General features: G+C 45.9%; 45 protein-coding genes, 1 pseudogene and 1 riboswitch. Of the genes and pseudogenes, 23 read left to right on the forward strand and 23 right to left on the reverse strand.

Features of this window, described 5'->3' with window-relative positions:
• Nucleotides 1–5 precede the first annotated feature (5 nt).
• From argS to AC1DSE_RS03845, 8 genes and pseudogenes are all read right to left on the reverse strand, one after another.
• Nucleotides 6–1,256 (reverse strand): annotated as a pseudogene (argS, locus tag AC1DSE_RS03810) (arginine--tRNA ligase); the annotation flags it as partial.
• A complete protein-coding gene (locus AC1DSE_RS03815) occupies nt 1,256–1,726 on the reverse strand; it encodes a YwiB family protein (RefSeq protein ID WP_477512201.1) in 471 nt (156 codons plus the stop codon). The pseudogene argS and the gene AC1DSE_RS03815, both read right to left, overlap by 1 nt.
• A 79-nt stretch (nt 1,727–1,805) precedes the next feature.
• Nucleotides 1,806–2,315: a DNA-deoxyinosine glycosylase gene (locus AC1DSE_RS03820; protein WP_477512200.1), complete on the reverse strand. Its 510-nt coding sequence runs from the start codon at nt 2,313–2,315 to the stop codon at nt 1,806–1,808.
• 158 nt (nt 2,316–2,473) lie between these two features.
• Nucleotides 2,474–4,723 carry a bifunctional 2',3'-cyclic-nucleotide 2'-phosphodiesterase/3'-nucleotidase gene (locus AC1DSE_RS03825; protein ID WP_477527415.1) on the reverse strand — a complete coding sequence of 750 codons (2,250 nt, stop codon included), beginning with the start codon at nt 4,721–4,723 and terminating at the stop codon, nt 2,474–2,476.
• A gap of 195 nt (nt 4,724–4,918) precedes the next feature.
• On the reverse strand, nt 4,919–5,788 hold the full coding sequence (gene speB, locus AC1DSE_RS03830; RefSeq protein WP_076271583.1) for an agmatinase: 870 nt from the start codon (nt 5,786–5,788) through the stop codon (nt 4,919–4,921).
• Nucleotides 5,789–5,826: 38 nt separating this feature from the next.
• A complete protein-coding gene (gene speE, locus AC1DSE_RS03835) occupies nt 5,827–6,654 on the reverse strand; it encodes a polyamine aminopropyltransferase (protein WP_054025894.1) in 828 nt (275 codons plus the stop codon).
• A gap of 242 nt (nt 6,655–6,896) precedes the next feature.
• The gene (locus AC1DSE_RS03840) at nt 6,897–7,973 is read right to left on the reverse strand and encodes a LacI family DNA-binding transcriptional regulator (RefSeq protein ID WP_477527416.1); all 1,077 of its coding nucleotides are present in this window, start codon (nt 7,971–7,973) and stop codon (nt 6,897–6,899) included.
• Between the two features lie 134 nt (nt 7,974–8,107).
• Entirely contained in the window at nt 8,108–11,065 is a 2,958-nt protein-coding gene (locus AC1DSE_RS03845) for a carbohydrate-binding protein (protein ID WP_477527417.1), read from the reverse strand.
• A 510-nt stretch (nt 11,066–11,575) separates the two neighbouring features.
• Between AC1DSE_RS03845 and AC1DSE_RS03850 the strand changes: the two genes are divergently transcribed.
• The 7 genes from AC1DSE_RS03850 to AC1DSE_RS03880 all read left to right on the forward strand — a co-directional run bounded on the left by AC1DSE_RS03850 (nt 11,576) and on the right by AC1DSE_RS03880 (nt 19,640).
• Nucleotides 11,576–13,684 (forward strand): transglycosylase domain-containing protein, encoded by a 2,109-nt coding sequence (locus AC1DSE_RS03850; RefSeq protein ID WP_477527418.1) that lies wholly within the window; start codon nt 11,576–11,578, stop codon nt 13,682–13,684.
• 181 nt (nt 13,685–13,865) lie between these two features.
• Nucleotides 13,866–14,150, forward strand: coding sequence for a hypothetical protein (locus AC1DSE_RS03855; RefSeq protein WP_477527419.1), 285 nt, complete (start codon nt 13,866–13,868; stop codon nt 14,148–14,150).
• Nucleotides 14,151–14,437: 287 nt separating this feature from the next.
• Nucleotides 14,438–15,436, forward strand: coding sequence for a ubiquinol oxidase subunit II (gene cyoA / locus AC1DSE_RS03860; RefSeq protein ID WP_441884792.1), 999 nt, complete (start codon nt 14,438–14,440; stop codon nt 15,434–15,436).
• 62 nt (nt 15,437–15,498) lie between these two features.
• Nucleotides 15,499–17,469, forward strand: a complete 1,971-nt coding sequence (locus tag AC1DSE_RS03865) for a cbb3-type cytochrome c oxidase subunit I (RefSeq protein ID WP_477527420.1) — start codon at nt 15,499–15,501, stop codon at nt 17,467–17,469.
• Nucleotides 17,469–18,110, forward strand: a complete 642-nt coding sequence (gene cyoC, locus AC1DSE_RS03870; RefSeq protein ID WP_076271579.1) for a cytochrome o ubiquinol oxidase subunit III — start codon at nt 17,469–17,471, stop codon at nt 18,108–18,110. The genes AC1DSE_RS03865 and cyoC overlap by 1 nt, the downstream gene beginning before the upstream one ends.
• Nucleotide 18,111: 1 nt before the next feature.
• Complete coding sequence (gene cyoD, locus AC1DSE_RS03875) at nt 18,112–18,450, forward strand: cytochrome o ubiquinol oxidase subunit IV (protein ID WP_076271578.1); 339 nt, start codon at nt 18,112–18,114, stop codon at nt 18,448–18,450.
• Nucleotides 18,451–18,620: 170 nt separating this feature from the next.
• Nucleotides 18,621–19,640, forward strand: a complete 1,020-nt coding sequence (locus AC1DSE_RS03880; RefSeq protein WP_477512193.1) for a GNAT family N-acetyltransferase — start codon at nt 18,621–18,623, stop codon at nt 19,638–19,640.
• An 85-nt stretch (nt 19,641–19,725) separates the two neighbouring features.
• Here AC1DSE_RS03880 and AC1DSE_RS03885 read toward each other — a convergent pair whose 3' ends face one another.
• From AC1DSE_RS03885 to AC1DSE_RS03905, 5 genes are all read right to left on the reverse strand, one after another.
• Complete coding sequence (locus AC1DSE_RS03885) at nt 19,726–20,415, reverse strand: hypothetical protein (protein ID WP_477512192.1); 690 nt, start codon at nt 20,413–20,415, stop codon at nt 19,726–19,728.
• Entirely contained in the window at nt 20,412–21,590 is a 1,179-nt protein-coding gene (locus AC1DSE_RS03890; protein ID WP_477527421.1) for a hypothetical protein, read from the reverse strand. Before AC1DSE_RS03890 ends, AC1DSE_RS03885 begins: the two co-directional genes overlap by 4 nt.
• A 32-nt stretch (nt 21,591–21,622) precedes the next feature.
• The gene (locus AC1DSE_RS03895) at nt 21,623–22,186 is read right to left on the reverse strand and encodes a hypothetical protein (protein ID WP_477512190.1); all 564 of its coding nucleotides are present in this window, start codon (nt 22,184–22,186) and stop codon (nt 21,623–21,625) included.
• Nucleotides 22,183–22,635 (reverse strand): sigma-70 family RNA polymerase sigma factor, encoded by a 453-nt coding sequence (locus AC1DSE_RS03900; protein WP_339205969.1) that lies wholly within the window; start codon nt 22,633–22,635, stop codon nt 22,183–22,185. Before AC1DSE_RS03900 ends, AC1DSE_RS03895 begins: the two co-directional genes overlap by 4 nt.
• 305 nt (nt 22,636–22,940) lie before the next feature.
• The gene (locus AC1DSE_RS03905; protein WP_430053929.1) at nt 22,941–23,465 is read right to left on the reverse strand and encodes a YwhD family protein; all 525 of its coding nucleotides are present in this window, start codon (nt 23,463–23,465) and stop codon (nt 22,941–22,943) included.
• A gap of 106 nt (nt 23,466–23,571) precedes the next feature.
• On the opposite strand from AC1DSE_RS03905, the gene AC1DSE_RS03910 reads away from it, so the two are divergent.
• The 6 genes from AC1DSE_RS03910 (at nt 23,572) to AC1DSE_RS03935 (ending at nt 29,733) form a co-directional block, all read left to right on the forward strand.
• Nucleotides 23,572–25,587, forward strand: a complete 2,016-nt coding sequence (locus AC1DSE_RS03910; protein WP_441884806.1) for a M1 family metallopeptidase — start codon at nt 23,572–23,574, stop codon at nt 25,585–25,587.
• 27 nt (nt 25,588–25,614) lie between these two features.
• Nucleotides 25,615–26,430 (forward strand): hypothetical protein, encoded by an 816-nt coding sequence (locus AC1DSE_RS03915; protein ID WP_477512189.1) that lies wholly within the window; start codon nt 25,615–25,617, stop codon nt 26,428–26,430.
• 165 nt (nt 26,431–26,595) lie between these two features.
• A complete protein-coding gene (locus AC1DSE_RS03920) occupies nt 26,596–27,180 on the forward strand; it encodes a hypothetical protein (RefSeq protein WP_441884810.1) in 585 nt (194 codons plus the stop codon).
• Nucleotides 27,181–27,215: 35 nt separating this feature from the next.
• Nucleotides 27,216–27,365 carry a hypothetical protein gene (locus tag AC1DSE_RS03925; RefSeq protein WP_477512188.1) on the forward strand — a complete coding sequence of 50 codons (150 nt, stop codon included), beginning with the start codon at nt 27,216–27,218 and terminating at the stop codon, nt 27,363–27,365.
• Between the two features lie 232 nt (nt 27,366–27,597).
• Nucleotides 27,598–27,751, forward strand: a riboswitch (cyclic di-AMP (ydaO/yuaA leader).
• Nucleotides 27,752–27,754: 3 nt separating this feature from the next.
• Nucleotides 27,755–28,231 (forward strand): C40 family peptidase, encoded by a 477-nt coding sequence (locus tag AC1DSE_RS03930; RefSeq protein WP_477512187.1) that lies wholly within the window; start codon nt 27,755–27,757, stop codon nt 28,229–28,231.
• Between the two features lie 158 nt (nt 28,232–28,389).
• On the forward strand, nt 28,390–29,733 hold the full coding sequence (locus AC1DSE_RS03935) for an FAD-binding domain-containing protein (RefSeq protein ID WP_477527422.1): 1,344 nt from the start codon (nt 28,390–28,392) through the stop codon (nt 29,731–29,733).
• A 97-nt stretch (nt 29,734–29,830) separates the two neighbouring features.
• On the opposite strand, the gene AC1DSE_RS03940 is transcribed toward AC1DSE_RS03935, so the two are convergent.
• Complete coding sequence (locus AC1DSE_RS03940) at nt 29,831–31,066, reverse strand: MFS transporter (RefSeq protein ID WP_477512185.1); 1,236 nt, start codon at nt 31,064–31,066, stop codon at nt 29,831–29,833.
• A 116-nt stretch (nt 31,067–31,182) separates the two neighbouring features.
• Between AC1DSE_RS03940 and AC1DSE_RS03945 the strand changes: the two genes are divergently transcribed.
• Nucleotides 31,183–31,707: a GNAT family N-acetyltransferase gene (locus AC1DSE_RS03945; protein WP_477512184.1), complete on the forward strand. Its 525-nt coding sequence runs from the start codon at nt 31,183–31,185 to the stop codon at nt 31,705–31,707.
• Here AC1DSE_RS03945 and AC1DSE_RS03950 read toward each other — a convergent pair.
• Nucleotides 31,704–32,942, reverse strand: a complete 1,239-nt coding sequence (locus tag AC1DSE_RS03950; RefSeq protein WP_477512183.1) for an EAL domain-containing protein — start codon at nt 32,940–32,942, stop codon at nt 31,704–31,706. The two genes, AC1DSE_RS03945 and AC1DSE_RS03950, sit on opposite strands and share 4 nt — an antisense overlap.
• A gap of 131 nt (nt 32,943–33,073) precedes the next feature.
• A complete protein-coding gene (locus AC1DSE_RS03955; protein WP_076271564.1) occupies nt 33,074–33,367 on the reverse strand; it encodes a hypothetical protein in 294 nt (97 codons plus the stop codon).
• 181 nt (nt 33,368–33,548) lie between these two features.
• Between AC1DSE_RS03955 and motA the strand changes: the two genes are divergently transcribed.
• Both motA and AC1DSE_RS03965 read left to right on the forward strand, forming a co-directional pair.
• Nucleotides 33,549–34,349, forward strand: coding sequence for a flagellar motor stator protein MotA (gene motA / locus AC1DSE_RS03960; RefSeq protein WP_054027115.1), 801 nt, complete (start codon nt 33,549–33,551; stop codon nt 34,347–34,349).
• Nucleotides 34,333–35,166 carry a flagellar motor protein MotB gene (locus tag AC1DSE_RS03965; protein WP_477512182.1) on the forward strand — a complete coding sequence of 278 codons (834 nt, stop codon included), beginning with the start codon at nt 34,333–34,335 and terminating at the stop codon, nt 35,164–35,166. The genes motA and AC1DSE_RS03965 overlap by 17 nt, the downstream gene beginning before the upstream one ends.
• Before the next feature lie 75 nt (nt 35,167–35,241).
• Here AC1DSE_RS03965 and rluF read toward each other — a convergent pair whose 3' ends face one another.
• From rluF to AC1DSE_RS03980, 3 genes are read right to left on the reverse strand one after another with little or no spacing between them, the layout of a single operon-like run.
• Nucleotides 35,242–35,943, reverse strand: a complete 702-nt coding sequence (gene rluF, locus AC1DSE_RS03970) for a 23S rRNA pseudouridine(2604) synthase RluF (protein ID WP_477512181.1) — start codon at nt 35,941–35,943, stop codon at nt 35,242–35,244.
• A 7-nt stretch (nt 35,944–35,950) separates the two neighbouring features.
• Nucleotides 35,951–36,727: an NAD(P)H-binding protein gene (locus AC1DSE_RS03975; protein WP_477512180.1), complete on the reverse strand. Its 777-nt coding sequence runs from the start codon at nt 36,725–36,727 to the stop codon at nt 35,951–35,953.
• Nucleotides 36,728–36,772: 45 nt separating this feature from the next.
• Complete coding sequence (locus tag AC1DSE_RS03980; protein ID WP_441884828.1) at nt 36,773–38,599, reverse strand: ATP-binding protein; 1,827 nt, start codon at nt 38,597–38,599, stop codon at nt 36,773–36,775.
• A gap of 200 nt (nt 38,600–38,799) precedes the next feature.
• Here AC1DSE_RS03980 and tadA point away from each other — a divergent pair, with 200 nt between their 5' ends.
• Nucleotides 38,800–39,264, forward strand: coding sequence for a tRNA adenosine(34) deaminase TadA (gene tadA / locus AC1DSE_RS03985; RefSeq protein WP_076271560.1), 465 nt, complete (start codon nt 38,800–38,802; stop codon nt 39,262–39,264).
• Between the two features lie 6 nt (nt 39,265–39,270).
• Here the strand turns inward: tadA and AC1DSE_RS03990 are convergent, their stop codons facing one another.
• Complete coding sequence (locus tag AC1DSE_RS03990; protein WP_076271559.1) at nt 39,271–39,465, reverse strand: aspartyl-phosphate phosphatase Spo0E family protein; 195 nt, start codon at nt 39,463–39,465, stop codon at nt 39,271–39,273.
• A gap of 350 nt (nt 39,466–39,815) precedes the next feature.
• On the opposite strand from AC1DSE_RS03990, the gene AC1DSE_RS03995 reads away from it, so the two are divergent.
• From AC1DSE_RS03995 to AC1DSE_RS04020, 6 genes are all read left to right on the forward strand, one after another.
• Nucleotides 39,816–40,019 (forward strand): hypothetical protein, encoded by a 204-nt coding sequence (locus AC1DSE_RS03995; RefSeq protein WP_477512179.1) that lies wholly within the window; start codon nt 39,816–39,818, stop codon nt 40,017–40,019.
• Nucleotides 40,016–41,203 carry a carboxylate--amine ligase gene (locus AC1DSE_RS04000; protein ID WP_477527423.1) on the forward strand — a complete coding sequence of 396 codons (1,188 nt, stop codon included), beginning with the start codon at nt 40,016–40,018 and terminating at the stop codon, nt 41,201–41,203. Before AC1DSE_RS03995 ends, AC1DSE_RS04000 begins: the two co-directional genes overlap by 4 nt.
• A gap of 41 nt (nt 41,204–41,244) precedes the next feature.
• Entirely contained in the window at nt 41,245–42,714 is a 1,470-nt protein-coding gene (locus AC1DSE_RS04005; RefSeq protein WP_339205952.1) for a UDP-N-acetylmuramoyl-L-alanyl-D-glutamate--2,6-diaminopimelate ligase, read from the forward strand.
• 39 nt (nt 42,715–42,753) lie between these two features.
• A complete protein-coding gene (gene asnB, locus AC1DSE_RS04010; RefSeq protein ID WP_477512177.1) occupies nt 42,754–44,601 on the forward strand; it encodes an asparagine synthase (glutamine-hydrolyzing) in 1,848 nt (615 codons plus the stop codon).
• Nucleotides 44,602–44,684: 83 nt separating this feature from the next.
• The gene (locus AC1DSE_RS04015) at nt 44,685–45,749 is read left to right on the forward strand and encodes a C39 family peptidase (protein ID WP_477512176.1); all 1,065 of its coding nucleotides are present in this window, start codon (nt 44,685–44,687) and stop codon (nt 45,747–45,749) included.
• Between the two features lie 45 nt (nt 45,750–45,794).
• The gene (locus tag AC1DSE_RS04020) at nt 45,795–46,508 is read left to right on the forward strand and encodes an aspartate/glutamate racemase family protein (protein WP_477512175.1); all 714 of its coding nucleotides are present in this window, start codon (nt 45,795–45,797) and stop codon (nt 46,506–46,508) included.
• 69 nt (nt 46,509–46,577) lie between these two features.
• Here the strand turns inward: AC1DSE_RS04020 and AC1DSE_RS04025 are convergent, their stop codons facing one another.
• The 3 genes from AC1DSE_RS04025 to AC1DSE_RS04035 all read right to left on the reverse strand — a co-directional run.
• Nucleotides 46,578–46,991, reverse strand: coding sequence for an organic hydroperoxide resistance protein (locus tag AC1DSE_RS04025; protein WP_076271553.1), 414 nt, complete (start codon nt 46,989–46,991; stop codon nt 46,578–46,580).
• Nucleotides 46,992–47,383: 392 nt separating this feature from the next.
• Nucleotides 47,384–48,490 (reverse strand): glycosyltransferase, encoded by a 1,107-nt coding sequence (locus tag AC1DSE_RS04030; protein WP_477512206.1) that lies wholly within the window; start codon nt 48,488–48,490, stop codon nt 47,384–47,386.
• 75 nt (nt 48,491–48,565) lie between these two features.
• The coding region (locus tag AC1DSE_RS04035; RefSeq protein ID WP_477527424.1) for a BclA C-terminal domain-containing protein at nt 48,566–49,382 on the reverse strand (817 nt) is incomplete at its 5' end.

Raw genomic sequence — 49,382 nt, forward strand, 5'->3', positions numbered from 1 at the left:
AATCAATCCATGCTCCGCATGGAGAAGAAGTAACGAATCGCATCGATGCCCACTTCATCCATCAGATCCTGCATAGTAACTGCTTTGCCCGTACGCTTCGACATTTTCATTTTCTCGCCGTTCTGGAACAAGCTGACCATCTGTGCAATTAACACGGTCAGTTTCTTCGGATCGTTGCCTAGTGCCTCCATCGCTGCTTTCACACGCGGAATGTAGCCATGGTGATCGGCACCCCAAATGTTGATCATCTGATCGAAGCCGCGTCCGTATTTATCCATATGATAGGCGATATCCGGTGTCAAATAGGTATATGAGCCGTCATTTTTCACGAGCACGCGGTTTTTGTCGTCACCAAAAGTCATGGTAGACAGCCATGTCGCTCCTTCTTCTTCATAGACATGCCCTGTCGCCTTCAGCGTTGCAAGACCTTGCTCCACTTGTCCGCTCTCGTATAATGCTGTTTCACTGTACCAAACGTCAAAACCGACGCGGAATCTTCCGAGATCGCGTTTAATTTTATCAAGCTCCCGCTCAAGGCCAAACTGGCGGAAAAACGTAAAACGTTCTTGATCAGGCAATTCCAGCAGCTTATCGCCTTCTTGCTCGACAAGAAGTTTTGCAAAACCAATAATGTCCTCGCCATAATAACCATCCTCCGGCATTTCCGCTGCTTGACCAAGCGCTTGACGGTAACGAGCTTCGATGGATACAGCTAGGTTCTCCACCTGCTTGCCCGCATCATTAATATAATATTCGCGCGTAACATCATATCCCGCATAATCAAGTACATTGCACAATGCATCGCCAACTGCGGCACCGCGAGCATGTCCAAGATGCAGGCTGCCCGTAGGATTCGCGCTCACGAATTCTACCTGTACACTTTTGCCGGAACCATCCGAAGTACGTCCGTAGTTTTCTCCCGCTTCAAGCGCTGCAGCCACAACCGGATAGAGATAGCTGTTATCCATACGGAAGTTAATAAAGCCCGGGCCTGCAATTTCCGCTGCTTGAATAGAAGCTTGCTTCGTATCCAAATGCGCAATAATCGCCTCAGCGATTTGACGAGGATTTTTCTTCGCCAGCTTCGTCAGCTGCATCGCTGCATTTGTTGCCAAATCACCGTGCGATTTATCCTTAGGAACTTCGAGCACAAACGCTGGAAGCTCTTCCCGCGCTGCCAAACCAGCCGCTACCGCTGCATCAGCGATCGCTGCTTTGACTWGTTCATACATCTTCTCTAATACATTTGCATTCATTAATTTTGTTCCTCCTGTATATGGAGCCGGATATGAAACCGACCCGACATTTGATCACCAACGTACAATTCATACTCCCATTCAAGTGTAAAAGGCAGCTGATCGGGCAATGTGTCCATCGCTTTCATTACACCATCTTCACCCGGCGCATGAAGCCGCAGCCGCAGCGTTTCTGCTTCAAGCGATAAAGATGTCATTTGTGATTGATAGCTGCCAGCTCTCCTATGTTCAGGAACAAAAAGCTGCTCCGATTCTATAGCGCCGCGCCGCACAACTGACATTTCTTCCGGCCGGAATCGAATAAGCGTCCGTATTTCACCAGCTTCTGTATCGCCTTCCACTGCCGGCTCAATGTAGCGGATAAATATGGATTTCTCCTTGCGGAACCAATCCCCTTTGTAAGCATGAGTATGCGAGCTTCCATCCTGCACACTCTCCAATGTAATTCGCACTTTCCTGCTGTCTGCCATCATCTTGCTCCTGTTATCAGTCTAATCTTATGTAACTACTATATACAGGTAGGCTCCGAATTTCAACGCTAGAGCCCGGTTAACTTGTTGCAAACGGTACGATATCACGCCATGCCTCCACACGATCCTCGAGCGTTCGCATACGCGGAGTTGGAATCGGACTGGAGGAAGGCAGCTTGAGTAACGTGATGCTTCGAAAGCTTTCATGCCCTTTATAAAATTTCTGAAAGGTATCGTATGCCTTGCTTCCGTTAAATGCAAAGCAGCGCAGCTCTGGATATTTGGCTACAAGCTCCGGCAGCTTCTGCGGTACGATTCCACGTATGTTCACATCCAAGCTGCCTTCGCGCTCGCAAGATTCGATAACATCCCATAACGCTAAGCGATGCTCCTTTAAGAATGTGAGACGGTTGTCATATACAGGGTCTGGGTCTGACTCATTAAATAAACGATATATAATTTTCCACATAAAGTTTTGCGGGTGTCCATAAAATTGCTTATGCTCAAGCGATTTTACGCTTGGTGCTGTCCCAAGAATCAGCACGCGTGATCGCTCATCGATAACAGGCGGAAACGAATAAATGCGCATGTCGTATAGCCCCCTAATCTATTTTTAAAATCAGCAATAACGTCTTATTATAAGCCCATTCTAGCCTCGATCATACGATCGCTTTTTCTGTTTGTATTAGAAAAAGACGCTTCCCGCTAAGATTACGCGGAAAACGTCTTTTTATCAATGCGAATCGATTATTTGGCCGGAATCTTTATGCTTTGACCCGGATAGATTCTATTCGGGTTCTTTAGCTTATTGTAGCTGGCTAATTTCTGCCACGTCGTTCCGTGCTCCAAAGCTATTGCATAGAGAGTGTCCCCTGCTTTAACCGTATAAACCGAAGCTTGAGGAGTCGTTGGAACAGAAGTCGTTGGCTTCTCAGGTTTAGCTGGCTCTGTCGGCTTCGTCGGTGTTGTTGGTGTTGTCGGTTTTGTTGGTTCTACCGGCAACACTACTGACTTCGCACTTAGATTAAGCTTAAACTCTGCATAGCCATCAGCTGTATCACCCGTGTAGGAAGTCAACTTATTCGCTTCCGCTGCACTCTTTGCTTCCGGTGATGTCTTGATTGTCACGTTCACGGTGTCATTAATTGTCGCTAGCGACCAGTTGCCATCCGCTGCCGGATCAATCGTCTTGAAGGAGCGAATGTAGTCAATGACAACCTGGCGGTTCTCATCCGGGGAAGCAAGGATAATACGTTTGCCGTCCGGGTTAGCGAATTTGCTGGAAGATGCACGGTAGTTGTTCGTTGCAACAACGAACTTCTGATCCGCCTTAATTGGTTTTCCTTCAAACTGCAAATTAACGATCCGCTTTGCGCTTTCGTTCTTGAGCGCGCCGCCAGCTTCATACTTCGTCGGTTGTGCAACATCGATCTGATAGGTCACACCGTCAATGACATCGAAGTTGTACGTTGGAAAATCATAATTGATCAGCTCTTGCTTCTCTGTGCTCGCTGCATCGATCTGCTTGAATTGACCAGCTGACCACTCGAGCCATTCTTTAATCTCCGCTCCTGTGACGAGTACAGCATTCACAGTATTCGAGTACAAATACAAATCGGCAACATTCTTGATTGCAATATCGCCCGCCTGAATATTGGTATAATAGTTCGGTCCTTGGCGGCCGCCAGCCTTAAACGGTGCTCCTGCCGAAAGAACAGGAAGCCCTTCATATTCCGTTCCCTGCAGCTGCTTCTCTACATACCATTTTTGTGCATTCGTAACGATTTGAATGGATGGATCATCTTGAACAAGAGCAAACCAGCTGTTGATTGACGCTGTCGTCTTGCCGACAGGCCCTCGCACATACGCCAGCGTATGCTCATGATCCTCTTTCACCGCATCGACAACAGCTTTGTCAGCTTCTACAAGAGGTACCTTATTTACCGCATCAAAGATAGGCTTAACCGTGCTCTTGGAATCGACAACGGCCCATTTCCCATCCTTGTTCTCCAGTGTTAAATCAATAATCCCAAGATTATTTCCCCAGAAGCCCGGTTCAACCGCAGGCACTCCGTTAATCGTTCCTTTGGCGAGATCGACACCCGTTTTTCCTTCAAACGATTTGTCAGGGAATACTTTATGCGCATGTCCGAACAAAATCGCATTAATGCCARCAACTTTGCTTAAATAAAGCACCGAATTTTCCATGAGCTCTGATTGCGGGATATCTTCAAAGCCCGAGTGCGGAATCGCAACAATGATATCCGCTCCCTTCGCTTTCATTTCCGGTACAAACTTTTCTGCCGTTTTGACAACATCCTTAACGATAACCTTGCCTTCTAGATGAGCTTTGTCCCATGTTGTAATTTGCGGAGGCACAAATCCAATCACGCCTACTTTCAGCTTATGCTTCGCGCCCTTGCTGTCTGTTACCTCTTTATCAATAATGAGATAAGGCTTAAACAAATTAACATCATTCGTCTCATCCTTGTCTCCATCTACTTTATAAATGTTTGCATTTACATAAGGAAAGTCTGCGCCCGCGAGCGAGGTGTCCAGAAACGATAAGCCATAATTGAATTCATGATTGCCTAAGTTGCCTGCATCGTAGTTAAGCAAATTCATAGCTTTGTACACCGGATGCGTCTCGCCCTGCTTCAGCTTATCAACCGTAGCGACATAATCACCTAGGGGATTTCCTTGAATCAAATCGCCATTATCAAATAATAGACTGTTCGGAGCTTCCTCCCGCGCTTTCTTGATGAGCGTTGCCGTCTTCGCGAACCCATATTCATCAGTAGGCTTGTCCGCAAAATAGTCATAGTTCATCATGTTCACGTGCAGGTCCGACGTTTCCATAATTCGCAGTTGCACTGTATTCCCTGCACCCGCATCAGCCATTGCCGTGAACGGCATAGCCCCTAGACTAACGGTAATAGCAGCAGCTAAAGCACCCTTCCACACCGATTTGTTAACCAACAAAAACGCCTCCTTCATTCTCTTTCTATTAATAAGATGCTCTGCTGCAAGCACAAGATGAAATAATGTTTTCCTACAATATATTAATTTAAATATTCTGAATTGTCATTTATTTATTTTGTTAATCTAAAGTACCCTTTTACAATAAAAAAAAGGCTTCACGCCACGCGGATAAATGACCGCTGGCAGTGAAGCCTTCACTCTATTTAATGACTATTTCAAAAAGCCTAGAAGCATCTCGCGAATAACCTTCGCCGCAACAATTTGCGTTTGCTCCGTCGGATCATAAGCTGGTGCAACCTCAACGAGATCGAAGCCCACAATGTTCACGCCGGAACGTGCAATAGCATGAACGGATTCAATAAGCTCCTTCGACGTAATGCCGCCCGCTTCCGCTGTACCAGTACCTGGTGCTGCAGATGGATCAAGCACATCGATGTCGATCGTTAAATAAACCGGACGTCCTTCGAGCTCAGGAAGCACCTTCTTAAGCGGCTCCAAAACCTCGAACGGATGGAAGTTGATGTTCTCGCGTGCATATTGCCACTCTTCGCGCGATCCTGAACGAATACCGAACTGGTAAATGTTCTGTCCACCCATAAGACCAGCTGCTTTGCGCAGCGGCGTAGAGTGAGACAATGGCTCGCCTTCATACGACTCGCGCAAATCAGCGTGAGCGTCGAAGTGAATGATCGCAAGATCAGGGTACTTTTTGTACACCTCTTGGAAGATCGGCCAAGAAACAAGATGTTCGCCGCCGAGACCAACAGGAATTTTACCGTCGTCTAGCACACCACGAACGAATTCGCCGATGATTTCCAGACTGCGCGCTGCGTTTCCGAAAGGAAGCAGCAAATCACCAGCATCGAAATATTCAATGTCCTCGAGGCTGCGATCTAGGTAAGGGCTGTATTCTTCAAGTCCAATCGACACTTCGCGAATGCGAGGAGGGCCGAAACGGGAGCCTGGACGGAAGCTAACCGTGAAATCCATCGGCATGCCGTAGATAACCGCTTTGGAAGCTTCGTAGTTGTCAGAGCTCAAAATGAAGACATTGCCTGAATATTTTTGATCTAATTTCATGAGGTATGTCCCTCTCTTTCCTGAAGCGTAGCCGCTTGTTACTTCACAAGATCTTCAACAAATTTAGGAAGCACGAATGCTGCTTTGTGAAGACGAGGCGTGTAATATTTTGTATCAATTTCTGGAATTGCTGTCTCATCAACAGCAAGAGGATCGTGTTTTTTGCTGCCCATTGTGAACGTCCACAGACCGCTTGGGTAAGTAGGAATGTTGGCGCCATATACACGAACGATCGGGAATACTTCCTTCACGTCTTTGTTTACGCTTTGGATCAGGTCCGCTTTAAACCAAGGGTTGTCCGTTTGAGCAACGAAGATACCGTCTTCTTTCAATGCTTCGTAGATGCCTTGGTAGAAGCCCTTCGTAAATAGGTTTGCCGCAGGGCCAACCGGTTCAGTGGAATCAACCATAATAACGTCATAGGTGTTTTTATGATCATGAATATGCATAAAGCCGTCGTTTACAAGCACTTCAACACGCGGGTTGTCGAGCTCGCCAGCGATGGATGGCAAGTATTTTTTGGAGTACTCGATTACTTTACCGTCGATGTCGACAAGAACTGCCTTCTTCACCTTCGGATGTTTCATTACTTCACGAATAACGCCGCCGTCTCCGCCGCCAACAACGAGCACGTACTCCGGATTCGGATGCGTGAAAAGTACAGGATGCGCAACCATTTCGTGGTAAACGAACTCATCCTTAACCGTGGTCATAACCATACCGTCGAGAACAAGCATCGTTCCAAACTCTTCCGTTTCGATCATATCAAGCTGTTGAAAATCTGTTTGTTCATTAACGTAAGTCTTAGTGATCTTCGCCGTTATGCCGAAGCTATCTGTTTGTTTTTCCGTATACCACAATTCCATGGTGTTAAATCCCTTCTTTCCTTCAATCGTTCAACCTGTATTATAGTAAAATTATTAAATCACTACAAGTACTCTAGACAATCCGTGCATTAACGTTTTTCAAAGATTTTATTAAGTATAATATCCTGATTTTCCGTACGATATGTAGATGCTGTTTCACAACAAAGGCTGTCCCACATAACATGGGACAGCCTTTATTCATCTTGAAAAGGTCATACCTGTTCTTTTGTATAATGTCCTTCTCAACCATTTGCCAGCTTCACGCAGCCTGTCGTTTCACGAATGATCAGCTCTACCGGCAAAGCCTTGCACCTCTCCTGAACAGGGTTGCCATCAATCTGATCGAGCAGCATGCGGATCGCTTCCTGCCCTTTCTCCAAAATATTTTGAGAGACGGTCGTTAGCGCAGGCGAAGTAAAGCTAGAGATGGACAAATTGTCAAAGCCGATTACCGAATAGTCCTCCGGCACCTTTTTGCCTAGTTCTCGCAGCCGTTTAAGCAAACCCATCGCACTTACATCCGAAAACGAGAAGATCGCCGTCACGTCCGCAAGCTTGATGAGCTGATCCGCAGCGCGATAGCCACCATCAAGCGATGTCGGGAGCCTGATCATTAAGGCTTGATCGTATGGAATACCCGCTTCTGCCAGCGCATCCTTATAGCCTAACCATCGCTCATGCAAAACACCGTAATATGTGATGCGCTCAAGCGGAATATCTCCAATTAAAAGTGCAATTCGTCGATGTCCTTGGTCGATTAAATAACGAATCGCGCGATAGCTTCCTTTTCTGTCCTCTAAATTAACTTGATATAGATCCTCCCGCTTCAAGTAGCTATCAATAAAGACGGCAGGCATGCCTAAGTTTACAATGCGATCAACTGCCTGCGAGCCCTCATTCGTCCCCATCACGATTAACCCATCCAATCGACGCTCCTTGGCGAATGTGAATGTTTCTGTGCTCTCATCAATACCCGATAAAATAATATGAAATTGGCGATCACGTGCCCCTTCTTCTACACCTGTAAGCAGGTCCCAATAAAATGGGTTGTCCTGCAGCCTCCCAGGCTGCATCATCGGTACGACGAGTCCAACAAGATGCGTACGCCGAGTCTTTAGATTTCTAGCAGGCAGATTTGGCGTGTAGCCAAGCTCGATAATTACCCGCTCGATATTTTCTTTCGTTGTGCCCGATACCCTTCCCTTGCCGTTAATAACATTAGATACCGTCGCAATCGATACACCAGCCACCTTGGCAACGTCTACGATGCTTACTTCATTTTTCATCCTCTTATCGCTCTCTTTCGTCTCAAAGCCCATCCGGCTCCTTGAGTTAAACGTTTTATCATAGTATAGCTTATTTGTGGAGGCACTAAAATTTGTACTCCGAAAATATAAAAAAAGAAGAAGCAAACCGGCTCAAGCGAGCCAGCCTGCTTCCCCTATATTTCATACTACCAGCCGCTGTTGCCTGCACCTCTAGTTATTACAAACTGATTATTCGGATTCGATAGGCCTCCCGATGCAGCCCCTGTGACCATTACATTGCTAAACGTCCCTGATCCTGTAACGGAATCGAACAAAATCCCATAGGTGCCGGCGCCGCTGATATTCACTTGATTAAAGCTCACGTTTGTTATCGATTGATTGTAGCTGAATTTCACAGCTTCATAGGTGCTGTCATTAATTTGAACATTATCGACAACGATTGGAGCCGAAATGCTCTGATTTTCTGCATAGATCCATAAACCGCCGAAGCTCGTGTTCCAGTTGCGCTCCCAGCCGCCTGTACGGTTCAACGTATTTCGTTTCACTTCAGTCGTGCCGCTAAACGCAACGGCATTGAACCTTGTGCTGACCACGATGCCTGCAGAAGCCGTCACCGTGTCTGCACCGATGTTATCCCATATCTTGTTGTCCTTGCCGCCGTAAAGGGCGTAAGTATTTGCAAGAACAGGAACCTGGGCGATATTATAGCGGAACATGCTGTTCTCATTCGGTGAGCCGTCCGACCACATCGCGAAGGCGTCGTCCCCTGTATTGCGTACACTGAAATGGCTGATCGTTGTATTTTTGACACCGCCGTGAAGGTTTACACCATCCGCCCATGTATTGCGAATCTTACCTCCGACTACATATAAACCGTCCGTTCCAGACTGCAGCCAGAAGCCCACCTTCGTATGCTCGATCCATACATTTTGAATAAGCGAGCCTGTTCCAAAGTTTCCTTCGAAAGCAGCGTGGTCCGCACCGTCGTTCCGATACAGCGAATCTCCCGTAATCGCAAGATCGGTAATCGTTACATTACCGCCTACGCCATAAAAGCCGCCTTTCCCGTTAGTGCCTTGCAAATTAGAGTACCACATGCCAGCGCCGCGAATATGGATACCGTTCACATTCACTCGGTCATTCATTCGGAAGGTGCCTGATGGAATCCACACGCCTGCTTTGCCTGTCGACTTCGCATTAGCAATAGCGTCGCGAATCGCTTGCGTATCATCACCTGCATCGCTCGCTACAGCTCCGAAGGAGGTAATGCTCACGAAATTAGCAGGCATTGTGTAGGCGGCATCTACTTGTTCCAAGTTAATAAGATCAATCGTATAGTAAGAAGCTGTATCGCCAGAATCCTTCTGCAGCTTCACCGTAGCCCCCGCAGGAATGTTTCCGACAAGGAAGCGGCTCTCATCATAGAAACGATGCCCTTCGCCATTCGCAGCATTGTCGTTGTATGGATAAGCGCCATACGTCCATGCATAACGTGACGTTAGGCTAAGTGTCTGTGTTTTAGTTCCGTTCACATAAAGGCTAAGTGTTCCATTCGTACCGCCGCCCCCTGCCGAATCAGGCATACTGTACCTGACGACAACAGAGTTAGCAGCTTGTGGCGCTGTCCACTGCACATAATGCCCAGTAGATGTCAGCTTTACAGCGCGTCTTCCCGACGATTCTGATTCAATAGTCAAATAAGTGCGGTTTGCTGTAAGCACCTGAGCGTTCGTCGTGCCGCTCTCCGCTTCCAGCTCTTGATAAGGTACGGTTGCTCCCCGCGCCGCCAAGCCGATTCCACCTGCTGCGGAAATGTAATCGATCGCTATTCCGCCGCTATTTCCGCTGTCATATTGATACGTAATCGTATTTAAACCTTTGCGGAGGCTCAGCGTCTCGCTTTGACTGCCCCAAGTGGTTGCTCCTCCAGTTGCTGAGAGCGTTGTTGTTTTAACAAACACGCCATTCACGTAAATATTTATCGTCTTGCTCGTCCCTGTTCCATTTGCGTAGCGAAGCTCAACGGCCGAGTTCCCCTCCGCAGTCCGGTTAACGGTGAAAATAGCTCTCGCACCGACGCTTGTAAAGTTCTGCAAATAGGTCGATGCTTTGGTTACTCCACCTGAGAAAAATTGATCCTCCGCTTGATACACAAATCCCGTGCCCGGCGTTGGTGTTGGTGTTACAGTAGGCGTAGGCGTTGGTGTCACGGTTGGTGTTGGAGCTGCTGTAGGGGTTGGTGTCGGCGTTGTTGTAAGAGCACCTACAACGAGGTTATCCAAATTGATATTTCCAGAATCCGTCGTATCAAATTGAAGCCGAACGGCATTGCTGCCTGCATTCAGAGTAACAACTTCCAGCTTGGTGCCCCATGTGTCCCAATTCGATGTAGCTGGAAGCGTAACCTGACGAAGCTTCGTTCCATTCAGATAAAGGCTTAATGTTTTATCGCTGCCTGTTCCATTTGCATATCGGAACGTCAGCTCACGGCTTCCGGCTGCGGCTGGCGTAACTGCAAATTGTAATGCCGCGCTTCCTTTGTTGCCATCTGTGAAGCCGCCGACAAATCCGGTTCCCGTATAGCCCGTATGATCGTTAGCTATAGTTGTTCCTCCCGTAAGAGTCGCCGCTTCTGCTTCAAGGGTGTTTGGCGCAGCTGGCGCTGCTTCAACATCAATTTTGTCTAAGTTTACGTTTCCTGTGTCTGTCGCGTCGAATTTGTAGCGGATCGTATTGCTGCCTGCTGCGAGCGTCAATGCTTCCGTGCTGGTCGTCCAGCTGTCCCAATTCGCGGTTGCATTCAGCGTCGTTTGCTTCATTTTGACGCCATTTACGTATAGGCTCAACGTCTTCGCACTGCCATTCCCATTCGCATACCGCACGGTTACGTTATGAACCCCAGCTGCTGCCGCGCTTACCGTAAACTGAGCAGCTGCATTTCCCTTATTGCCATCTGTAAAACCGCCAACGAAGCCAGACCCGGAATAACCCGTATGATCATTCGCATATACGGCTCCCCCTGAGAGTGAAGCCGACTCCGCCTCGTAAGAAGCTGCATAGCTGGTTTGTGCCTGCGCGAAGAATGTGAGCACCATACTCATAATAATGAGTACGGATAGACGTTTCTTAAGACTAATCGTCATTAATCATCACGATCCTTTTCATATAATAGAAGCTCATTTACCTGCGTTGATTTGAATAAGTGCGATTCTAATGTAAACGCATTCATAAATCGATATCCACTATGTCAGGCAACACCACCTTTCAATAGAACATTTTTTGATCCATTAGCAGCATAGTAAGGAAGGTTCACGGATCTTTGCATAATACCATGCCTTATTTTACGATTATGATAACCAATTAAACGTTTAACCAAATAACACTTGTCATTCGTGRTTAAACCTTTAATCAGAGATTATCATGCGTTTTCCTTATCGTCAACATCCTAATTTCTAGCCGATTATTCTTGTATTGCAGGCTGCTAATTCTTATACCACGCTACTGAATAAAGTCCGAATATCAATCTATATAATGAATACTATTTAATCCTCTTCTACAATTATTTACGATTACGCTCCTCTTCGTGAATAGGGTGTTCTTCGTTTTTCCATACTAAGGAAAAGTGAAGTTTTGCATTGAAGGGAGCCTGCTCCATGAAAAAAAATTCCAACCAGCAGGGTAAGCTGCGCCGCAGGCCTGCTTTTCCATTTATAACCGAGAGGTTCCTTCCCCAATTTCTGAAAATGAAGAAATGGTTGAGATGGGCAGCTGCCGCATTCACCCTTTTCATACTCATCTTGGCCGGTACACTTATCTTTTTACGTACGCAATCGCTGCCAGTCACCGCAATTAGCCAAACATCTCAAATGCTTGATTTGCATGGCAATGTCATCGATACGTTTCATGCAGGAGAGAACCGCCGTTCTGTACAGTTATCCGACATTTCGCATTATGTAATTGAAGCAACCTTAGCTATTGAGGATCGCCGCTTCTATGATCATCGCGGCTTCGATATGAAGGGAATGGCGCGAGCCGTTATGGTTAACGTCCAAAGCTTCTCGGCACGCCAAGGCGCAAGCACGCTTACTCAGCAGCTCGCACGTAATCTATATTTGACGCATGAGCGAACCTGGCAGCGCAAGCTGAAGGAAGCGATGTACACGGTTCAGCTTGAAATGAATTACTCCAAAGACGAAATTCTGGGCATGTATTTGAATCAAATTTATTATGGCCACGGCTCCTATGGTATTGAAGCAGCGGCGATGATGTACTTCAATAAACACGCTTCCGAGCTCACGCTTGCAGAAAGCGCGATGCTTGCCGGCATTCCGAAGGGTCCTAAGTATTATTCGCCGTACCTTAACATGAAGAATGCAAAGGACCGCCAGCTTACTATTTTGCAGGCGATGCTTGAAGGCGGCTCAATTACATCCGAGCAGGCTGATGCCGCCTATAAGGAAATGCTGAGCTTCCAGACACTTGGCTCTGGCGACCAGGAAGGGTTTGCGCCTTATTTTCGCGATTACATCAGGTATATTGCTGTCGACAAGCTGGGTATTAATGAACATTTGCTGAATGAGGGCGGAATTACCATCTATACAACGCTTGATCCGTCCGCGCAAGCAACGGCTGAAGAGGTCATTGCAAAGGGCTTTCCCGAAAACTCCGAGCAGCAAGCGGCGCTCATTGCAATAGATCCTCGCACCGGATATATCAAAGCGATGGTTGGCGGAAGAAATTATAAAAACAACCAATATAATCGAGTGTTTGCAAAGACGCGCCAACCCGGCTCCTCCTTTAAGCCTTTCTTATATTTAACCGCCTTGCAAAGCGGTTTTATGTCGCCTGTTACCCGTTATAAGAGTGAACCAACTGTATTCACTTATGATGAGGGACGGAAGACGTATGAACCACGCAACTACGGTGACAAGTATTTGAATGAGCTGATTGATATGAGACAGGCGCTGGCCAGCTCGGATAATATTTATGCGGTTAACACCATCATGACCGTCGGCGCTGATAAAGTTATTGAAACGGCAAAGAAGCTGGGAATTGAAAGTCCGATGAAGCCGGTCCCTTCACTTGCGCTTGGCACCTTTCCAGTTAGCCCATTCGAAATGGCTTCTGCATTTGGTACTTTCGCAAACGGCGGCATTCACATGGAGCCGATTGCGATTCTCCGCATTGAGGACCGAAAGGGACAGGTATTATATGAAGCAAAACAAAAATCAGTGCAAGCCATCACCCCAGCCGAAGCCTATGTTATGACCAGTTTAATGGAGAGTGTATTTGAAGAAGGCGGAACAGCTTTCCGCGTATCTTCTATTATTAAGCGGCCGATAGCAGGCAAGACGGGTACGACCCCAACAGATGCATGGCTTGTCGGGTATACGCCTGAACTAGCGACAGCAGTGTGGGTAGGTTACGATAAGGATCGCAAATTAACCGTTGCCGAGGCTTACCGCGCTGCTCCGGTTTTCGCCAAATTTACTGAGCAAGCGCTGTCTGCTATACCGCCGAAGATTTTCCCGATTCCGGAAGGCATCGTGAACGTGTATATCGATCCGACAAGCGGCAAGCTTGCAGAAAGCAGCTGTCCGCACAGACGATTAGAAACCTTCATCAGCGGAACGGAGCCGACTGATGTATGCGGCGAGCCTGCGGGTGCAGGAAATAACGACAGTGACGCCACTCAAAATGGATCTGGTACAGCAGGACGACGCTCTTGGTGGAATGACTTGAAACGCTGGTGGACAGACTAAACAAACAGCAGCCTTCCTTTAATGAGGAGGGCTTTTGTTCCTTCCAATATTGAACCAACCGTGATCTTTGCGCATTTTTGTCCAACTTATGATCAAAAAGTGAATTTTCTTTGAACAAAACCACAAAGTTGTGGTATAGTATGGATAAGAAAACACTTACAATTGATCGGGAGTGTTAAATATGACAACAAAAACCGCAACAATCAGCAACATTCAGCCTTCTAAATCAGATGTCAAGCGCCTCGTAAAGGCAATGACTGCCATCTCTTGGATCGTTTTATCTATTGGCGTTTTATTAAGCCTCATTAACTTAAGCCATTTCAGCGATAAAAATGTTGGACTTATGGTCGGCATCGGATTCCTAATCGRCAGCGTTCATATTTATGTTATTGGCACAGCGATCGGACTTGTTCATGCACGCCTTAACCAAGAGCAGTCGTCAAAGGATTTTAACGATCCTCAATAATTAAAATTAACTTCATCACTCTTAACCAATAGACAGTCACATTCGGTCAATGACCAGATGCGACTGTCTATTTGCTTTTACTGGGACAAAACAATTTTATTTGGGTAAAGTTACTATATGTAAGAACAATTCACTGTCTGAACGCTCCTAAATCTAACAGTTGTCTAAGCCGTGAACTTTCTATTACAGAATAAAGACGAATTATTGACGTAATTGTTAACCCCGCAGTTATTACCTTGTGGATCTGCTATTGTAGTCGTAAGCAGTAATTTTGAGGAGTTGAACTGATGATGAGACCGTTTCTTCGTATGCTGACACCCGCACTGATTATGCTAATGGCCGTTATGCTTTCCGGCTGCGGCGAGCAATTCATCGTGCTCGATCCGAAAGGGCCAATCGGCGAGTCTCAGAAAGATTTGATTTATTTTTCAACCATTCTGTGTGCGGTTATTATCGTGCCCGTACTTATCCTGACAGCTGTTATCGTCTGGCGGTACCGTGATAAGCCCGGCAGTAAAGCTTCCTATAAGCCTAACTGGGAGCACAGCACGAAGCTAGAGATTACCTGGTGGAGCATTCCGATTGTAGCGATCCTTGTTCTTGCTATAGTCACCGTCAAATACACGTATGCGCTCGAGCCTTCCAAACCGATTGAGTCGGCTAAGGCGCCAATTACGATTCAGGTTACTTCACTTGATTGGAAATGGTTGTTTAAATATCCAGAAGAGGATATTGCGACCGTCAACTATTTGAAGATTCCTGAAGATACGCCGATTAGATTCCAGTTAACATCGGATACGGCGATGAACTCCTTCTGGGTGCCACAACTCGGCGGACAAATTTATTCCATGTCAGGGATGGCGATGACCTTATTCCTACAGGCTGATGAGCAAGGCAGCTATTATGGCTCCGGTGCTAACTTCACAGGAAAAGATTTTGCCAAAATGACATTCAAGGTGGATGCTACGTCCGAAGAGGACTATAAAGCTTGGGTAGGCGAGGTTAAAGCATCGTCGCCTGAACTGACAATGGAAGGGTTCGAGAAGCTTACTGAACCAGGTCCTTCTAATGTGCAGTTGTTCTCCAGCTTCCCTGAAGGATTGTTCAATAAAATTGTAACGCAATATGTAAAAGGCGACGGCAGCGCTCACCAGCATCATGGTGGAGGCGCAACAGAGCCCGCCGCAGAAACGGATAAAGAATCCATTACAGCGGATACGTCTGCGACGCAAAAAGAAACGAAAAGCAAACCAGATTTAAATGCTCATATTCATGCGGGTCATTAACCCGCTTTCAAGCAAATGCTTAAGAGGCGAGTTTGTGCCACAAACTTTTAGGAGGACCCCTCATGTTAGACAAAATTAAAGATTTCGCGTCCGAATTTTTCGTCACAGGCGATCCGCTTATTTTAGGGGCTCAAGTATCCATCGGCCTGTCGGTTGTGGCGATTATATTCACGCTTACCTTTTTCAAAAAATGGCGCTGGCTTTGGACGGAATGGCTGACCAGCGTCGATCATAAGAAGATCGGTATTATGTATATCATTGCATCTATTCTTATGTTGTTCCGCGGCGGCGTTGATGCGCTGCTCATGCGTGTTCAGCTCGCAGCGCCTGAAGTGGAGTTTTTGCAGCCGGATCACTATAACCAAATCTTTACGACGCACGGCGTAATCATGATCTTGTTCATGGCGATGCCGCTTATGTTCGGTTTATTCAATATCGTCGTTCCACTGCAAATTGGTGCCCGCGACGTTGCATTCCCGTTTTTGAACTCCCTTAGCTTCTGGATGTTCTTCTTCGGTGCCATGCTGTTTAACGTATCCTTCATTATCGGCGGTTCACCTGATGCAGGATGGCTCGCTTATCCGCCGCTCTCTGAGCTGTCAGGAAGTCCGGGACTCGGACAGGACTTCTATATATGGGGTATTCAAATCTCAGGTATCGGTTCATTGGCTACAGGTATTAACTTTATCGTTACGATTCTAAAAATGCGCGCACCAGGCATGAAGCTCATGCAAATGCCGATGTTCGTATGGTCTGTTTTGTCGTCATGTGTAACTATTATTTTCGCATTCCCAATTTTGACTGTTACCTTGTTCCTATTGTTCATCGACCGTTATCTAGGCGCTCACTTCTTTACGCTCGACGGCGGGGGCAACCCGATGATGTATATCAACCTCATCTGGATGTGGGGACATCCTGAGGTATATATTGTTATCTTGCCGGCTTTTGGTATTTTCTCTGAAATCGTTTCGGCTTTCTCGAAGAAAAAATTGTTCGGTTATAAGTCAATGGTATTCGCGCTTATGTCGATCAGCTTCTTCTCCTTCTTTACATGGGCGCATCACTTCTTCACAATGGGTTCAGGCGCCAACGTCAATGCTTTCTTCGCTTTGACAACGATGATTATCGCAATACCGACCGGGGTTAAAATATTCAACTGGCTGTTTACGATGTATCGAGGCCGAATTAGGTTTACGACTCCGATGATGTGGACGGTAGCATTTATTCCCTGCTTCGTTGTCGGTGGGATGACCGGGGTGCTCTTGTCTGTCGCACCTGCTGACTTCCAGTTCCATAACAGTTACTTCCTGATCGCGCATTTCCATCAGGTGCTTATCGGCGGCGTTGTGTTCGGTTACTTCGCAGGCCTTTACTACTGGTGGCCAAAAATGTTCGGCTTCCGTTTGCATGAAGGTCTTGGCAAATGGGCATTCTGGTTCTGGAACATCGGCTTGTATGTTTGTTTCATGCCGCAATACGCACTTGGCTTAATGGGTATGACGCGTCGTTTCAACGAATATGACTTCGATATGGGCTGGCAGCCTTTGAACGTCGTCTCTACTGTTGGAGCATTCTTGATGGGTATCGCGTTTATTTTCCAAGTATGGCAAATCGCTCACAGCATCAAGTTTTTCAAGAAAGAAAAGGATGGCGATGCATGGGATGGCCGTACACTCGAATGGTCGATACCATCACCTGCGCCGCTATATAACTTTGCTCGCTTGCCACAGGTTACTAGCCAAGACGAGTGGTGGGAAGAAAAGCAGCGCATTGCGAATGGTCAGCCTGCTAAACCACTTGCGCCGCTTGAACCGATTCATATGCCGAAAAATTCAGGTATTCCATTCATTATGTCGATCTGCTGGTTTATTGCAGGCTTCGGCTTCGTATGGGATTGGCTATGGATGGCCATACCAGGTCTAGTCGGCGTAGCCGTATGTATGCTTGTTCGTTCGTTCTCTTACGATACCGATTATTACATTCCGGTGGATGAGATTGAACGCACGGAAGCAGCGTTAAGGGGGACAAAATAATGGCACATGCAGTTTCCACTCCAGCAGGAGCGCATGGCGGACACGGCGCTGGACACGGCGGCGGTCACCATGACGATCATCACGATCAAGAATCGATGAAAATGTTCGGCTTCTGGCTGTTTCTTATAACCGACGTTATTTTGTTCGGTACGTTATTTGCAACCTATGTCGTCCTCCGTCTCAACACTGACGGCGGACCGACAGGTGCCGAATTGCTTGAGATGAACGGTATTATCATTTCGACCTTCATTCTACTGACAAGCAGCTTTACAAGCGGTATAGCCGTTCTTGAAATGAACAAAGGCAACAAGCGCGGCCTTATTCTTTGGCTCGCTATTACAGCAGTTCTCGGCGCTTCATTTATCTATCTTGAAGTAAATGAGTTCATGCATTTGGTGCACGAAGGCGCTAATATCGGAACAAGTGCTTACTGGTCAGCCTTCTTCGTTCTCGTCGGCACACACGGACTTCACGTTTCGCTTGGCTTAGTCTGGATGATTGCACTAATTCTTCAGATTAGACGCCGCGGCATTACACCCGTTACGAAGCGCAAAGTCGGCATCATCAGCTTGTACTGGCATTTCCTGGACGTCGTATGGATTTTCGTATTCTCAATCGTTTATTTGATGGGGGTGATGTAGGATGGAAAACCATAACACACATTCGCAGGACGCACACGGGTCCCACGGCGGATCGATGAAGTCTTATGTGATCGGCTTCCTATTCTCCATCATTCTGACAATCATTCCGCTTGTCGTAGTAATGAATGACCTGCTCAGCAAAAAAGCTGCAACGCTGCTCATCCTTGTGACGGCAGTTCTGCAATTTGCTGTTCAGCTTATCTTCTTTATGCACATACGGGATGAGGAGAAACCTCGCTTCAACCTGATGGCGCTTATATTCGGCCTCGTTATTTTGCTGACGATCGTCGCAGGTTCTGTATGGATTATGACTTACAATGCCGTTGCCGTCGCTTCATAATCGGCAATATGAATAAATATAAAGCTGTGCTAAAGTCTCTCTGACTTTGGCGCAGCTTTTTTTCGTTTGTTATTTAATGTTTATAGTCAAACTCTCCCTATCTAGGGCTGCTTCATCCGTGCCATAATCATCTTATATGAATACCGAAACGAAAGATGAGGTGGGACGCCATGTCCATTACACTACGCCCCTTGCAGCTGCCAGAGGACTACGAGCAGCTTGCACAATTGCTTAATCAAGTGTGGTCAGAACCGACGACTGCTGAGAACCTGCATGATGCAGATAAGAAGCTTTATGAGATTGGACATACATGGATGGATGAGAACGGACTGCTTGCCGGATACGATCGCGAGCGGCAGGTTGCAGTAAATGAGCAAGGCGATATTGTCGGCTACGCCTGGACGTGGCGGGCGCCTTGGACAGAGCCTGGCTACTTATGCAATACGCTTGTCGTATCAGAGTCTTATCGCAAGCAGGGAATCGGCCAATTGCTGTTAGCTCACATTGGAAAATGGGCTTTGAAAATCGGCGCTTCTACGCTCATTACTGAAGTATGGGACGATAATGAGGATGCGATTCAGTTTGCAAAGCGACATGCTTTTGTAATTGAACGCCATGCCTTCCAGTCCGTCCTTACACTTGGTGAACATGATGGAGCGCAACAACCGCAATTTCCAAGCATGCCAGACCTTGGGGCGCTACGCTTCCTAACGCTTGCCGATGAACCCGGTGAAGAAAGCGAACAGAAGCTGTATGAGATCTATAAAGAAACACTGGTAGACATTCCCGGTTATCTTGGTGAAGTCCCTGATTTCGTCGAATGGCGCAAATGGTATTTGAAAGTAGACGGCTATGCGCCTGAGCAAGTGATTATCGCTGCTGACGGCGACCGCTTCGTAGGGGTTACTAATGTCCTGCTTAATCCACAAACAAACGGGATGTATCATGAATATACCGGCGTAAGCAGAGCTTATCGCGGCAGGAAGATTGCTTTTGCTTTAAAGCTCAAAGCAATTGAGCTTGCTCAGCAGCATCAAGCCGCATACATCCGTACAGATAATGACTCAACAAATGCACCTATTCTCAGCATTAATCGCAAGTTAGGTTATATACCTCTTCGCGGCTCTTATCGTGTCCTAGCTCCTCTTCAAGAGGTGTTGAGTAAGTTGCCCATCGAAGTACAGCAATGAACGAGATCTCCTCATATCCCCTCTCTAAAAAAAAGCAGCTTGAAGCGAGAACATCCCGCTTCAAGCTGCTTTTCCAATTCCGCTACTAACGCCCCTGTTCCACAACCTCTACATCCTTCGGTACAATTAATGTCAGCTCCGGGCTGACCGTGTCTGAGATGAGGCCGCCGTCCCGGTGATCGACGGAACCAATCATGACATACATCGTTGAGCCAACAACATCGGTTTTCAGCATTTTATTGTCCAATCGCTCATACTTCTCGGATGACCAATAACGAATTTGGCCAAACAGCTTAAGCTCACGTGTTTCCGTAAGCTCAAGCGTCACGCCATCCAAGGTGTGCACAACAATCTTCTTAATATCAGCAGGCACCCCTATTTTCTTCGTTTCCACGAATGCCGATCGCTGCGTCATCTGTAGCCCTCGCTGCAGCTCATCGAACAAGCCCGTTGACATGAGCAGTGCAAGCCCGAGACTGGCTGTTCCAACCATTCCTACAAAAAAGACACTCATCCAGTCATAACGAACGATAGTACGCGCACTGCTAGAAAACTTCAAGTAAAGCAGCAGCTCCGCTCCGAGCATAATGAAAACGACGGGCGCGACCCACACGAGCACCTCGTAAGCCTCCATGTCCTGCCATAGAGAGACAGCTAACGCTGTCCCCACGAGAATCAGTGTCACGCCCATCGATAATGAGCCGACGCGCCAAGTGCGAACGCCTGATGGTTGATTGACAGACGGTTCAGCCATATTTACCGTGTTGGTGTTCAATGCGAATCCTCCTCGTACTTTCTTGGCATCGGCTTATGAAGCTCTGGCGGTTTACCTTTGCTCATTACCGGAGATGCCTTGCTTCCGAAAGCTAGACGCATGCCTACAATAATCATAATAAATGCGACAACCGCCGTTGGTATCATATATTTAATTTGCATGTATTGGGAATAAAGCTCCCTTGAGAAATGAGAAGTAACCTCTACAGCTACACGATCGAGCAAGTAATAAACGCCGAATCCCAGCAGCCCAAAACCAAACCAGCGCTGATAAGGGACAAGCTGCGTCAATACCGGTTCATCGGTAAGCTCCTGACGCTCATAACGAGACGTCTGCTGCAGCGCATCGAAGAAAGCAAAGCACCAGAACAGCGGAAGCAGGAAAAAAAACAGCGACAAGCGCAAATTGTCCATAATATAGACGGCGAGAAGAAAACCACCCATTAGCTGCAGGCCGCGTTTTTGCAAACCTAGATACAGATGTCCTGCACCTGGAAAAATAGCTAATGCGATAGCCAGCACTTTGCTTTTACGCCCAGAGGCGATATACGATTCCACGTCCTCAAATATAGCACGGTCCGCCACATGCTCCCCGCGCTGCTTGGCATGCAGCTGGCTAATTGCGTCAAACATGCTGTATATCCAAATAACAGGAAGCGCCAAAAGAAACACGAGCAGCTCTGCCCTGTGCGTTATCGTGCCTAAGAAGACGATAATCGCAAACCAGCCAATGAAGGAAATGAGGAAGGTAATACCCCGCTGCATAAGCCCCATATTCATATGCCCTAGACCCGGAATCAGAGAGAACATGATCGTCCGCGACTTCTCGCGCTGGCGCTCTTGCTCCAAAGGAACAAAGCCTGGCGAGAAATGATCAGCAGGATGCGCGAATGGATGCTGGTTTGCCCCGCCTGACGGCAATCCCTTGCCTAGCAGCAGGAAGATGACCATATCAATCATATTGATGATTCCCGCCATCGCCGCTATAAAAAACAAAAAGATATAAACTGTATCCTCCATATACCCGCCCATTAATCCAAATAGCATACACAATCCTATCGAACCAAAGAAAGCTCCCCCGTACAAAACCGCACGTACTGGGCGACCTGCATAGGCATGTCCTACGCCAGGTAAAAAAGAAAGAAAGAACGCCGCTAACGGGCTTTTATTCATCATTTATTCATTCCCTTCTGTCTTCTTTTTTTCATTTATCTAAATCGAGAAGCTTTTAAGCCATCGAGCCACGATCCGGTTTGATCAACCATTCTGTCTGACCAAGATTCGGAATGTCCACCTGCCGCCGCTGGTGGATTCGGCCTTATATCCTGCTGTTTATTCTCATTCATATCAAGCTGAGCCAGCTTCTGTGAGAAGGAGGCAAAAGTCCCGCTGGCAAGCAGCAGCAGCGTAATCGAAGCAGCTATGGTGTAATGCGTTACCGGATGCTGAAGCCATGTCCGCAGACGGCGAGGCTTCTCTTGTATAGTACTCGTCACAACATGTGGCCCGACTTCTCTATGATCATGTTCCTGCTCCATCATCAATTGCTCCACGACACGCTTTTCTATTTGCTCCATGTTAGGCATCGGCGTGGTTAAATCAGAATCTGCCCGCTGCATCTCGCCCTCAGCTGTTTCAATCGCAATGACGAACAGCTGCAAACAGAAGTCGCAAGCAGCCAAATGCTGCTCAACCGGTATACGCTCAGCCTCAACCAGTCTGTCGTTTACGTAACGGGACATTTGATCAGAAGAGATATGCTCAATCATCATTCGAAGTCCTCCTTCCGAAAATGGCGCTTCATCCAGCCTCTTGCACGGTACAGCCTGGACTCTACGCTTTTGCGTTCTAGTCCAGTTTCGGCTGCGATTTGTTCATATGACTTGTCTTCCATATAATAAGCGGTTATGACTTCACGATAGTTTTCCGGCATTTCATCAACTCGCTCTCGTATCTGCTGCCTATCCGCCTGTTCGATGGCTAATGTTTCTGCAGCAGGAGCAGACACAAGTTCTTCATGTACTTTTTCAGACATCGCTTCGCTATCCATTAGCTCCTCTGGCTTTCGTGCACGGCTGCGTTTGAAATCGATCGCTCGATTGACGGCAATACGGGTAATCCATGTTTTGAGCCCATCCAATCGACAATCCGGAAGGGAGCGATAAATTTGCAGCAGCACTTCCTGTGTAATATCCTCCGCATCATGCGGTGAACGAAGCACTGCGAAGACTGTTCTATATATATAAGGACCATATGCCTGTACAAAAGGACCAAAATGCTCGGGCCCGCCCTTCTGTACCTCTCTGATCCAATCCTCGTCTTGAATGTCGCTCCCCTCCTTCCCAATCTAATAGACGCCAGCTTGTCCCGCATACCCTGCACTTGCTGCCAAAAAAATTTTTTAAATGCTTTAACAGCCTCTATCAACGCGGAAAACCTCATCATTCGATAGGACTAGCCTACGAACGATGAGGTTCTCATCCATAATTCACAATAAACTCAATCTGCTGCTAATAACGCCAGCTGTTATACGTTCAAAGCTTGCTTAAGCTCATCTGGGGAGCGATCCCACCACTCAAGATTATGCTCCACAAGCAGCTTGCGAAGCGCCGATTTATCGACATCGCCAAGCTCGGACAAGTTATAGCGGCGTTTGAGTGATTGATCCAGCTTGTTCACGTGATCCGGGAGAAGCTTCCACCCGCGACGCGCCTCGGAATCAATCAGCATCTCGCATGCCGTAGCGCCCGCGTAATAGGAGCCTTCTTCATTGCGGTCAACCGCTACCCATACGATCCAGCATTGACGACCGTTCGGAGTATCCTCTTTGTTAGGCGTAAACTTAATGCCACGCTCTACTTTACTCTTTGCATGCATAGCGCCAACATCAATATAAGCAACGCCATCATCAATAATAACACAGGATACCGCGCTCAAATCGATCGTTCCTGCCCCAAAACCTTTATGTTGTTTGCTGCTCACTACGTTGAGCGACAGTGATTTCTTTTCTTTCTTAACCGGCTCCGCCGGTTGTCCTTGTTCTTCCGTCATGCGTATTCACACCTTCCCCGATACAATAATTCCATTTTAGCTAATAATCATCGAAAAGCAAACATATACATGCTGTAGATGCTTGTCAACGGGAGGGAAACGTTCAATGACTCCACGCTATTTCAAACGAATTTTACTCGTAATACTCGCAGTCGCGCTGCTCGGCATATCGATGCAGCATGACTTCGGGACTGCTTGGCAATCCCAATATACTTATGCTTTCGCCCCCGCCGCTAACGCCAAGCAAGCACTAGCGCCTGCTCAAAAGTCGGTCAAGCCGCCTGCCGTGCAGGAGCCGAATACGGTCATCACACCTAAACCGCAAGAGCTGAGCAAACGTGTCGTTGAGTACCATATCAACGTGCATTTAACGAATGATGCAAAGCAGCTGAACGGTGAGCAAACCGTAACTTGGACTAACCCTGGCAAAAAAACAGTGTCCGAGCTCTATTTCCATCTGTACCCGAACGCCTTTCAATCGGGCAAAACCACGTTTATGAAAGAATCCGGCGGCAAGCTGCGCCAGGACAAAGCAACAACCAATAGCCAAGGCTATATGAACCTGCTTACGCTAGAAACGCTGAACGGTGAGAGCCTTCTGCCACGTCTTCAATATGTACAACCTGACGATGGCAATGCCAATGATTTTACTTTGGCCAAAATCCGCTTGCCGGAGCCTATCGCTCCCGGCACCTCCGTAACGCTGCGAATGAGCTACGAGGTGAAGCTCCCAGAGGTATTCGCAAGAATGGGCTATTCCGGCAACTTCGTGATGGCTGGGCAGTGGTTTCCAAAGCTCGCTGTATATGAGACAGCCGGCATGCGCGGACGTACAGCTGAGGGCTGGAATGTCCATCAGTATCATGGCAATTCTGAGTTCTACAGCGACTTCGGCATATACAGCGTTCGGATTAATGTGCCTGAGAACTACACCGTCGCTGCAACGGGCTTCCAAACAAAGCCTATCGAGATCAAGGAAGCAACAAAGATTTACCAGTTTTATGCTGATGATATTCATGATTTTGCTTGGTCGGCCTCACCGGACTTCGTTTATGAAGAGACTGCTTATTCAGATACCGGCATTCCCGGTGTACGCATTAAGCTGTATCTTGATCCTGCGCATGCTGACCTTAAGGATCGCTACATGCATGCAGCCAAGTCCGCACTCTCAAGCTACGCCAAGTGGTATGGTGAATATCCTTACAGTACGCTGTCGATCGTCGTTCCGCCCAAAGGAGCGAACGGAGCTGGCGGCATGGAGTATCCAACACTCATTACCGCTTTCGCTGCAGAAAATGATAACCCAGGCTACGATCTTGAACGTACGGTCGTTCATGAGATTGGCCATCAATATTGGTACGGAATGGTCGCCTCTAATGAATTCGAGGAGGCATGGCTGGACGAGGGGTTTACGTCCTATGCCGAGGATAAAGTAATGGAGACGGCATATGGCTTGGAGCCGAATTTGCGCATGGAAGCGAGCTATATGACCAACCCTGCACCGCTCAAGCAGCAATCTTGGTCATACGCCAGCCACTCGCAATATGCCGAGAATGTATATCTGAGGGCAAAGCTGGTGCTCATTGGTATCGAGAATCAGGTCGGCTCCAGAACGATGCAAAAAATATTGCGAACCTATTTCCAAAAGTATAAGTTCAAGCATCCATCGACAGCAGACTTCCAGCGTGTTGTCGAACAGGTAACAAAAACGAAATGGAATGATTATTTCAGCCAATATGTCTACGGCAACAAAATGGCCGACTTTTCGATCGAATCGATTCATGTACGCCCAGTCACCCAAGATGGTGCTGAGATGTATGAATCTGTTGTACTCGTTAAGAAAAACGGCGGCAGCAATGGAGAGATTAAAGTGTTGATGAAGTTTACTGACGGCACCAAAATAACAAAGCTTTGGGATACTCAGGAATCCCATATGCAATATAAACAGCTGCATTCCGCTCCGCTTGAATGGGCAGTCGTTGACCCAAACAACAGCAATGTGCTTGATAATAAGCTCATTAACAACTACATGCAGGCTCAGCTGCCAGAGGATAAACGCACAAGATGGAGCCTCGGCGTTGTCCAACTAATTGAAGGACTGCTCGGGTCGCTGAGCTGGTAAGTAATTGCGTTCAAGGAGCGATAAACGATGAAAATACATTTGAAGCAAGGCTGGCGGTTAGCGGTAAAACATTTTTACATTGTTGTTTTATTATTTCTTTATCAGCTGATCTGGGGGTTCTTCCTTTACCGCTTCATTGATTCGGTCGTAGCTCCGCTGCTGCGTCGATATCCAAGCTCCGCTCCTTCAGAAGCAGCCGTTCAGCTATTCATGACCGAAGCACAATTCCAGCTGTTCAAGACCGATCTCATTAATCCTTACGTCTGGACGCTGGGCGGTCTCCTTGTTGCCCGAATGCTGATCACTCCCTTATTCAATGCCGGTCTATTCTATTCGTTAAATCAGTCCAGATCGAATAGAGGGACACGATTTCTAGAAGGTATTCGCAAAGCTTGGAAGCCTGTAGTTCTGCTTTACTGGATCGAGGTTATTTTATCTGTGGCTCCTGCTTGGTATGTGCTGCCGCGCTCACTGGATGCGCTTCTAGAGAGCGGCTCTATTCCAGAGCTGCTGCAAACGGTGCTGCCTAGCGCCCTTCTATGGCTCCTATGGGGCACAGTACTGCATCTGCTGTTTCTAGCCATGCAATTCAGCGCTGCATCAGGAGGAAGCATATTCCGTTCCTTATGGCACGCTCTCCGAAATTTCCTCACCTATGCAGCTGTGTCGCTCATCATGTGGGGGATTGGAGCGGCTGCTGGGCTTGTGGTGACAAGTCTCTCCATGCTGTGGGCCGGGCTGATTGCACTCATTCTGCATCAAGGCTATTATCTCATTCAAACACTGATGAAGGTTTGGACGATTGCCGCGCAATATGACTTTTTGGAAACGAAAAGAATGTAGCAAACCAAAAAAGCCTTCAGCGTCCTCTAGATGCTGAAGCAAAAATAAACCTTCATTCCACGCTTTGCTGTGGTGTGGAGGTTTTTTTTACAACTAACCGCAACTAAATGATGGCAGTTCTGTATAAATAACTGAAAGAAAATCAAAAATGGGGGATATTCACAAATGATGCGTAAAAAACTAGTTATTATATCCATGGTATTGCTCTTATCGGGCGGTTCATTGGTTGCAGCAGACAAACTATTTCAAAAGGTAACGCTCCTTTATAATAATAAGCAATCCACTGACGATGCTGTCGTTGTGGATGATAAGGTTTATATTAGCATTCGTTCTTTAAGTGACAGCCTTCAAGCCTTCGTCCAATGGAAGAGCAATGATAAGAAGCTCATTATTCAGAAGCCCAATGTGCATATGTTTCTAATGAACGAGAAGCGAGCTATGTTCGGACAGGTTGATAAAGGCAGTGTTCAGAAATTTTTAGTGCAAGCACAAATCGATAATTTGAATATGGCGATTTCAGAGTTCAAAGTGACCATCGTTGATCCTAATGATAAGGAAACGACAATCGACAGCCGCAGCCAGGATGATGATGATTTTAAAGAGTTCGTCGAAAAAGACACCTTTTGGTTCAGCTCCAAGCTCGTTTCCTACGATTTCAAAAATGCCGGAAAATACAAGGTACAGTTTTGGATGCAGCAAAAAAACAACGATCCACAGCTCATTTCTGAAAAAATCGTTACTGCAAAATAAATCTTTTTTTCGATTGCCCAAAGGGGGCTGTTCTCATGAACAGCCTCCTTTGTCTATTTCTGCCGCTCTATCTGGAGCAGCAGCTAGGCTGTCTGAATCTACGCTTATTCACGAGTGATATAGATGAGATTTTTCTAATTTATGAGGAGCAAAATGGTGAAATACCGCCGTTTACGGCACTTTAAGCTAGTCCTTGCGATATAGCGCCTAAAGGACAAAACGGTATATTTTACACAACATCCACATAATTAATGAAATTGACTCCATGTATTTAGTTAGAAAGCACTACTATGGCGTGTTTATATTACAGAAAGAACGGTTTAACGAAGCAAATTGTCAAAAGGTTACATGAGAATTATTAGAAATTGCCACTAAAGGCAGGAGATCATTGAAAATAATCGAATATTTCTCAAAGCAATAAAAAAACTGCCTAATTCCCTATTGGGATACGGGGGAACCACTTTGGGTGAATTGATTCCGACGTTTGAGTTTTTTTCAAACGCCCGAGGAATCATAGGGAGCCTTCAACCGAACCCCACAGCTAACCTCGTCGGCATTGGAAGGAGTTTCACAATTGAAGAAGATTACCACATTAATCCTGGGTCTCGTTCTCGTGCTCGCTTTTCAAGCGGGAAGCGCTTTCGCTGACTCAAAATTGAACGGAATTGTTAATGATCTTATTGGCACTCCGTACAAAAGCGGCGGAACGTCGTCGAAAGGCTTTGATTGCTCCGGCTTCACGAGCTATGTGTTCGAGAAAATGGGCATTGAGCTTTCACGTACTTCTGGTTCGCAAGCAAAAGAAGGTACAAAGGTCGCTAAGGCTGACCTCATTGCGGGAGATCTTGTGTTCTTCGACACAGTTGGCGGCAATAATAGCGCCGTATCCCATGTTGGCATTTACATTGGAGATGGAAAGTTTGTACATTCATCCTCGAGCAGAGGCGTTGTAACTGACAAACTTAACTCCGAGTACTATGAGGGACGATATGTAACTGCTCGTCGTATCATGGATGCTGATTCATACCAAGCCAACGTTGACGTAAAATAGAGCAACCTAATCCCTCTTCTTGAGGGTTGAACGGGTAGACTCATCTAGCAAAGCCGCAGTTTTTTGTCCTCTGACGACAAATGACTTGCGGCTTTGCTGTTTCATTCCAGCTGGAATGCGGCCGTTCAATGTTGCGCTTATGGAAGGAGCTATCACTGATGTATTTGTTTATTCACCGCAAGGATTTGCGTATTGCAGATTTGCGCGCTTTTGATTATTTGAAGAAAAAAGAGAAACAAGGCATTCATTTGCTAATCATAGATCCCGTTATTACAGGAGATGGCCGTTTAACTAGTCATAGCGGCCGGAATTTCATGGCGCAAGCCGCCTCGCTTCTGCACAGCTATTCTAATGCAGGAAAGGAACTGCATGTGCTTTATGGTAATCCTGCTGCGATCACCGAAGCACTGCTGCATGCGCATCCTATTGATGAGGTTATTGTTCACACAGACTATACGCCTTACTCACGGCAGCGAGATGAGCAGCTTGGGCTAACCACACGCAGCCTTGGCCGCCGATGGATGTCTATTGCCGATTCACCTCTTGCTGATCTAGATGCTTTCCCGGCATTTGCTCGAAAAATGGAGCCATACAAGGTTTTCACACCCTTTTATCGCAAGTGGAGCAGCTTTATGCTGGAGTGCTATAGCCCAATGAGTGAAACGACGATTCATGAGCTTGCTACCTTAAGCGAAATTAATGCCAAGGTTGCGCAGTCCTTCGCTCTGCCCGAATCCGTTTCATGCGCCCTAGGCGGCACAAACGTGCAAGGATCGTCCAAAGGATTATCCAAGCTGGAACGGTTCGTACGAGAACGCCTTGCCTCTTATTCGGAGAGCAGGGACGCTTATGCCGATGATCATACAAGCCAGCTTGCACGTTTCCTTAATACGGGCGCCATCTCCGCCCGCCAAGCCTACGAAATGACCCAAGGGCTTCCGGGGTCTGAATCATGGATACGGCAGCTGGCATGGCGTGATTTTTATTTATATCAAGCGATGTATCATGATGATTTCTTTCGTTACGAGCAGCTCGCTGATATATCCAAGCTCTCAGATGCTCATCTAGAAGCATGGGCTGCAGCTGCCACCGGCATTCCAATCATTGATGCGGCCATGACGCAGCTCAATCGTACAGGTGAGCTGCCCAACCGCTTGCGAATGGTAACAGCTATGTTTTTAACTAAAAATCTGCTATGTCCCTTCACGCTTGGCGAACAATATTTCCGCCTTCACTTAAGCGATTATGACAACACGCTTAATCGCGGCGGTTGGCTGTGGTGCTCTTCACTCGGGTATGACGCAGCGCCTTACTWCCGCATCATGAATCCCGCAACTCAGTCACAGACGCATGATCCTAGCGGCAGCTATATTAGGCGCTGGCTGCCTCATTTGAATCATCTGACAGACAAAGAGATTCATCAGCCGCAAAGCGGTGCCATCGTCGACTTGAAAGCATCACGCGCGCGCGCCATAGAGGTATACAAAACCATTCTTAAATAGCTGAAAGCATTTAGAATAACACGTTTAATAATAAATAAACCTCCACACCCGCTTTGAAACAGCGAATGTGGAGGTTTTTTTATAATTTGCAGTTCAGCTAAGCCTTGGATCGTATGCTGTGAACTTGTTTTCTTCCGAGTAGGAGCATCGCCGCTAACAGAAGCAGCATCAGTATAACTAAGCTGCTTATATACCATAACGTAGATTGCACATTGTACTGATCCATTATCCAGCCAGTCAAACGAGGAAAAATCGCTCCTCCAAGCCCGCCGAATGCTACAAGCAAACTCGTTGTCCTCTCCGTCATACCCGGAATGAGCTCATTGGCATAAACAAGAGCGATACCGAATATACCCGAGAAGAACAATCCGCTAAGTGCGACAAAGGCAAGCATCCAGCTAAGCTGACCCATAACAGCCATTAAAACAAAAACGACCGAGGCGCCCGCTGTAGCAATAAGCAAGTAACGCGAATAACCCATTCGGTCAGCCAGCAGTCCCGCAAATAGACGCCCTAGCACCATCGTTCCCCAGAACAAGCTGAGCACCGCTGCCGCACTGGAATCTCCTACACCTGATCGAACGATGAGAATAGAAGGCAGATAGTTGGAGAAGCTCATTTCCATTCCTACATAAATCATAAAAAATAAAGCCGATAACAAGAGAAATGGAAGTGCTTTGCGCGGATAGCCAAAAAAGACAGATCCGCGAGTGGTTTGCGATCCTTCCAACTCATTCGAATGGCCTTCCTTCACTTCCGGTGTTCGAGCAACTATACCAAGCTCATCATCCAGCTCTCCAAAGGACATCGTCAGCCAGAGAACAAAGGTGATGCCTGACATCGCTGCCAGAATCGGAAAGGAAACCTGCCAAATGCTATGCTGAATCAGATAAGCCGCTGCAATTGGAATCAACAATGCGCCAACGCCAAAAAAGGTTTCCAATCGGCTCATCGCCGATGCCTTGCCGTTTTTCGCCATATCAATAATCATTGCGCCGACGACCGCTTCCGTCATCCCAAAGCCAAGACCCGCAAGCGGAGCAATCGCGAGCATCCAGCCCCATGGCAGCAGCAAACTGTATGCCGCCTCACTGAGCGTCAGTACGCCCATCGCAATCAGTACTGCGCCTCTTTTTCCAACTCTCGAAGTAATAGATGGCGCTAACAGAACACCCACCAGGAACCCGAGGAATTGATTCATAATCCATTGCCCGCCATCTTTATAGGTTAAACCATAATGAGCAATGAGCTGTTCCAAGATAGATCCGCCCACAACATGGGCAACGCCGATGACTAAATATGACAAGCAGCCTAGCCAGATCAACTTCTTCATTTTGATGCTTCTCCTTATTTACGCGCGATCAACGCACGCCTATCTGTTATAATAAACCTATTTCATTCGACATTCGCTCTATTCAGCTACTTTTTTTCAAGCGGAGGTAAAAACAAATGACAAGCCATCAAAGCTCTATTCATTATAATCGAGATGAAGGCGATATGACCATATGCCCGCTCGAAACCGGCCATGCACAGCAACTATGCGGCTGGCGCTACGAGGCTCCATTTGATGTTTATAATTGGCCGACTTGGGAGCAAATGAAAAAAGACGAAATCGAATTTGGCGATCCCGTCCTTCGTGCTGCCCAATATATGGCTGTCCTAGACGCTCAGTCTGCGCTCATTGGGTTTGCGCAGTTTTTTCCTTTAACAGGCGTAACGCGGCTCGGGCTCGGATTGCGGCCTGATCTTTGCGGTAAAGGCCTCGGCCTTGCCTTCACACGTCTCATTGTCGCAGAGGCAATAAGGCGCACCCCTCAAAACGAAATTGATTTGGAGGTGCTTACTTGGAATACTCGTGCGATGCGCGTTTATGAACAAGCCGGCTTCCATATTACAGACACCTATGCGCGTTCTACTCCTACTGGCTTTGCCGAATGCCATTGTATGGTTTATGAGCCAGCAGCCGCACGTTAACGACGCTGGGCTCCGCGCTCAGAATCCCTCAAATCCATAAGTAAAATAAGACCAGGCGCTGCTAGAACAGATACGGTTCTAATCCATGCGTGAGAATCGAGATCAGTATAGGCGCGCGAAACGATTGCACGTCGATGCTCATTGAGCTGGACGAGATTAGGAACAAAATAGGGACGCCAACACCAGTTGGCACCGCGGTATTGCTCCTCTCGCCTCCAAGCCTTGTCCGCATCGCGATAATAGTTGGATGAGAGCTGAATACCGCTCTCATTGCACAAATAAACCCGAATGCAATGGTCGTAAAGCTCGGGAAGCAGCCCCTCTATCCATTCATCCTCATGATCCAGGTAACGCGTCTCCTGAACAAGCGCAACCCACTGCTCTGCCAGCTTCTCCGATTGCCGCTGCCAATAGCGTTCAGTTCCAACGAAATGCAGCAGATGCTGATCAAGCTCCGCTTCAATTAGAGATGCAAAACAAGCAGGCTCACGAAACTCCGGCTCTGCCCTTGCAAACATATAGCCTTGGACGTAACGGGCGCCTGCCTGAATTGCGCGGGCCAAATCCTCCCTTGTCTCCACTCCCTCGACGAGCAGCGAAGCTCCAATTTGCTCTGCTAAATCAGAGAAGGATCGCAGCACACCGAAATAGCCGTCATGAGTCGCGCTTTTCTTAATCATATGAATATCGATTTTGAGCAGGTTGGGCTGAATGTGAGCAATCCGATCCGTATTGCTAAAACCACTGCCTACATCATCGATTGCAATCAAACAGCCCCTTGCCCGGTATATGTCGACAACAGAACGAAGCCTATCCATGGAACCTTGGAAGCTTTCCTCCGTTATCTCGATGACAATTCGTTTAGGGTCAATTCCGTACTTATCAAGCAGCGACAACGTGTAGAGCTCGCCGATCTCCTCATACCGATAAATCCAAGACGGCTTCAAATTAATGAATAACATGGGCTGTTCTTCTTCCATTGAAGCCAGCTTCGAGAATGCCTGCTCCCGCAGTACCCGGTCCACTATAATGTGGTCCTCTTCTGGAATTTGTTCATTGCAGAAGAAAGGTCCAAGACTCCGCACGGAATCACCCTTTACAGCTCGAGCAAGCACCTCGTAACCCATAATGCGTCTTGTATCCATCGCTATAATGGGCTGATAAAATGCTGCTAATGTTTCACCATCTAATTCAAGCGCTTTCGGCAACAGCAACGATGATGAGCACTCATTCATGTCGTTCTCCTCTATGTTAGATCAATGTCAAATTATATGTCATATTGTATTGAATAACATTGTAATAGAGTCGACATTAAATGTAAAGATCCGACAAGAGCACTACTTATATGAAGTTTTATGCCGAATGCTTATATCAATCTAATGATTTGGGTCACCTTATCGTCCTGTGAAACCTCTATGATGTGATGTTTGCTATTATACGTAATGACACCGCTGCCTACCTCAATGACCGGATTCTCTCCTAGCCCAAAGAAAACATCATCCGCCAAAGCCTCCATCACTTCATGCCGATCGCTTACAGGCAGCTGAGCCCATTCATCTGGTTCCATTTCAAAAAAAGTATAGCTATTCTCAATTTCAGCCACAGCTGCTGTAAAATCCTTCAATATATCTGAATATTCTCTTGCATGTCTTACGCCCATTTGCGTGTACCACCTTTGCTATCGTCATTTTTTGTACATATCTCTCTACTATTCTACCGCATTTTATCATTTTTTAACGCATTCGCCTTAAATCATTCCATATACTCTAACTTCAGAATACCCATTTGTCGATAATATAAGAAGTAGAGAAATGTCGAAAATGTATTGGACGGGGTGTATGATGAAAAATTCAACAATTATTGGTTTGGTGCTAGGATTAGTCGCTGTACTTGGAGGCATGGTTTTAAAGGGAGCACACCTGTCCTCTCTTGCAAATCCAGCTGCTTTTATGATTATTATTTTGGGAACTATAGCCTCCGTCATGATCGCCTTCCCGATGTCCGAGCTATCCAAAGTCGGTAAACTATTCAAAATGGTGTTCACTGAGCAAAAGCTGCCTATGCGTGATGAGCTGATTCAGCGCTTCATGGAATGGGCTTCCATTACACGTCGCGAGGGTTTGCTCGCTCTTGAAGCAAAAGTTGACGAGATTGAAGATACATTTCTTCGTAACGGCATGCGTATGATTATTGACGGAAATGACCAAGATTTTGTACGCGATGTTTTACTTGAGGATATTGCCGCAACAGAAGACCGCCACAAAGCGGGAGCACTTATTTTTACGCAAGCAGGTACATATGCCCCTACACTTGGGGTACTCGGTGCAGTTGTAGGCCTCGTTGCCGCACTTGCTGATATGAGCGATATGGGAAAACTCGCACATGCCATCGCAGGAGCTTTTATCGCAACACTTCTTGGTATCTTTACAGGTTATGTATTATGGCATCCTATTGCTAATAAACTGAAGCGCATGTCTAAGAAAGAAATTCAAATCCGTCTTATGATGGTGGAAGGCCTTCTTTCTATTCAATCCGGCGTATCAACGATCGCTATTAATCAGAAGCTGTCTGTTTTCCTTACACCTACAGAAAGATTGAAGATGAGGGAAAAGGAGGAAGGCGCCGTTGAGCAGAAAGCATAGACATGAAGAACACGAGGAGCATGTGGATGAATCATGGCTCATTCCTTACGCCGATTTGCTCACCCTGCTGCTAGCACTTTTTATCGTGTTGTACTCCATGAACTCCGTCGACGTAAAGAAGTTTGAAGAAATGTCGAAAGCATTTAGTTTAGCACTCAGCACTGGCAGCGGTATTCTAACCGAAACGTCCGCTGTGAAAAGCGGCGAGGATGACGGGAAGAAGCAAAAAGAAGAAGGCGGCAAGCTTCCCGACAAGGATGTAAACAAAAATCAATCAGATGAAGAGAAAGCTCGCGAGGAGCTTATTAAGCAGGAGCAGAAGGATCTCGAGGATCTGAAGAAAAAAGTAGATGCCTATATTAAGAAAAACGGCCTGACATCTGATCTTGAGACGAAGTTAAATCTCTCACAGCTGATGATTACGATTAGCGACAACGCATTATTTGCACCGGCACAAGCAACTGTTAAGCCTGAATCGAAGGAGCTTGCCGTTGCGATCAGCAAAATGCTGCAGCAGTACCCTGATTATGAGGTCATCGTTTCCGGTCATACCGATACAACGCCGATCTCGACTAACCAATTTAAATCAAACTGGGATTTGAGCTCTATGAGGGCGATTCGTTTCTTGGACGTTTTGCTCGAAAATAAACAACTGAAACCCGAGCGCTTTAGCGCTATCGGCTACGGTGAATATCGTCCTGTTGCCGACAACGAGACGGTTGCAGGCAAATCCAAAAACCGTCGTGTAGAGGTTTCGATCATCCATACGTACACTGATGTCACGAATGCCCAGCAGTTAAATGTAAAAAAACCATAATTAAAAACCTGAATCAACTCGCCCTAAGCGTGTGATTCAGGTTTTTTTGTCGTTATACGAATGAATGTTTCCTGCTTAGACCGGCTCATAACTTAATGTCTCGAACAAAGTCGCCTTCTCGGCTTCGCTCAAATCACGCCATTTGCCAACATGAAGACCGCCGAGCTGGATGTTCATAATACGCTGCCGCTGCAGTCTCCGAACATGATAACCGAATGCTTCGCACATTCTACGAATTTGACGATTGCGGCCTTCCGTTAAAATAATGCGGAATACGCGGTCCGTCACTCTTGTTACAACACATGGCAATGTCATGCTGCCTAGTATATGAACTCCGCTTGCCATTCCTTTTAAGAACGCTTCTGTCATCGGTTTATCTACAGTAACCAAATATTCTTTCTCATGCTTGCCCTCCGAGCGTAGAATCGGATTGACGATATCACCGTCATTCGTGAGGAGAATTAATCCCTCCGAATCCTTGTCCAGCCTCCCGATCGGGAAGATACGCTCCTCATGACCAACAAAATCAACAATATTGCCTCTAATATGAAGCTCGGTTGTACAGGTAATGCCTACCGGCTTATTAAGCGCAATATAAACATGATTTTTTTGCTCGCCGATTTTGCGGCCATCAACRCGTACATCGTCACCTATTTCAGCTTGGCTGCCGAGCTGTGCCTTTTCTCCATTGATCGTAACACGTCCGCTGTCTACGAGCTTATCCGCCTCACGTCTGGAGCAATAACCTGTTTCACTAATAAACTTATTGATTCTCAAAGCTGCTTCACCCCGTTGTATGTAATGCCAAGTCGGCAATTTTGTCCGATGAATAATACTGAATCATCGATGACTTGCTTGCTGCCTTCATTTGTCCAGCTTGTCCCGCCGCTCTTCTCATTGCCAAAGCTACATCCTCACCCTTAATCGGCCGATACTTGCGCAGCGGACCAACCATCGCAAATTGCAGCCCTTTCGAAACGACAGCTCCAAACGCTTCACCAGGTCGAGCCTGCGGTCTTTCGCCAAGCAGAAGCGAGGGTTGAAACACTTGAACTAGCGGAATGCTCAGCTTAGCAATCGCATCCTGCAGTTCACCTTTCACTCTGCTGTAAAATATTTTTGAGCTGGAGGAAGCCCCCATAGCCGTCACGATAGAAAATAAAGAAGCATTCGTGCGTTCTGCAAACCGGGCAAGCGTGAGCGGATATTCATAATCTACTTTGCGAAAGGCTTCTTGCGTCTTCGCAACCTTGATCGTCGTACCAAGCGTGCAAAATATGACGTCTGCATGTACCTGCTCCAGCGTTTTATCCAAATCATCAAAGGCGGTGACGATCATATTCAGTTTGGAGAGCTCATTCGCGCTGCCCAAAGTTTTCGTCTCTAGCGGCCGCCTTACAATAACGGTTACCATCGTCACCAGCGAATCACGAAGCAGCTGACGGAGCAAAGCTGCTCCGATCAAACCAGTAGCTCCTACAAGTAAGGCGCTGTAGCCTGAAGCATCATGAAGCACGTTCCCTTTTTGCCATGAACCATCTACAGAAGATTCCTGCTTCAACGAGAATCCCTCCTCTTACATTTCCGTTAGAAGCCCGATCTGTGCTTATGCTTCCAGTATACCGCTCTCCCGTGTTTCTTTCAAAGCTGGCAGCAGCAAATGTATCGTTGTTCCGACATTAACCTGGCTTTTAATATCCATCGTTCCGCGGTGGCTGTTAATAATACGCTGACTAACCATAATGCCGAGCCCTGTGCCCGTTTCCTTCGCTGTAAAAAAGGGATCTCCAATTTTCGGTATCATATCGTCCGGGATGCCCATTCCTTCATCCGTTATCGTGATCGAAATGTATTCCCGTTTATGATTAATATGAATATGGATTCGTCCACCATTTGGCATCGCTTCAATCGCATTTTTCAGCAAATTAATAAACACTTGCTTCAATTGATTTTCTTCACATGAAATTAAGCAAGAATCATCGGTTAGAGTAACACAAAACTCGATATTATGAAGAAGTGCTTCACTGTTCATTAACGCAATAACATCTTGCAGTACATCCCGTATGTCCTTGGTGACAAACCTCGTCGCTTGCGGCTTCGCAAGAATGAGAAACTCGCCAACAATGAGATTGATCCGGTCAAGCTCCGATAACATAAGCGTTACGTGGGAAAGTGCCAGCTTCTTGCTCTCCTGCTGGAGCTGCAGGAAACCGCGCAGCGTCGTCAGCGGGTTGCGAATTTCATGGGCTACGCCTGCTGCTAGCTGCCCTACTGTCGTCAGCTTCTCCGACCTGCGCAGCAGCTCTTCCATTTTGTTACGGCTCCTCATGTCTCTTGAAATGCTGGCAAAGGCACGAATCGTTCCGTCCGAATCACGAATTGGCGATATGGTTACACTTACAGGTATCAGCTCTCCAAGCTTTGTCATTCGTATCGTTTCCTGAGCTGGCAGTACTTTGCCCGACAAGATCTGGTTTAACATATCCCTCATCTCTGCATGATGAGAGTCGGGAAGAATAGGATTTATGAGACCAATTGCTTCTTCTTCCTCATAACCAAAGAGCAGCTCGAAAGCACGGTTTACTTGAATAACCTTACCATCCAAATCAATAAGATGAATCGCATCGCTCGTGTGATTAATAAATGACTCCAAATGCTCCTTCATCCGGCGGTTTTCCTCAAACGCTCTGCGCAGCTTGTTCATATATATACTTAGATTTTGCGACATCGCATTGACCTTAAGAGCCAGCAAGCCGAATTCATCCTTACGTTTAATTCGAATCGGCTGTTGAAACCTTGCAGATGAAACCTCGTTAACCTTCCATAATATATCTTTTAAGGGTCTAATCATTACTCCTACCAGCCAATAGCTAATAAAGAGGACGAGCACCATCGATATGCCCGTATAAATGAATGAATCATTTCGCTTCTCCGCGATAAGCTCATTAATTCCCTTTCTGTCATAAACGACACTTATAATGTAATTACCCATCTGCTTCGTGTAATAATAACTTCTAAAATAACATTTTCCGTTGATCTCCATCTTTCGAAGCTCAAAACCTGTTTTCTTCACATCGGTTATAATAGATTGATCGCTATTTGAATCCAAATACGTGTAAGTACCGTAACGCACAGCCAACGTATCTTGCTCAAATACTGTAATTTCATTTATATTTGGATTTAATGTTTTTACGATATCAAAGATATGCCCAGGGCCTGAGCGATCCTTCTCCGGAAAGATATAGCCTGAACCTGACTTCTTCTCGTAAGAGGAAAATGTGTTCGCCACATGCATGGAAGTATCGTGCATCGCTCGTTTTGCTTGCTCACGCATGCTTTGAATCATCGAATACTCACTAAGCATGTGTTGGAATATAAAAAACGTCAAAACGATAAGCGTGATCAAGACTGAAAATTTCATCTTTATTGACAATGAATGACACATCCTTTTACACAAAAACGTTTTTATTAACAACTTATACACAATATCCACAATTACTGTGCACAGCTCTGAATAAATTGTGAGTATTTATGTGTATATCATGATAGTTATCCACAATGTTATCCACGACATGTTAACAACGGAATATTTGTTCGTTGTATAATGAATAAATAGTAAAGGAGTTATTGTATATGACAAGAGAGCAAGAAGATCAGAAATGGATGCTGGAAGCTATTGAAGAAGCCAAAAAAGCCGAGCAAATTGGAGAGGTTCCTATCGGGGCTGTTATCGTCAGAAACAATGAAATCATCGGAAGAGGCTACAATTTGCGTGAGACGAGGTTTGATCCAACCGCTCATGCCGAAATGGTAGCTATTCGTGACGCCTGCGATCGCATCGGCGCATGGAGATTATTAGATTGTACATTGTATGTCACGTTGGAGCCTTGTCCAATGTGCGCCGGCGCCATTGTTCAATCTCGGGTTAAACGTGTCGTTTATGGAACAACCGACCCGAAGGCTGGATGTGCTGGGACGCTCATGAATTTACTGCAAGAGCCCCGTTTCAACCATGAAACGGAGCTCACTAGTGGTATTTTACAGCCTGAATGCTCAAACCTGTTGACTCAATTTTTCCGACGGCTTCGAGAGAGATAATATTCTCTACATATCGTCGCGGCGTATCGTAATATGTGTTAGCTCGTTTCTTTGTATATGCTGTAACGCAACAATTAGTTGATCGGCCTCTTCGCTAATCGCTAGAACATCCGGATCTGTCAGACTGCCGCGCGCTTCGGCTATTTCATGAAGCTTTAGCCGCAACGACTGCAATTGTTTAAGCAAGTGTTTTTTGTCCATAGCTCGCTTCGGGGCACGCTCCTTATCTAGCACTCGTGTGGTAATGCTTCTATTATACTCGTAGAGCAATAAGGAGTTTGTAAAAACTTGTCGACGAACGTAGACAATTTTCGGGCATTATTCGACAAAATGAAGCTATTTTATCCAATTTCTAGTTCTTTTTAACTAGTAAAATCGATCAATATATGGAAAAAGTTACTTGCGTTAAATATAGAATAGTAAAATATACATATATATGAATAATTGAAAAATGTTAATAAAATCACAAATATGCTAATAACGCTCATCAAGTGCTTTAATGTTAAAAATTCCGATAAATGGTTTCAGCGATTTACGGGTAATGGTGTCGAATGCCAGAAAAAACGGCTGTTAAAGAAGCTGTTTTAAGCGGCAGCATGCACCTCGGATTTGGTTCAAATCCTCCACATCTTTGTAGCTATTATGAGGATAAATCCATTTGTATTATAAGAAAGTATGAAGTAAAATTATTTAAAACATTAGTCGTAATACAGGGAAATGAACATAAATTAGGATGTCGGGATGTGCCTTTGTGAATAATAAAGCAGTAATTTTGGGTTGYAATTATTATATAGGTTTAAGCACCATTCGTTGCCTAGGCATTAACGGTGTACATACGGTTGCCGTAGATTATTCGACTAAAGATACCTATGGCGCCGATTCAAAATATACTTCTGAGAGACTAATCTCTCCTCATTATAAAGAAGACACGGCAGCGTTCATTCGTTTCTTGAAGGAATATGCCCTCAAGCAAAGCGCTCCTCCTGTCCTTATTCCATGCCACGATTCTTATCTTGAGGTTATCGATGAGCATTTGGAAGAGCTTAGAGAACACTATCTCATACCACAAGACATTCCGGGCATATACTCGGATATGATGAATAAAGAGGTGCTGCAGCGCCTTTCTCTAGAAAATGGTGTAGCTGTTCCCGAAACGGTCCGTGTAGACGAAGATCGTTTTTTTGAGAAGATCGACGAAATCATTAAATATCCTTGTATCGTCAAACCAACAGATTCTCCATCCTTCGTTGCCAAGTTTAGACGCAAGCTCTTTAAGGTACATAGCCGCGCTGAGCTCGAACAAGCGCTGGCCAAAGCGAAGGAAGCGAGCTTGGAAGTCATCGTACAGCGTATCATCCCAGGTTTCGACGATCATATGTATACGTTCGACGCGTATTTAAACCAAGATTCAAAGGTCACTCACTGGGTCACTTGTCAAAAATTCCGCCAATATCCGATTAACTTCGGCGCATCGGTGTATACAGGGCAGAGATACGTACAAGAGCTGTTCGATATCGGAGCTCCTTTTCTAGAGAAGATGAAATGGAAAGGCTTCGCGGAAATTGAATTCAAAAAAGACGCCGAAACTGGCCGTTTTTATTTAATCGAAGTCAATTGCCGGATTACCAACCTGAACAACCTGCTGTACCGAGTTGGGGTAAATATTCCATGGATTACTTACCAAGAGTTAACTGGCGGCAACCTTGTGYCTCCCAAAGCCGTCAAAGAGAATACGAACCGTGTTTTCTGGTACGGATATGAGGACATGCTTGCTGTTCGCGATTACATCAAGACGGGTCAATTGACTTGGAAGCAAGTATTCGTATCCTTGTTTAAACCGAAAGCTTATGCGATCTGGGATTGGAAGGACCCGAAACCAGCCTTTTCCTATGCGGCTATCATCGGTGGCAAGCTTACGAAAAAGCTTCTAAGAAGATAGCCTGCAAAAATAGTAATAGGTAATAGAATGGAGCTGATCGTATGTTATTGACCTCCTTACTGAAAGATCTGGATTACACGCTCGTGAAAGGCGATTTGCATATTGAAGTAAGCTCCATTGCCTTTGATTCGAGGGAAGCTTCAGCCAATGGCGTATTTGTCGCGATAACGGGCTTTTCGGTTGATGGACACCATTTCATCGAAAAAGCAATCGCACTTGGTGCGACCGTCGTTATTGTCGAGAAGGATGTTCATGTGCCAGCAGGAATAACGGTGCTGCAAGTTAACGACACGCGTGAGGCGCTCGCCCTGGTATCTGCAAACTTCTATCATCGCCCGACTGAGCAAATGAATCTTCTCGGCATCACTGGAACAAACGGGAAGACATCGACCACATATTTTCTAAAATCTATATTCGAGCAAACGGGGACAGCCCTCGGAATTATCGGCACGATCGGCACAGTTATCGGCGACAAGCTGATTCAAAATAAAAATACGACGCCGGAATCGCTGTATTTGCAACGAATCTTCGCCGATATGATCGAATCACATATGAAGCATTGCGTCATGGAGGTTTCTTCGCATGCGCTCAATTTGAAACGCGTTGCTCATTCCAGCTTCAAAACTGGCATTTTCACAAATCTAACGCCGGATCATTTGGAGCTTCACCATACGATGGAGGAATATTTCGAAGCGAAGGCTTTGCTGTTCGACATGACGACGGACTTTAACATTATTAATGCAGATGATAAATTTGGCCGTATTCTCATTGACCGCTTGCAGCATAAAGGTCCAAAGCTGGTTACTTATGGCATTGAGCAGGAAGCTGACATTTACGCGACGGATATTACTTATTATGCCGACTATACGACTTATAATGTAAATACGCCAAAGGGCAGCATCGCAATTAAAGTAAACCTGCCTGGGACGATCTACGTATATAATAGTCTAGCCGCTATTGCAACGGCTTATTGCAATCAATTTACTCTACAGCAAATCGCAGACGGCATTTTGGCTGTTGAGGGTATTAAAGGCCGGCTGGAAGTTGTCTATCAAGATGAGGATACGAAGATCATCGTCGATTTTGCTCATACCGAGGACAGCCTAGAGAAGGCATTAAAAACAATCAGGCCTTTTACCAAAGGCAAAATCATTCTCGTGTTCGGCGTTTACGCATCTGATGGGGAATCAGGCACAGAGAAACGTAGAGCGATGGCTAAGGTAGCCGCTACATTTGCTGATTTTTCCGTAATCACCTCTGATAATCCCAAGGAGCAGGATAATAACCTGATTATTAGGGAAATTATTGAAGGAGTCGAAGCTTATAACGGAGCTTATGAGGCCGTTATCGACAGGAGAGACGCTATTGCTTTTGCCATTGATATCAGCAGAAAAGACGATGTCATTCTCATAGCCGGCAAAGGTCATGAAACGTCGCAAATTATTGGGAAAACGGAAATCCCATTTAATGAATCGGAAATCGTCAGGGAAATCAAATTAAAAACGATGTGACTGCGCTTAAAACAATATAGTTAATGAAAGGTATTCCACATGTGCGGTTTTGTAGGTTTTGCAGATAGTCGTCCCGACGTTGATCAAGTAGCCATTATTAAAGACATGATGGATATGATCGTTCATAGAGGTCCCGATAGTGGCGGTATCTATTCAGATGAGGAAGTAACTTTAGGGTTTAGACGCCTCAAAATTATAGATATGTCTGAAGAAGCCAGCCAACCGATTTACAACGAGGATAAAAGCTGTGTTCTTGTATTTAATGGAGAAATCTACAATTATCAAGAGCTGCGCGAAGAGTTGATTCAGTGCGGGCATACCTTTGTTAGCCATACGGACAGCGAGGTTATCATTCATGCTTATGAAGAGTATGGAACCTTGCTGCTCCAGAAGCTAAGAGGCATGTTTGCTTTTGCGATATGGGATACGAATACGGAAACGATGTTTCTCGCCAGGGATTTCTTTGGCATAAAGCCGTTGTATTATACACAAAACACAACGGATAATTCCTTCCTATTCAGCTCTGAAATCAAAGCTTTCTTAAAGCAGCCTGCCTTTCGCAAAGAGTTGAACAAGGATGCGCTCAAGCCTTACCTGACCTTTCAATACTCCGTGCTTGATGAAACGTTTTTTAAAGGCGTGTACAAGCTGAAGCCTGGTCACTATATGCTTTACAAACAAGGCAAGCTAGAAGTGAAGCCTTATTGGGACGTTAACTTTGCAGAAGAACCGAACAGTCTGTCCCATTACGTAAACCAAATTAAAAGCACAGTAAAAGAATCAGTCGCCTATCACCAAATTAGCGATGTGCCGGTCGGGTCTTTTTTGTCCGGAGGCATTGATTCCAGTTATATTACCGCTTTGCTAAAACCAAACAAAACATTTTCCGTCGGCTTTGAGGATTATGAAGGCAACTTTAATGAGACGAACCTCGCAGAGGATTTGTCAGAAATTTTAAACATCGAAAACTATAAACGACTGGTTTCAGCGGATGAGTGCTTCAAGATGCTGCCAACGATTCAGTATCATATGGACGAACCGCAGTCCAACCCATCCTCCGTGCCCCTCTATTTCCTAGCAGAGCTTGCGAGCAAGCATGTGACCGTGGTGCTCTCTGGAGAAGGCGCAGACGAAATTTTTGGCGGTTATGATTGGTACGATACGACACCAGCGATGAAAAAATACAAGAAGCTTCCGTTTGCAATCAGGCGGCCGTTATCATTATTAAGCGGCAAGCTGTCCAAAAACAGAATCACCTCCTTTGTCGTAAAAGGCGGACAGCGGGTTGAGGAACGTTTTATCGGTCAAGCGCAGGTGTTTGAAGAAGCTGATGCCTTAGCCGTATTGAAGGACGAATATAAGCAAGGACCATCCGTACAAAGCATTACGAAGACTGTATATGATCAAGTGCGGGGCAAAGATGATATAACCAAAATGCAATATCTCGATCTGAAGCTTTGGCTTCCGGGAGATATTCTTCTTAAGGCAGACAAAATGAGCCTCGCCCATTCCATTGAGCTGAGAGTTCCATTTTTAGACAAAGTGGTTATGGATCTGGCTTCCAAGCTGCCTACTGATCTTCGTGTACATCCAAGCAATACGAAGTATGCACTGCGTACAGCTGCGAAGGAAGTACTTCCCGATGAATGGGCGAATCGACCAAAGGTTGGTTTTCCTGTACCTATTAGGCACTGGCTAAGACAAGAGAAATATTATAAGCTCGTTAAGGACATGTTTCTCTCGGACCGAGCGAAGCTGTTCTTTCATACCGATGAGCTGATGAAATATCTGGATTCGCATTATTCAGGCAAGCAGAACTACGCTAGATACATTTGGACAGTGTATGTGTTCCTTATATGGCATAAGACGTTCTTCGAGCAAGCGTAACAGGCATGGGGCAGCCACCGGCTGCCTGCTCGTTACACACTGTCGCATAACTATTACGGCTATAAAGTGAAGGAGCCACCAACATGAAGAGAATGATCAAGCTCCTGGTGTTATTGGGTATTATATTTTTTATTTATACATTGTTTACGAAAGAAGATGCAAAACCTGTATTCAATGAGAAAGTCGATTCTACACAAACGACTGCCCCTACTCCAGAAATAGAGCAAGGAACAATTACAATAATAAGCAAAGACGAAGCAACGCAGCAGCCGATTAAAGATGCTGTATATACAATAACCGCTGCTAATAGCGGATCGGTTATCGGCACCATGACAACAGACGAAATGGGTAAAGCAACATCTATTTTGCTCGATTACGGTACCAGCTATAAGATAAAACAACAGAAGGTCGGCAGGCCTTATCAGCTGTCGGAGGAAGAGCATCAAATAGCGGTTAAAGGCCCTGCACAAGAGCTGACAACCACCAACAAAACGTTTGAATATGTGAAGGATTATGAGCGGGCAGCTGATGGCTCCATAACTATTAAGAAGGTTTATATCGATGTCGATACCATCATGCAGAAGCCTGAGCTGCCTAACGGCTGTGAAATTACTTCATTAACCGCGGTACTCAATTATTACGGATATGACGTTACCAAAACAGAAATGTCGGATAATTATTTGCCGAAGCAAGCTTTTATCACCAAAAACAATAAATTGTATGGGCCTGATCCCTATAAATCATACGCTGGCGAACCTAGGTCGTTAAAGGGCGGATTTTTCAGTTTTGCTCCTCCTATCGTGGAGGCGGCTAACTTGTATTTTGATGTCGCAGGGCGCAGCAACAGTACTTCAGATATTAGCGGCAGCACGCGAGAGGAAATTATCGAGCAGCTTAATAATGGGATCCCTGTCGTAACTTGGATTACGCTTGATCTCACGCCGCCAAAAATGAATTACGCTTGGTATTTCAGTGATACTGGTGAATATTATTCAGCTCCTATTAATTTGCACGTGGTTGTCCTAAATGGATATGAAGATGGTAAAGTACATGTAATGAATCCGTTAAAAGGACAAGTTACTTACGATGCAGACACTTTTTTTAACAGCTATGACGCAATGGGAAGCCATGCTATGATCGTTGAATAACTAAATCATTTCAATTAAACACTTCATCAAAAGTAGGTTGAGGCAATGGAAGCTAAAAGCTTAGGCATCATAGGCGGGATGGGCCCAAAAGCAACATCCGTATTTTTCGATATGATTATCGAGCAAACGGCAGCAGACCGTGATCAAGAGCATATTGATATCGTCATTCTCAATCATGCCACTTTGCCAGATCGAACAGGTGTCATATTAGAAAACAAAGGCGAGTTGTTTCTCAAAGCGGTTGCTAAAGATTTCAAAATCCTTGAGGCAGCAGGCGTATCTAATATTGCGATTCCTTGCAATACGTCGCATTATTTCTATAATGATATGCAGCAAATGACAAGCATAAATATAATCAACATGGTGGATGAGACGCTGAAAAAGATCCATGACACCTTTGGAGAACACTGTAAGATTGGTATTTTAGCTACAAATGGAACGGTTAGCAGCGGCGTGTATCGTCATGGCTGCAATCAGTATAATATGCACCTTCACGAGCCTGAAGAAGTCATTCAGGAGCATGTGATGGACATTATATACAACAAGGTCAAACGCAATTTGCCTGTTGAGCCTTCCGAGTTTGAAGGCATCATTAACCACTTGCTCGTGCAGGATGAGTGCCACTGTGTGATCATCGCATGCACTGAATTATCCTGCATACCGATCCAAAAAGACGTCGCAGCCTTTTGTGTAGATGCAATGACGGTGCTTGTACAAAGATCTATTGAGCTGTCGGGCAAACAAACCATCGCGAAATAAGAACATCACAAAAAATCCGGAGATCATTCTCCGGATTTTTTTTGTGCTTTGGGCTTGTACTATTTTAGATTAAAGAAGATTGAGTTCTACATTAATGTTGCCTCTAGTGGCTCTAGAATACGGACATACCTGATGAGCGGCTTCGACCAATTCCTTCGCTACGTCTGCTTCAACGCCCTCAAGCGCAATATCCAGCTTCACAGCCAGCTCATATCCGCCATCTGCATCCTTGCCAAGCGTAACATGAGCGGTTACTTCGGTTTTCTCCACTTTAATTTTCTTCATCCGGCATACAACGTTAAGAGCACTCTCGAAGCAAGCTGCGTAACCTCCTGCAAACAATTGCTCCGGGTTCGTTGCGCCACCCACTCCTCCAAGCTCTTTAGGGGCTCTTACATCTACATTCAAAATATTATCGCTTGAAACAAGCTTGCCATCTCTTCCACCTGTTGCCGTTACCGTAGCTGTATATAAGTTTTGCATCATTAATTCCTCCATTTTAGTTTTTATTTTAGTACGTTACTTTGCAAGCTCTAGACCTTGAAGCTCCTCATGAAAAAGCACCTTATCGACAATGGCCTTTTATTTAACCTCCGTTACTTGAAATAACATCTTGTTTTCTTATTGCCAAAGAGAGCCTTCTCTATTCTCCTCATGCAATTTGGTGCAGTGAAGATTTTGTATTTTATACAATATAATTTTATAAAATATAATATACACTCGCTCATAGGCGATGTCAATAGTGCGAAGTGAAATATGCTGAACTAACAAAAAAAGATTTCCTCCCAAACTGAAGGGAAGAAATCTTGTTGTTTAATTATATTCAGTTTAAATAGGAATCCTCATTCGATCTTAGAAATTCGCTCTGTTACCCATTAAGTTGAGGGTTCTAGACTAATCTCGATTGTTTTCTTTCCTAACCGTTTGTTCAAATAATCACGATTTGCCAAAATGCGCTCATCTGTCGGCCTAAATTGTGCTGCTTTCTCATTATGATCGTATGCGGCTTCGTAATCACCTATGCCATCGTAACAAACGCATAGCTGAAGCTGCGGCAGCCATGTAGAACAAGCTAAATTCTCAAAGCCCCAGTTCTGCTCCGGCTTCTCTGTGCTCAGCGCCAATTTATACCAATAAATTGCCAGCTTATACTCTTGACGCTGTAAGAAATAATAACCGAGGCGGCAACAAAATTCCGGACGAGGCTTGTCGTAATGGAAAGAGCGGAAGATCGAATCGACCACATTGCGTACTTCATTAAGCTCGCTGTAACAATCCGCAAGCCTGCCGCAGGAAGCAATGTTATCCTCAATCCATCCTTTGCCCGTCGCAAGAAATTTTTCGTAGTATCTTATAGCAGCCTCATATTTCCCATGGTCCTTAAGTTCATTGGCATAATAGAATAAATCGCGCGGAGAAAAGATTTCCCCTTTAGCCAGTCGTTTCTCATAAATGTTCAAATTGCGATCACTGTCATGATGTATACTGCTATGGGTTACGGCGATATCGCTGCTCAATATATCCCCATAAACTTCAAGGTATTCATGCACCGGACCAATCCATTTGAAAGCACGCGATTTTTTTACAATTCGGTTTCGTCTTAGTTTTGAAGTTACATTACCGAATTCATCAAACGCCAAGTGGTATTCCATAGAAATGGAGTCGACGGCAGGATCTACATTTTGTTTTAGCTCCAGCAGTTTCTGCTGATCGATTTCCTTCAAAATATCATCTGCATCCAGCCACATAATATGGGATTTGGTTGCTAAAGAAAAAGCATAGTTGCGAGCTGCCGCAAAATCATCGATCCATGTAAAATGTTCGATGCGATTGGTAAACTCGCTCGCAACCTGCTTCGTTAAATCCGTAGAACCCGTATCCACAATAATAATCTCATCAGCGATATCCTTCATGGAAGCTAGACATCGACCGAGCGTTTTCTCTTCATTTTTGACAATGAGGCACAAGCTGATGGAAATCAACAAAACCACACTCCCGCGAGTCGATTAGATTGATACATCATATTCTCATGCCATTGTCCTGTTACTTCTGCTTTATTAACTAACCCGAATGATGGTCAAAGCCGCACCCGCTCCGCCGCCTAACAGCGTTGCTGCTCCTAATAATCCAAACATTTGAAGCGTTATGGTACTGCCTGCTGTCAAAGTAACAATAACATCATTATTAAAGCTTGATACGCTTAGAACTGGAGCAATCGTAGAAGGAAGATTCGCTGCACCATTAATTAGAAGACGAGTACTGAGAAGTAAGGCAGCCGTGATGTTGATCTGATAAGTGATATAATATCTGCCTGCATTAACAACTGTAAAGGTATCATTAGCTCCGTTTACGGTAATATTTGGGCTTAGGTTTTGTGAGCTCGGGAGTGGTACATTCGTTCCTCCGAGCACAACAGCGATAAGTGCACCCGTCGTATTGCCAGCATAACTCGAATCAGCCGTTGGTTCAGCACCTGTTACACCTGTGGCTCCCGTAGTTCCAGTTGCTCCTGTTGCTCCTGTTGCTCCTGTGGCACCGGTAGCTCCTGTTACGCCATTCGTTCCAGTGGCACCCGTTGCTCCTGTTGCTCCTGTCGCACCTGTTACACCGTCGGCTCCTGTTGCTCCTGTGGAGCCCGTTACACCCGTTGCTCCTGCCACTCCTGTCGCACCAGTTACACCGTCGGCTCCTGTTGCTCCTGTGGAGCCTGTTGCACCCGTTGCTCCTGCTACTCCTGTTGCTCCTGTGGAGCCTGTTACACCCGTTGCTCCTGCCACTCCTGTCGCTCCAGTTACACCGTCGGCTCCTGTTGCTCCTGTGGAGCCCGTTACACCCGTTGCTCCTGCTGTTCCTGTCGCGCCTGTTGCCCCAGCC

Source organism: Paenibacillus sp. 01L418 (assembly GCF_056400045.1).

Bases quoted from the DNA above. Each gene is read 5' to 3' on its own strand.
- AC1DSE_RS03815 (WP_477512201.1), bottom strand. From the start codon at position 1,726: ATGGCAGACAGCAGGAAAGTGCGAATTACATTGGAGAGTGTGCAGGAT.
- AC1DSE_RS03820 (WP_477512200.1), bottom strand. From the start codon at position 2,315: ATGCGCATTTATTCGTTTCCGCCTGTTATCGATGAGCGATCACGCGTG.
- speB (WP_076271583.1), bottom strand. From the start codon at position 5,788: ATGAAATTAGATCAAAAATATTCAGGCAATGTCTTCATTTTGAGCTCT.
- speE (WP_054025894.1), bottom strand. From the start codon at position 6,654: ATGGAATTGTGGTATACGGAAAAACAAACAGATAGCTTCGGCATAACG.
- AC1DSE_RS03840 (WP_477527416.1), bottom strand. From the start codon at position 7,973: ATGGGCTTTGAGACGAAAGAGAGCGATAAGAGGATGAAAAATGAAGTA.
- AC1DSE_RS03845 (WP_477527417.1), bottom strand. From the start codon at position 11,065: ATGACGATTAGTCTTAAGAAACGTCTATCCGTACTCATTATTATGAGT.
- AC1DSE_RS03850 (WP_477527418.1), top strand. From the start codon at position 11,576: ATGAAAAAAAATTCCAACCAGCAGGGTAAGCTGCGCCGCAGGCCTGCT.
- cyoA (WP_441884792.1), top strand. From the start codon at position 14,438: ATGATGAGACCGTTTCTTCGTATGCTGACACCCGCACTGATTATGCTA.
- AC1DSE_RS03865 (WP_477527420.1), top strand. From the start codon at position 15,499: ATGTTAGACAAAATTAAAGATTTCGCGTCCGAATTTTTCGTCACAGGC.
- cyoC (WP_076271579.1), top strand. From the start codon at position 17,469: ATGGCACATGCAGTTTCCACTCCAGCAGGAGCGCATGGCGGACACGGC.
- cyoD (WP_076271578.1), top strand. From the start codon at position 18,112: ATGGAAAACCATAACACACATTCGCAGGACGCACACGGGTCCCACGGC.
- AC1DSE_RS03880 (WP_477512193.1), top strand. From the start codon at position 18,621: ATGTCCATTACACTACGCCCCTTGCAGCTGCCAGAGGACTACGAGCAG.
- AC1DSE_RS03890 (WP_477527421.1), bottom strand. From the start codon at position 21,590: ATGATGAATAAAAGCCCGTTAGCGGCGTTCTTTCTTTCTTTTTTACCT.
- AC1DSE_RS03895 (WP_477512190.1), bottom strand. From the start codon at position 22,186: ATGATGATTGAGCATATCTCTTCTGATCAAATGTCCCGTTACGTAAAC.
- AC1DSE_RS03905 (WP_430053929.1), bottom strand. From the start codon at position 23,465: ATGACGGAAGAACAAGGACAACCGGCGGAGCCGGTTAAGAAAGAAAAG.
- AC1DSE_RS03910 (WP_441884806.1), top strand. From the start codon at position 23,572: ATGACTCCACGCTATTTCAAACGAATTTTACTCGTAATACTCGCAGTC.
- AC1DSE_RS03915 (WP_477512189.1), top strand. From the start codon at position 25,615: ATGAAAATACATTTGAAGCAAGGCTGGCGGTTAGCGGTAAAACATTTT.
- AC1DSE_RS03920 (WP_441884810.1), top strand. From the start codon at position 26,596: ATGATGCGTAAAAAACTAGTTATTATATCCATGGTATTGCTCTTATCG.
- AC1DSE_RS03925 (WP_477512188.1), top strand. From the start codon at position 27,216: ATGAACAGCCTCCTTTGTCTATTTCTGCCGCTCTATCTGGAGCAGCAG.
- AC1DSE_RS03940 (WP_477512185.1), bottom strand. From the start codon at position 31,066: ATGAAGAAGTTGATCTGGCTAGGCTGCTTGTCATATTTAGTCATCGGC.
- AC1DSE_RS03945 (WP_477512184.1), top strand. From the start codon at position 31,183: ATGACAAGCCATCAAAGCTCTATTCATTATAATCGAGATGAAGGCGAT.
- AC1DSE_RS03950 (WP_477512183.1), bottom strand. From the start codon at position 32,942: ATGAATGAGTGCTCATCATCGTTGCTGTTGCCGAAAGCGCTTGAATTA.
- AC1DSE_RS03955 (WP_076271564.1), bottom strand. From the start codon at position 33,367: ATGGGCGTAAGACATGCAAGAGAATATTCAGATATATTGAAGGATTTT.
- motA (WP_054027115.1), top strand. From the start codon at position 33,549: ATGAAAAATTCAACAATTATTGGTTTGGTGCTAGGATTAGTCGCTGTA.
- tadA (WP_076271560.1), top strand. From the start codon at position 38,800: ATGACAAGAGAGCAAGAAGATCAGAAATGGATGCTGGAAGCTATTGAA.
- AC1DSE_RS03990 (WP_076271559.1), bottom strand. From the start codon at position 39,465: ATGGACAAAAAACACTTGCTTAAACAATTGCAGTCGTTGCGGCTAAAG.
- AC1DSE_RS03995 (WP_477512179.1), top strand. From the start codon at position 39,816: ATGCCAGAAAAAACGGCTGTTAAAGAAGCTGTTTTAAGCGGCAGCATG.
- AC1DSE_RS04005 (WP_339205952.1), top strand. From the start codon at position 41,245: ATGTTATTGACCTCCTTACTGAAAGATCTGGATTACACGCTCGTGAAA.
- asnB (WP_477512177.1), top strand. From the start codon at position 42,754: ATGTGCGGTTTTGTAGGTTTTGCAGATAGTCGTCCCGACGTTGATCAA.
- AC1DSE_RS04015 (WP_477512176.1), top strand. From the start codon at position 44,685: ATGAAGAGAATGATCAAGCTCCTGGTGTTATTGGGTATTATATTTTTT.
- AC1DSE_RS04020 (WP_477512175.1), top strand. From the start codon at position 45,795: ATGGAAGCTAAAAGCTTAGGCATCATAGGCGGGATGGGCCCAAAAGCA.
- AC1DSE_RS04025 (WP_076271553.1), bottom strand. From the start codon at position 46,991: ATGCAAAACTTATATACAGCTACGGTAACGGCAACAGGTGGAAGAGAT.